The sequence below is a fragment of the uncultured Methanobrevibacter sp. genome (genome assembly GCF_937881195.1).
In the GTDB taxonomy this organism is placed as follows: domain Archaea; phylum Methanobacteriota; class Methanobacteria; order Methanobacteriales; family Methanobacteriaceae; genus Methanobinarius.
On the sequence record NZ_CALGFC010000016.1, the window covers coordinates 1 to 49928 of the forward strand.

The 49928-nt window shown below is 25.9% G+C and carries 42 protein-coding genes; 26 read left to right on the forward strand and 16 right to left on the reverse strand.

The window, feature by feature from the left end; genetic code table 11:
- Positions 1-357 precede the first annotated feature (357 nt).
- Together Q0087_RS01635 and Q0087_RS01640 are read left to right on the forward strand one after the other, a co-directional pair.
- On the forward strand, positions 358-1128 hold the full coding sequence (locus tag Q0087_RS01635) for a 6-hydroxymethylpterin diphosphokinase MptE-like protein (RefSeq protein WP_297897803.1): 771 nt from the start codon (positions 358-360) through the stop codon (positions 1126-1128).
- Positions 1129-1451: 323 nt separating this feature from the next.
- Positions 1452-2579 carry an ORC1-type DNA replication protein gene (locus Q0087_RS01640; protein ID WP_297897883.1) on the forward strand — a complete coding sequence of 376 codons (1128 nt, stop codon included), beginning with the start codon at positions 1452-1454 and terminating at the stop codon, positions 2577-2579.
- Between the two features lie 501 nt (positions 2580-3080).
- On the opposite strand, the gene Q0087_RS01645 is transcribed toward Q0087_RS01640, so the two are convergent.
- Positions 3081-3269: a hypothetical protein gene (locus tag Q0087_RS01645; protein WP_297897804.1), complete on the reverse strand. Its 189-nt coding sequence runs from the start codon at positions 3267-3269 to the stop codon at positions 3081-3083.
- A gap of 205 nt (positions 3270-3474) precedes the next feature.
- Here Q0087_RS01645 and Q0087_RS01650 point away from each other — a divergent pair, with 205 nt between their 5' ends.
- From Q0087_RS01650 to mtnP, 3 genes are all read left to right on the forward strand, one after another.
- Entirely contained in the window at positions 3475-3942 is a 468-nt protein-coding gene (locus Q0087_RS01650) for an archease (protein WP_297897806.1), read from the forward strand.
- A gap of 501 nt (positions 3943-4443) precedes the next feature.
- Positions 4444-5892, forward strand: coding sequence for an RtcB family protein (locus Q0087_RS01655; protein ID WP_297897808.1), 1449 nt, complete (start codon positions 4444-4446; stop codon positions 5890-5892).
- 49 nt (positions 5893-5941) lie between these two features.
- Complete coding sequence (mtnP, locus tag Q0087_RS01660) at positions 5942-6721, forward strand: S-methyl-5'-thioadenosine phosphorylase (protein WP_297897810.1); 780 nt, start codon at positions 5942-5944, stop codon at positions 6719-6721.
- A 291-nt stretch (positions 6722-7012) separates the two neighbouring features.
- Here the strand turns inward: mtnP and Q0087_RS01665 are convergent, their stop codons facing one another.
- Both Q0087_RS01665 and Q0087_RS01670 read right to left on the reverse strand, forming a co-directional pair.
- A complete protein-coding gene (locus Q0087_RS01665; protein ID WP_342765314.1) occupies positions 7013-7207 on the reverse strand; it encodes a helix-turn-helix transcriptional regulator in 195 nt (64 codons plus the stop codon).
- A gap of 63 nt (positions 7208-7270) precedes the next feature.
- Positions 7271-7687 (reverse strand): DUF2178 domain-containing protein, encoded by a 417-nt coding sequence (locus Q0087_RS01670; RefSeq protein ID WP_297897816.1) that lies wholly within the window; start codon positions 7685-7687, stop codon positions 7271-7273.
- Positions 7688-8210: 523 nt separating this feature from the next.
- On the opposite strand from Q0087_RS01670, the gene Q0087_RS01675 reads away from it, so the two are divergent.
- The 13 genes from Q0087_RS01675 (at position 8211) to Q0087_RS01735 (ending at position 21203) form a co-directional block, all read left to right on the forward strand.
- On the forward strand, positions 8211-8780 hold the full coding sequence (locus Q0087_RS01675) for a flavodoxin family protein (protein WP_297897819.1): 570 nt from the start codon (positions 8211-8213) through the stop codon (positions 8778-8780).
- Between the two features lie 85 nt (positions 8781-8865).
- Positions 8866-9201: a NifB/NifX family molybdenum-iron cluster-binding protein gene (locus tag Q0087_RS01680; protein ID WP_297897822.1), complete on the forward strand. Its 336-nt coding sequence runs from the start codon at positions 8866-8868 to the stop codon at positions 9199-9201.
- A gap of 95 nt (positions 9202-9296) precedes the next feature.
- Complete coding sequence (locus Q0087_RS01685) at positions 9297-9503, forward strand: flavodoxin domain-containing protein (protein WP_297897825.1); 207 nt, start codon at positions 9297-9299, stop codon at positions 9501-9503.
- Entirely contained in the window at positions 9466-9729 is a 264-nt protein-coding gene (locus Q0087_RS01690; RefSeq protein ID WP_297897827.1) for a hypothetical protein, read from the forward strand. Before Q0087_RS01685 ends, Q0087_RS01690 begins: the two co-directional genes overlap by 38 nt.
- Before the next feature lie 666 nt (positions 9730-10395).
- Positions 10396-10974 (forward strand): 30S ribosomal protein S3ae, encoded by a 579-nt coding sequence (locus Q0087_RS01695; protein ID WP_297897829.1) that lies wholly within the window; start codon positions 10396-10398, stop codon positions 10972-10974.
- 323 nt (positions 10975-11297) lie between these two features.
- Positions 11298-12005, forward strand: a complete 708-nt coding sequence (locus Q0087_RS01700; protein WP_297897831.1) for a TIGR00297 family protein — start codon at positions 11298-11300, stop codon at positions 12003-12005.
- Between the two features lie 652 nt (positions 12006-12657).
- The gene (locus tag Q0087_RS01705; protein WP_297897833.1) at positions 12658-13905 is read left to right on the forward strand and encodes a 2,3-bisphosphoglycerate-independent phosphoglycerate mutase; all 1248 of its coding nucleotides are present in this window, start codon (positions 12658-12660) and stop codon (positions 13903-13905) included.
- Between the two features lie 141 nt (positions 13906-14046).
- Entirely contained in the window at positions 14047-15432 is a 1386-nt protein-coding gene (gene glmM, locus Q0087_RS01710; protein ID WP_297897835.1) for a phosphoglucosamine mutase, read from the forward strand.
- A 234-nt stretch (positions 15433-15666) separates the two neighbouring features.
- Complete coding sequence (gene glmU / locus Q0087_RS01715; protein WP_297897884.1) at positions 15667-16950, forward strand: bifunctional sugar-1-phosphate nucleotidylyltransferase/acetyltransferase; 1284 nt, start codon at positions 15667-15669, stop codon at positions 16948-16950.
- Between the two features lie 195 nt (positions 16951-17145).
- Positions 17146-17646, forward strand: coding sequence for a gamma carbonic anhydrase family protein (locus Q0087_RS01720; RefSeq protein WP_297897837.1), 501 nt, complete (start codon positions 17146-17148; stop codon positions 17644-17646).
- A gap of 359 nt (positions 17647-18005) precedes the next feature.
- Positions 18006-19118, forward strand: coding sequence for a histidinol-phosphate transaminase (gene hisC, locus Q0087_RS01725; RefSeq protein ID WP_297897839.1), 1113 nt, complete (start codon positions 18006-18008; stop codon positions 19116-19118).
- Between the two features lie 99 nt (positions 19119-19217).
- The gene (locus Q0087_RS01730; RefSeq protein ID WP_297897841.1) at positions 19218-19916 is read left to right on the forward strand and encodes an anaerobic ribonucleoside-triphosphate reductase activating protein; all 699 of its coding nucleotides are present in this window, start codon (positions 19218-19220) and stop codon (positions 19914-19916) included.
- Positions 19917-20054: 138 nt separating this feature from the next.
- Positions 20055-21203, forward strand: a complete 1149-nt coding sequence (locus tag Q0087_RS01735; RefSeq protein ID WP_297897843.1) for a tetratricopeptide repeat protein — start codon at positions 20055-20057, stop codon at positions 21201-21203.
- A 79-nt stretch (positions 21204-21282) separates the two neighbouring features.
- Here the strand turns inward: Q0087_RS01735 and glmM (Q0087_RS01740) are convergent, their stop codons facing one another.
- The 3 genes from glmM (Q0087_RS01740) to Q0087_RS01750 all read right to left on the reverse strand — a co-directional run bounded on the left by glmM (Q0087_RS01740) (position 21283) and on the right by Q0087_RS01750 (position 25397).
- A complete protein-coding gene (glmM, locus tag Q0087_RS01740) occupies positions 21283-22662 on the reverse strand; it encodes a phosphoglucosamine mutase (RefSeq protein ID WP_333658574.1) in 1380 nt (459 codons plus the stop codon).
- A 205-nt stretch (positions 22663-22867) separates the two neighbouring features.
- Positions 22868-23266 carry an OB-fold nucleic acid binding domain-containing protein gene (locus Q0087_RS01745; RefSeq protein ID WP_297897844.1) on the reverse strand — a complete coding sequence of 133 codons (399 nt, stop codon included), beginning with the start codon at positions 23264-23266 and terminating at the stop codon, positions 22868-22870.
- 478 nt (positions 23267-23744) lie between these two features.
- A complete protein-coding gene (locus tag Q0087_RS01750) occupies positions 23745-25397 on the reverse strand; it encodes an ATP-dependent DNA ligase (RefSeq protein WP_297897846.1) in 1653 nt (550 codons plus the stop codon).
- Between the two features lie 991 nt (positions 25398-26388).
- Here Q0087_RS01750 and mgtA point away from each other — a divergent pair.
- Positions 26389-29082, forward strand: coding sequence for a magnesium-translocating P-type ATPase (gene mgtA / locus Q0087_RS01755; protein WP_297897848.1), 2694 nt, complete (start codon positions 26389-26391; stop codon positions 29080-29082).
- A gap of 294 nt (positions 29083-29376) precedes the next feature.
- Here the strand turns inward: mgtA and Q0087_RS01760 are convergent, their stop codons facing one another.
- The 3 genes from Q0087_RS01760 to thiC all read right to left on the reverse strand — a co-directional run bounded on the left by Q0087_RS01760 (position 29377) and on the right by thiC (position 31934).
- Entirely contained in the window at positions 29377-29865 is a 489-nt protein-coding gene (locus tag Q0087_RS01760; RefSeq protein WP_297897850.1) for a ferredoxin-thioredoxin reductase catalytic domain-containing protein, read from the reverse strand.
- 272 nt (positions 29866-30137) lie between these two features.
- The gene (locus Q0087_RS01765; RefSeq protein WP_297897853.1) at positions 30138-30416 is read right to left on the reverse strand and encodes a glutaredoxin family protein; all 279 of its coding nucleotides are present in this window, start codon (positions 30414-30416) and stop codon (positions 30138-30140) included.
- Between the two features lie 243 nt (positions 30417-30659).
- Positions 30660-31934, reverse strand: a complete 1275-nt coding sequence (gene thiC / locus Q0087_RS01770) for a phosphomethylpyrimidine synthase (protein ID WP_297897856.1) — start codon at positions 31932-31934, stop codon at positions 30660-30662.
- A gap of 280 nt (positions 31935-32214) precedes the next feature.
- On the opposite strand from thiC, the gene Q0087_RS01775 reads away from it, so the two are divergent.
- Positions 32215-32601 carry a CBS domain-containing protein gene (locus Q0087_RS01775; protein ID WP_297897859.1) on the forward strand — a complete coding sequence of 129 codons (387 nt, stop codon included), beginning with the start codon at positions 32215-32217 and terminating at the stop codon, positions 32599-32601.
- Between the two features lie 17 nt (positions 32602-32618).
- Here the strand turns inward: Q0087_RS01775 and Q0087_RS01780 are convergent, their stop codons facing one another.
- The 5 genes from Q0087_RS01780 to Q0087_RS01800 form a co-directional block, all read right to left on the reverse strand.
- Complete coding sequence (locus Q0087_RS01780) at positions 32619-33461, reverse strand: methanogenesis marker 8 protein (RefSeq protein WP_297897861.1); 843 nt, start codon at positions 33459-33461, stop codon at positions 32619-32621.
- Positions 33462-33584: 123 nt separating this feature from the next.
- A complete protein-coding gene (locus Q0087_RS01785) occupies positions 33585-34088 on the reverse strand; it encodes a phosphatase PAP2 family protein (protein WP_297897863.1) in 504 nt (167 codons plus the stop codon).
- A gap of 715 nt (positions 34089-34803) precedes the next feature.
- Positions 34804-37008, reverse strand: a complete 2205-nt coding sequence (locus tag Q0087_RS01790) for a CDC48 family AAA ATPase (RefSeq protein WP_297897865.1) — start codon at positions 37006-37008, stop codon at positions 34804-34806.
- A gap of 873 nt (positions 37009-37881) precedes the next feature.
- The gene (locus Q0087_RS01795; RefSeq protein WP_297897866.1) at positions 37882-39201 is read right to left on the reverse strand and encodes a prephenate dehydrogenase; all 1320 of its coding nucleotides are present in this window, start codon (positions 39199-39201) and stop codon (positions 37882-37884) included.
- 102 nt (positions 39202-39303) lie between these two features.
- Positions 39304-39684, reverse strand: coding sequence for a hypothetical protein (locus Q0087_RS01800; protein ID WP_297897867.1), 381 nt, complete (start codon positions 39682-39684; stop codon positions 39304-39306).
- A gap of 461 nt (positions 39685-40145) precedes the next feature.
- On the opposite strand from Q0087_RS01800, the gene Q0087_RS01805 reads away from it, so the two are divergent.
- The 4 genes from Q0087_RS01805 to Q0087_RS01820 all read left to right on the forward strand — a co-directional run bounded on the left by Q0087_RS01805 (position 40146) and on the right by Q0087_RS01820 (position 44810).
- Positions 40146-41207, forward strand: coding sequence for an mRNA surveillance protein pelota (locus Q0087_RS01805; protein ID WP_297897868.1), 1062 nt, complete (start codon positions 40146-40148; stop codon positions 41205-41207).
- A gap of 522 nt (positions 41208-41729) precedes the next feature.
- On the forward strand, positions 41730-42692 hold the full coding sequence (locus Q0087_RS01810; RefSeq protein WP_297897869.1) for a cell wall biosynthesis protein: 963 nt from the start codon (positions 41730-41732) through the stop codon (positions 42690-42692).
- Between the two features lie 377 nt (positions 42693-43069).
- On the forward strand, positions 43070-43618 hold the full coding sequence (locus Q0087_RS01815) for a nitroreductase family protein (RefSeq protein ID WP_297897871.1): 549 nt from the start codon (positions 43070-43072) through the stop codon (positions 43616-43618).
- Between the two features lie 88 nt (positions 43619-43706).
- The gene (locus Q0087_RS01820) at positions 43707-44810 is read left to right on the forward strand and encodes a glycosyltransferase (protein WP_297897873.1); all 1104 of its coding nucleotides are present in this window, start codon (positions 43707-43709) and stop codon (positions 44808-44810) included.
- A gap of 98 nt (positions 44811-44908) precedes the next feature.
- On the opposite strand, the gene Q0087_RS01825 is transcribed toward Q0087_RS01820, so the two are convergent.
- Both Q0087_RS01825 and Q0087_RS01830 read right to left on the reverse strand, forming a co-directional pair.
- On the reverse strand, positions 44909-45511 hold the full coding sequence (locus tag Q0087_RS01825; RefSeq protein WP_297897875.1) for an FmdE family protein: 603 nt from the start codon (positions 45509-45511) through the stop codon (positions 44909-44911).
- Between the two features lie 167 nt (positions 45512-45678).
- Positions 45679-47004, reverse strand: coding sequence for an NAD(P)/FAD-dependent oxidoreductase (locus tag Q0087_RS01830; protein WP_297897877.1), 1326 nt, complete (start codon positions 47002-47004; stop codon positions 45679-45681).
- A 394-nt stretch (positions 47005-47398) separates the two neighbouring features.
- On the opposite strand from Q0087_RS01830, the gene Q0087_RS01835 reads away from it, so the two are divergent.
- Positions 47399-47662 carry a HypC/HybG/HupF family hydrogenase formation chaperone gene (locus tag Q0087_RS01835; protein ID WP_297897879.1) on the forward strand — a complete coding sequence of 88 codons (264 nt, stop codon included), beginning with the start codon at positions 47399-47401 and terminating at the stop codon, positions 47660-47662.
- Positions 47663-47970: 308 nt separating this feature from the next.
- A complete protein-coding gene (locus tag Q0087_RS01840; RefSeq protein ID WP_297897881.1) occupies positions 47971-49770 on the forward strand; it encodes a thiamine pyrophosphate-dependent enzyme in 1800 nt (599 codons plus the stop codon).
- The last annotated feature ends 158 nt before the right edge of the window (positions 49771-49928 follow it).

Here is a 49928-nt window from a genome sequence, read left to right on the forward strand (position 1 = left end):
TATAAATTTAAAGGAAAAATAAAAGAAAAAAAAGAAAAAATTATGAGTCACCCTCTATATATATATTAAAAAATTTTGTTATTAGTATTATATTTAATTAATTATATTTGGTATATATCATAATAATGAAACTTTATAATCCTAAAACTAATTTTTATAATTTTAACATGAAAATTTGTAAAATATCTCTTTTTTAATTAATTAATAATTTTATTTATTTTTTGAAATGTAATAAAATTTTAAATAAAATATTTATCATTATTAAATTTGGACATATGTTATTAAAATGAAATAATTTTCACTAAATTAAAGTTATTTCAAAAAATTTATTTTATAGGAAATATATAATTATTAATAATGAAATTTGAGGAATGGAATATTTGGTATGAAAAAATATTAGTTGATTTTGGATTCTCAAGAGAAGAAGATGAAAAAACTGCTGCTATTTTAAACAAATTATTATCTGTTAAGGATTCAATTAAGATTGAAGATTTATTAGATAATCTAAAACATGAAAAGATTACTATACATAATTTTCATAAGAATAAATCTAATATAAAAAAATTCATTGTTTTTGGTGCAGGTCCTTCATTAAAAAAGGATATTATGAAAATTAAAAATTTTTGCAATTTAGAAGATTCTAATGAGTATATATTAATCTCAGCCGATGGGGCAACAACTGCTCTTTTAGAAGAGAAAATTGTTCCAGATATAATTGTAACAGACTTAGATGGAAAGATTGAGGATTTGATTTTAGCAAATGATTTAGGGTCAGTTTTTGTTGTTCATGCACATGGTAACAATTTTGAAAAAATATTAAAATACACAAATAGTTTTAATAAAATACTAGGAACTACTCAATCTGAACCATTTTCAAATCTTTATAATTTTGGAGGTTTCACTGATGGGGATAGGGCAGTATTTTTAGCTATTGCTTTAAATGCAGAAAAAATTATTCTTGCAGGAATGGATTTTGGAAAAATAGTAACTAAATATTCTAGACCAGAAATTGAGACTGAAACCGCTGATGCTGATGAAATTAAACAGAAAAAATTACAATACGCTGAAAAGTTAGTTAACTGGGCTAAAGAAAATAATGACATTGAAATCATTAATTTAAGTAAATAACTACTAAACTAATAAATATAAAAAATAAATACTAAACTAATAACTTTAAAATAATATTTTACAAAATAATATTTTTCAATAATATATTTTTAGATATTATAATTTACAATTATTGTATTTTTATAATATACTTTACAATTATTATATTTTGGCATATCAAAATTAATATAATTAATTTTATTTTCGGTTTTATGCTATATTTTATGACTTTTTTTAATTAGTGATTTTTTTCATATTATACAAATATTTTAGTTTATCTTTGATACATATTTTTGAGATATTTTAAAATATTAAAATATACTTTTTTATATAAGTTTATACAAATTATTGTTATGGGAATTGAAGATATATTACTTCATGATGAAACAATATTTCAGGATATAAATGCATTTAATCCAGATTATATGCCTGAAAACTATAATTTCAGAGATTCACAAATGGAAGCCATGGCCATGTCTATTCGTCCAGCTTTAAATAATGGACGACCAATCAATACTGTAATCCTTGGGTCTTGTGCTACAGGCAAAACTACTGCAATAAAAAAACTTTTCGAGATGGTTGAAAAAACTTCTAACAAGGTATTTTGCTGTTATATTAACTGTCAATTGCACACTACTCGTTTTAGCATATTTTCACAAATTCATAAAAAAATATTTGGTCATGCTCCTCCTGAAACAGGTATTCCTGTATCAAGAGTTTATGAAAAGATAATGCAACATCTTTCAGACGAAAAAAAAGCCTTATTGGTAGCTTTTGACGATGTTGATTATTTATTCAAAAATAATATGGTTAATAAAATTTTTTATGATATATTGAGGGCTTATGAGGAGTTTCCTGGCGTTAGAACTGGTTTATTTGCAATTCTATCTGAACTTGAGTTTAGGTTCGTATTAGATAAAAATGTTAACACTGTTTTTATACCTCAAGAAGTATCTTTCTCTCCATATACTCGAACTGAGATATTAAATATATTGACTGATAGGGCTAAAGCAGGATTTTATCCTGGAGTGATTAACAATGACATTTTAGAGGAAATCACTGACTATTCTATTGATGGTGGTGATTTGAGAACTGGAATAGATTTGCTAAGAATTTGTGGAAACATAGCTGAATCTAATGCATCAAGAACTATAGAATTATCTCATCTTGAAGAAGCTAAATCTAAAAGTAATTCTTTAAAATTAGTTGAAACGCTTCGTTCATTAAGTAAATCAGAAAAATCTTTATTAAAAGTTATTGCAGCTGCTGATGATTCTATGAATTCAGGTCCACTGTCTAAATTATTTATAGAAGACACTGGGCTTAGCTATGCAACATTTGGTAGAGCATTAGAAAAATTAGAATTTTTACGATTAATTGACACAAAATTCACAGGAAAAGGAATAAGGGGAAATTCAAGACAAATAATTCTCAGAGTTAATAAAGAAGATGTTAAAAAATGTTTGTTGTGATTATTATATAAATAGATATTTTTTAGATAAATATTTTTTTTACCTATTATTCTTCTTACTTTTTATTTTATATTATTCATTATTTTTAATTATTATTTAAATATATATTTCCTATATATAGTTCTATATTATTATTATTATTATTATTATTTAAAATAGTATTTTAAGATAGAATTATTATTATTTAAAATAATATTATTTATAAGATGATATTTTTAATCCATATAATTTAATATTAAACTATATGGATAGCATAATGATAATTTTATTTACTATATGCTTATTATCTATGTGTTCTTATTATAGCTAATTTAATGCAAACTTGTTCAATGCAAATTTTATCTTAAATATAATGTTTGACATTTAAAATAAAAATTCTTGCATGGTTTACTCATTAGCTACATTAGGGTTTGGTAGTATAATTTTTTTTAAGTTATATATTGGATTTATATAATATTAAAATTATAATATCAATATAGGGTTAATACGGATATTAATACTTTAAATTCCAAAAATAACACTAGGATTAGGGGTTGTAGCTATAGATAATATACTGAAAAGCAATACTACAAAAACAAAGAGTATTACCATGCAAGATTGAAAGCTAATGTTTTTAAAGAATAAAAAATCACTTATATTTGTTTTTTTCCTTAAATCATTTCTTAAATATTGGTTTGTATTTTTTGACATATTATCACTCAAATTTGTTTACAATTATAATGAGTTGAAAAATACATATAAAAAGAATCCGAGAGAGCTTATGATAAGTAATATTAGTTTTTTTAAAAAGCTAAAAATATTTATTTATATTATAAACTGTTAAATAATTTTAATAGTAATTTAATAGTAATTTTAATATAATAAAATTAGAAATTTTTATTTTTCCAAGATGTATATGAATAACAAAAACCACCTTAAAAAAAATACTCAAAAAAGATTTGAATTTTTTGATGTGACTGCAGATATTGGATTTTGGGCTTATGGCAAAACTTTAAATGAAGTTTTTGAAAATGCTGCTTTAGCAATGTTTGATGTTATCACTGATGTTAAAAAAGTGGACAAAAATGATTCAAAAGCTATATATGTTGAATCTGAAGATTTAATGTCTTTATTGTATGATTTTTTAGAAGAATTATTGATTATTCATGAAGTGGATTTAATGTTATTCTCCAACTTTGATGTGAATATAATTAAGGAAAAATATAATTGCAGTGAAATTTTTAAGTTAAATGCAGTTATAAATGGTGAAAATATCAATTGGAATAAACATGATCGAAGAAGTGAAGTTAAAGCAATCACTTTTCATATGATGGAAATCCTTTGTGATGATATCTGTAAGGCTAGAGTAATTTTAGATCTCTAAACTAACATAATTACATTTTAACTACTTTAAATTTGCCTCTTTATTTAAATCCACATTCTTTTCTTTATTTTACTTTTATTCGATTTATTATCTCATTTTTATAAAAGTATTTGGGAACTTATTTTTAAATTTTAGAATCTTTAAAATAGAATTATGTAAAATATAAAATTTATTAATTATAAAAGTTATTTATTATAAAATTTAGTAAGTTTTAATATATTGTAATATTAAAATATAATTTATAATAAACTATTGAAATTTAATATTGTGGTAGTATTTTGTATAATAAATGAAAAAGTTATCATACCTATTTATCAATTCTATTTAGGTATAAAAATTTTTAGTATGTTTAAAATTTTTGATATAATGTTAAGTTTAAAAATGTATATTAAATCTGTATGAAATTCATTATTAATTTGAATTTAATTTAAATTTTTTATTAGTTGTTATTTTGATTCATTTTTATTAATTTTTTATCCAATTAATTATTAGATGATTTTTATGAGTATAAAAGAGAATATTACTGAAATTAGGAAAGATGTTTGGGAACTTTCTAGTAGCTACAAAAAAGAGATGAAAGTACCTGGACGTTTTTATTTAGAAGAAGAAGCACTTAAACACCTTGAAGATGGAGCTATTGAGCAAATTGCTAATGTAGCATGTCTTCCTGGTGTTCAAAAGTTTTCAATTGGCCTTCCAGATATTCATTTTGGTTATGGGTTTCCAATTGGTGGAGTAGGAGCTTTCAGTGCTCGTACTGGAGTAGTTAGTCCTGGAGGTGTTGGTTTTGATATTAATTGTGGGGTTCGGATGATTAGAACAAACTTCACTGAAGATGATATTAAACCAAAAATGAAAGAAATTGTTGATAAACTTTTTGTTAATGTTCCTTCTGGAGTTGGGAGTAAAGGTAAAATAAGGTTAAAAGATAATGAAATCGATGATGTTCTCAATTTTGGGGCAGAATGGGCTGTTGAAAATGAATATGGTTGGGAAGAGGATCTTAATTTCCTTGAAGAAAATGGTAGGATGTTAGATGCAGACTCATCTAAAGTTTCTGATAAAGCTAAAAAAAGAGGAATTCCTCAACTAGGGTCTCTTGGTTCTGGAAATCATTTTCTTGAAGTTCAAAAAATTGATGAGATATTTAATGAAGAAGTAGCTAAAGTTTTTAATCTTGAACCTGATACTATAACTATAATGGTCCATAGTGGATCTCGTGGTTGCGGTCATCAAGTTTGTTCAGATTATCTTAGAACAATGGATAAAGCTTATAAAAAACATAACCTTAATATTCCAGATAGACAATTAGCATGTGCTCCTGTTGAATCTAAAGAAGCTCAAGACTATTTCCGGGCAATGGCAGCGGCTGCTAATTATGCATGGGCAAATCGTCAAATGATGGTTCATTGGGTTAGAGAAACATTTGAAGGAATATTTAATCAATCAGCTGAAGATATGGGAATGTCTGTTATTTATGATGTTGCACATAACATTGCTAAAAAAGAAGTTCATAATATAAAAAATAGGAATGAAGAGGTTATTGTACATAGAAAAGGTGCTACTCGTGCATTTGGTCCTGGTAGGGTTGAAATTCCAATTGAATATAGAAATGTGGGTCAACCAGTTTTAATTCCTGGAACTATGGGGACTGCTTCTTATATTCTCCATGGAACTGATATTGCTATGGAAGAAACTTTTGGTTCTACCGCTCATGGTGCTGGAAGAAAATTAAGCCGTACTGGTGCTAAAAAGAAATTTACTAGTGATGAGGTAAAAAATAATCTAGAAAGTAAAGGAATTTATGTAAGAGCTAATTCCCAACCTGTTTTAGCTGAAGAAGCTCCTGAAGCTTATAAAGATGTTGATCAAGTTGTTCGAACATCTGACAGTAGTGGAATAGCTAAACTTGTAGCTAAAGTAGTACCTTTAGCAGTTACAAAAGGATAATTTATATTTTTAATTTTTTATATTTATATTTTTAATTTTTGGTGTATTTATGATAGGTATTATTGGTGGTAGTGGTGTTTATGACATTACAAATAAAGCAGACTCTGTGGAAAAAAAAATAGTTAAAACTCCTTATGGAGAGTCTGCTGAAATTTCTCTTTTTATGATTGGAAAAAATAATGTGGCTTTTATGCCTCGACACTCTGGAGATCATAGCACACCTCCCCATAAAATTAATTATCGTGCCAATATTTGGGGTCTTCATAGTTTAGGAGTTAAACAAATTATAGCTACAAATGCAGTTGGCTCACTTAATGAAAAAATTCATCCCGGTTCATTGGTAATAGTTGATGATTTTATAGATTTTACTTCTAAAAGAGATAAATCGTTTTATGATGATCAAGTTGTTCATGTCGATGTTACAGAGCCTTATTGTAATAGATTAAGATCTCAAATTATAGCTAATAAATCTTTAATTACTAAAGGTGACTTTGTAGAAAAAGGAGTTTATGTTTGTAATGAAGGACCAAGATTTGAAAGTCCTGCTGAGATAAAAATGCTTCAAATTTTAGGGGGAGACGTTGTGGGTATGACTGGCCTTCCTGAAGCAGTATTAGCTAAGGAAAAAGAAATTTGTTATGCTAGTATATGTTTAGTATCTAACTATGGTGCATCAATTTCTCCAAATAAATTAACAATGGATGAAGTTTTTGAAATAATGGAAGTCAAAGGTCAAGAACTTACTAATCTTATATATAAAACTGTTGAATCTTTGAACAATGATTTTGATTGCTATTGTTTATCTGCTTTAGATGGTGCAGGGGTTTGATTTTTAATCATCCATTAAAACAGATTAATAAGTTTTATAAATGATTAATAAGTTTTTATAATAAATTTTATTATATTTATCTTGTTTATTGTATCAATATTTGTTTATTATCTCACTATTTGTCTATTATATCACTTTTGATCTATTATATTCCTATTGGTTTATTATGTCAATAGTGTTTTATTCTATTAATATGGTTTATTTTATTCTATTGATTTAATATTTCATTTTTATCAAGAATTTTTTTATTTACAAATATGTTTTTTTATAATTGGATTAGTGTTTAATAAACTATTCAATAAATATTTCTTCTATTTTAACCTCAAAGAATTTAGCTATCTTAAATGCTAATTTAAGTGAAGGATCATATTTATCTTTTTCAATAGCTAAAATGGTTTGTCTAGATACTTTAAGTTTTTTAGCTAATTCTTCTTGGGTAGTATTATGTATTGCTCGGAATTCTTTTATTCTATTTTTCATTTTTATTCTCTTTATATGTCTATTTTTTCATTTAAAACATTTATTCTATATTTAATAAACTTTTTTTTATTAATTACTATATCTTCTTTTAAAATAAGTTCTACTTATTAAATAGATAATTATTCCTATAAATGCTGTAAAAGAGAATGCATAGGCTATGATAATATATTCAGGATATACATTTCTGAGGGTAAATATGGCTATTGCAACATAAATAACTATTGCCATCACTGATCCAAATGCTGGAAGTGATGCTTTCTCATCTATATATCTTGTTCTTTCATCTTCAATTATTTCCTCATTTCTACTTTTAAAAAATTCATCTAATTCTTTATAATATTTTATTGTAGGTATTAATACAATTATAAATAGTATCATAGAAACTATAAAAAGATTAAAATTTGCAAATATAATTCCTAAAACCCATGTAAATGTCACTAAAGTTGATAATATAATAGTTATAATTACTTTTATCTTTGATTCCATATTTTCACCTTATATTGTGCTTATAAATTTATTAATTATCTTATCTTTATTATTATTCTATCTTATTAGATATAACAGTTTATTAACTATTCAATTTTATTAAATATCTCATTTTTTCAATTGTTTAATTTTAATAAATAATATTAAATTATTATTGAACTTATTTTTCTATATTAACTTATTTTTCTATACCAAAATTATTCCTATGTGCTAAAATTATTCTTATAATCTTTGTTAATAATCTTATACTTTTTGTAAATATTTCTTTACATTTTGTTAAAGATATTGTACATTTTGTTATATATAGTTTTCTATTTTTAATATTTTAGTGGGATTTTAATTTTTTTATTTAAGCTTTGATTATTTTGTAAAATTTTATAAAACATATTATTTGAATTTTCAATTCATGAATAAAATTTAATTAAAATGAGAAATATACATATGGCTATAAATAATAATGATATATTTAATATTTTTCATTAAATGATTTGAAAATATTTAAAATTTATATGGAGTATTAAAGATGGTAGATGTAGTTTTATTAAGTGGAAGTCCTAGAAAAAATAGTAACACCGTTGAAGTCTTAGAAATTTGTGCTGATGAGATAGAAAAAAATGGATTAAGTACTGAAATTTTAAGTCTCAGAGGAATGCAAATTCAATCTTGTATAGCTTGTAATAAGTGTATAGAAAAAGGCAATTGTGTTCTTAAAGATGGCCTTGACGAAATAATTGAAAAAATAAGAGAAGCTGATGGATTTATACCTGCAGCACCAGTTTACTTTGGTACTGCTAGGGGAGATATAATGTCTGCTCTTCAAAGAATTGGTAAAGTTTCTCGTGGAACTGATCAATTTTTATCTTGGATGGTTGGAGGGCCAATTGCTGTAGCTAGAAGAGGAGGTCAAACTCTTACACTTCAAGAGATGTCCATGGTTTTTCCTATAAATAATATGATTATGGTTGGTTCTAACTATTGGAACATTGTATTTGCTCTTGAAGAAGGTACAGCTAAATCTGATGAGGAAGGAATAGGCACTATTAAGTTATTTGGAGAAAATGTAGCTAAATTAATTCAAAAAATTAGAGATTAAATAATTATATTTTTATATTTATTATTTATAATATTTTTTGCAATTATTATATGATCTAAAAATAGGGTGAAGAGGAGAAGCAATAATGAGGCTAGCTGTTGCTTCGTCAGATGGAAAAAATGTAAATTTGCATTTTGGAAAAGCAAAATCTATATTTATCTTTGATTTTGATGAAGAGGGAAATAATAAAGTTTTTGTTGAAAAAAGAACTGTTGAATTTGTTCTTGGGCAAAAACACCAATGGATGAAAACTTTAAACACTATTAGCGATTGTGATGTTGTTATTTGTGTTCAAGCAGGATTTAAATCAAAATTTGGAATTGAAGAGTCTGGTTTAAAGCTTGTTGAAGATGAGGGTCCTATTGATGAAGTTATAAATAGATACATTGAACATTATAAATTTATGAGGAATCCTTTATAGTTGACTCCTCTAAATAAGGTTATTTAATTATAAATATAAAAAAATTATAAAAAGGCTATGAATATGCCTTTAAGAATTTTTAAGAAGGTTATAGATTGAAATCAATTATTATTTATGAATCTATTCATAATAATAATACTGAAAAAATAGCTAAAACCATAGCTAATGAAATTAATGCAGAATTATTAAATGTTAAAAATTTTAATGATTCTCATAGAAACCTTGATGACTATGATTTAGTTGGATTTGGCTCTGGCATATATTATGGTAAAATTCATAGAAAATATCGAACACATGGATAATCAAAAAACTTTTATCTTTACTACCAGTGGAAGGGATAAAAAGGACTTTAACAAAAAATTTAGGGATATTTTAGATTTAAATGGGTTTAATGTTGTTGCTGATTTTAATTGCAAGGGTTTTGATACTTTTGGTCCTATAAAACTTATTGGAGGAATTAACAAAGGCAGACCAAATGAAAAAGATGTAGATAATGCAAAAAAGTTTTCTAAATCCTTATTAAAATAAATTTTTGAACTTTAACTATCTAATATTTTTCTAATAGTAAAGCCATATTTATCTTTGATTGTTATTCTTATATTATTAAATTATATTAATTTATTTAAATATTATAATAACATTTTTATTTTTATATTATTAAATTATATTAATTTATTTAAATATTATAATAAAATTTTTATTTTTATATTATTTCAAAAAACTTTAAATAGGATAAATGTAAATGTTATATTATCCTTTATGGGCGGGTTTTAAAGTATTTTAAAACTTTATTATAAACAATTTTCAATAATGTTCGGATTGAGTCCGATATCAGATTTGTGAATTAGCGGTTTTTATAGCTAATGATTCAATTCTAGTTAATTTTATTGTTTTTAAAGACAATTGTAAATTGTATTATCTAATTTTATATGAAAATATTATAATAGTATTTAAAATTTGAATTGTAAAATAATCTAGATTTTAATTAAATATTTTTAAATATTAATCAAATTTATAATATTTTTACAAAGTTTATAATATTAATATAATTTTCATAAATAATACTAATTATAATTTCAATAATTAATAATTGATTGTTATTTCTTTATGTTTAATTTAATAATTGAAATAATAGTCTAAGATTTAAAATTACAAATTAAGGAATTAAATAAAAATTAAAAGGATGTAATATATATGGCAAAGGCAAAAAGAAGAAGAGCACGTGATACATGGAAAGAAAAATCTTGGTATACTATTAAAACCCCAATTGAATTTGGAGATAAAGAGATTGGAGATACTCCTTCAAGAGATCCTGAATTTTTGAAAGGTAGGGGAGTAGAAGTCACTATGAGAGAATTAACTGGTGATTTTTCTAAACAATATATAAAACTAAAATTTGAAGTCGATAATGTTGCAGGAGATATAGCTAATACCAAATTTACTGGCCATAAAGTAACAACTGACTATGTAAGAAGTATGATTAGAAGAGGAACAAGTAGAATTGATACTCATGTTGCTATTAAAACTAAAGATGATCATAAAATGAAATTGCATGTTTTAGCTATAACTACAAGAAGATCTAAATCTTCCCAACAAAAATTTATGAGGGAAACAATAACTGGTCTTGTTAAAAAATTAGCTAGTGAAAGAAGCTATGAAGATGTAATAGAAACTTCAGTTAACGGAAGAATGGCTTCTGAAATATATCACAGGGCTAAAAAGATTTATCCACTTAAAAGAGTAGAAATCATTAAAAGTAAAGTATTAGATTAATTTAAGGTTATTAATTTAACAAATTATTAATTTAATCACTTAAAATTTTATTTTTTATAATTATTTTTTAATTATTTTTTTATAATAATTCTTTTTAATTACTTTTTATAATTAATTTTTATAATTTTATTTTTTATAATCATTTTTCCATATTTTATTTAAATTATTTTAGTGGTTTTTATTAATATTTTTAATATTTCTTAGATTTATTACAAACTTTATTATATAATATATTTCTCATTAATGGTTTTTTATTAATTTTATAATACTAATTTTTGTCAATTCGGCATATTTATATAAGTCATATAATAAATTTAATAGTGATGATTGTTATGGAAGAGACCTTAATGATAAATTGGGGGTATGTAATTTTACTTCTAGTAGTCGGAGCTTTTACTTATAATCGGAAAGCTTTAGATTTATGGGGAACTCTTGCTATGATTATTATGGGTATTATAATCATATTTTCTGCAGGAATTAACTGGCTACTTTTAATTTTAATTTTCTTAATTTTGAGTCTTATTGCTACAAGACAGAGTAAATATTATAAGCAGAACTTAGGGATATATGAGGGTAAAAGAACTGCAAAAAATGTCATTTCTAATGGTGTTGTAGCTTTTATAATGGCTGCATTTGGAGGTTATTATCTTCCTCTTGTAGGTGGTTTTATAGGAGCTATTGCTACTGCTACTGCAGATACATTAGCAAGTGAAATTGGAATACTTCAAAAGCCAAGATTAATAACCACAATGAGAAAAGTTGCTCCTGGGACAGATGGTGCAGTTTCTGTTTTGGGAACAGTAGTAGGAATAATTGGTGCTGCTATAATCGGGTTTTCAGCCTTTTTATTGGGTATTATATCGGATCCTATTCTTTCATTAAAAATTGCAGTCATATCTGGAACTATCGGCTGTTTTATGGATAGTATACTTGGGGCAGTATTTGAAAGAAGAAATTTTATAAATAATGAGCATGTCAACCTCTTAGCAACTATTACTGGAGCAATAATCGGCATAATTTCAACATTATAGTTTTAAATATTGTAAATCATGAATTTATTTTTATTTTTTAGATAAGCTCCTAATTTTTTATTTTCCTATCATTTGGAATATAAAAATTTTTATTATTATGTTATAATATATTTTTAGCTAATATTATGCTATCCTATATTTTATCAATAGCTTAATCGGAATATACTTTAATTATTAATACTATTTAATTTATTAATAAATAATAAACTATTGAAATATATCAGAATATTATATAATATTATATTAGTGGATTATATTAATTTTAATATATTATTAAATTTATTTTATTAAAGCTTATATGTTTTAAATTTCAATATATAATCAACTATCATATACTCTAATTACAAAATAGTATTCAAAAGATAAAATAAAATATAATCAGATAATAATTATTAAAGTATAACTGAAATACCTGTAATCAAATAATAAATATTAAAATAATTAAAATAGCTATATCAATATTGTAATTAATGCCAAAATTAAATTATAATTAATATGGCTAATATTTTAATCCATAATCGTTTAGACTATAATGGCTTAATTAAATTGCTTTAAATTATTTTAATTTAAGTAGTATACTATCTGTATGAAAGTAGATAATTATAAATATTTATTTAATTTATGTATTACATTATATAATATAGTGATTTTTATGAAAGGAATGATTCTAATAATGGATGGGCTTGGAGATCGCCCATTAAAAGATTTAGATGGCAGGACTCCATTACAAGCAGCTAAAACTCCTAATATGGATAAAATGGCAGAAATGGGTATTAATGGATTAATGGATTCTATTAAACCAGGTATAATTCCTGGAAGTGATACTGCCCATATTTCAATACTTGGATATAATCCTTATGAAATTTATACTGGAAGAGGGCCATTTGAAGCTTCAGGGGTTGGTGTTGATGTATTGCCAGGTGATATAGCATTTAGATGTAATTTCTCTACTGCTAATGATGAAAAAATAATTATTGATAGGCGTGCAGGCAGAATAAGGGATGGAACAGTAGAAATTGTTGAGACTCTTAATGATATGGTTATAGAAGGTTATGAAGATATAAAAATAATATTTAAGGAATCTACTGGCCATAGAGCAGTTCTTGTCTTAAGGTCTGAAGGAGATAATAAACTTTCTGATGCTGTTTCAGATGCAGATCCTAAAAATGAAGGAAAACCTCCTAAAACAGTTTTCGCAACTGATAGTACTAAAGAAGCTATTATGACTGCAGATATTTTAAATAAAATTGTTGATAAGTCTTATGAAATGATTAAAGATCATCCTATTAATAAAAAAAGAGAGGAAAATGGTGAGCCTCCTGCAAATATTATTGTACCTAGGGGTGCAGGAGCAGTACCAAAAGTTGAACCTTTAAATGAGAAATATAATTTAAATTCTGTATGTATTGCTGAAACAGGACTTATAATGGGTATTGGCAGATTTGCAGGTATGGATATAATTGAAGTTGAGGGTGCAACCGGAGGAGTAGACACTAATCTTGATAATATAATTAATGAGATTGTTAAACATGCAACTGGTGATGAATATGATTTTTTACTTGTAAATATTGATGGTGCAGATGAAGCCGGTCATGATGGTAATTTAAATGAAAAAATGGAATTCATAGAAAAGGTTGATGAAGTCGTTATAAAGAAATTACTTGAAATTGAAGACTGTTATATCATTTTAACTGCTGATCATTCAACTCCAATTTCTCGCATGGATCATACAGCAGACCCAGTTCCTTTAATCATTAAAGGCCCAGAAGTTAGAATCGATGGGATAAATAAATTTAGTGAGATGGATGCTTACAAAGGAGGACTTTGTAGAATTCGTGGTTCTGATGTTATGAACATTTTAATGGATTTGATGAATAATTCTACAAAATTTGGTGCTTAAATTTTGAATTTAAGATTTAAAATATATAATATTTCTAAATTGGGATTTAATATATAATAAGATTTTTAAAATTTATCTTTAAAAATTTAATTTATGTTATGATTTTAATTATTTTAATTTTATGTGGCTAGGAGTAAAAATATGCCGTTTAATACTGAGAAAAATAAAAAACTTTTTGGAACTTCTGGAATAAGGGGAAAAATAGGTGAGGATGTAACAGCAAGCCTTGCTCTGAATGTTGGAAAAGCTTTAGCTACTTATTTGGGCAAAAAGGGAAGTGTTGTAATTGGGTATGATACAAGAACCACAAATGAAATGCTTGAAAATGCAATTACTGCAGGTTTACTAGAATCTGGTTTAAATGTTTTTAAAATAGGCATGGTTCCCACACCTATTGTAGGATTTGCTGTTAAAAGTTTAAATGCTGATGCTGGAATAATGATTACTGCTTCTCATAATCCTTCAGAATATAATGGTATTAAATTATGGAATAAAAATGGAATGGCTTATACTCCTTCTCAAGAAAAACAAATAGAAAATATAGTTTATTCAAAAAATTTCATAGAATCTCCTTGGAATGATATTGGAAATATTATTTATGAGGAAGAGATTAAACAGGAATATATTAATAGTATTCTAAATATCATAGATATAAAATCAGGCTTAAAAATAGTTATTGATTGTGCTTCAGGTGCAGGATCTGAAATATCTCCTTTGCTGTTTAGAATGGCTGGGTGTGAAGTAATAACTTTAAACTCTCAAATCGATGGATTTTTCCCTGGCAGGAATCCAGAACCAAACGAATCAAATCTTCAAGATTTGATGAAGGTAGTCAAAGCTACTGGGTCTGATTTGGGAATAGCTCATGATGGCGATGCGGATAGAATGATAGCAATAGACGAAAATGGCAGAATTGGGGATTTTGATAAGTTATTAGCTATTATATCTAAATATATGGCTGAAAAATATTATAAACCAAATTTAAAAGTTATCACTACTGTTGATGCAGGTATATGTCTCGATGAATCTTTAGAAAAAGTTGATGGTAAGATTATCAGGACTAAAGTCGGAGATGTAAATGTGGCTGAGTCTATAATTGAAGAAAAAGCTATATTTGGGGGAGAGCCTTCTGGAACATGGATACATCCTGATTTTTGTATGTGTCCTGATGGAATACTATCTGGACTTAGAATGGCAGAAATAGTTTCAAAAAAAGGCCCGCTTTCTAAACTTCTAGATGATATTCCAAATTATCCGAGTATTAGGGAAAAAATTGATTGTTCTAAAGAGGACAAGATTAAAGTAATGGAAAATATGGAAAATTTATTAATAAATTCTTTTGATAATGTTGTGGATGTTAACAAAATTGATGGGGTTCGATTAACATTTTCGGATGGAAGTTGGATTTTAGTTAGGCCCTCTGGAACAGAAGATTATATTAGGATAACACTAGAAGCTAAAAATGATCAAGATGCGAGATTAATGAGGGATATTTCAGCTAATATAATAAAAAAAAATTTAAATTAAATTTGATATACAAATAATTTCTAATAATTTGATATAAAAATAATTTCTAATAATTTAATATGCAATTAATTTCTAATAATAATATTTATTAAACATCCAATAAAAATATGATAAATAGAATAATAATGAGTATTATACATATCTATTTGTAATAATCATTATATTTATTGTATGTGTAATATTTGCATTGTTTGTTAGCTAATCAGTTATTTATTTCAATGATTTGTAGGGGAGATTTTTTTGAAAGCTATAATATTAAGTGCGGGTGAAGGAACTAGAATGAGGCCGTTAACACTAACTAAGCCTAAAACCATGCTTCCAGTTGCAGGTAAGCCTATTATTCAATATAATATTGAGTCTTTGAGGGATAGTGGGGTTACTGATATTCTTCTGATTGTAAATTATAAAGAAGATATGGTTAGAAATTATTTTAAGGATGGAAAAGACCTTGGAGTTAACATTACTTATAAAAGACAAGAAGAATTATCTGGAACAGCTAATGCTATTGGTTATGGTGAAGATTTTGTGGATAATGAGTTTATAGTTTTAAATGGGGATATAATATTAGATACTTCTCTTTTAATGAATATTATAGATGAATATTCTCAAAAAAAACCAGATACTTTAATGGTTTTGACAGAAGTTGAAGATCCAACTCTTTTTGGAGTTGTTGAGATTGAAAATAATATTGTTAAGAAGATAATTGAAAAGCCAACTATTGATGAAGCACCTAGTAATTATGTTAACACTGGAATTTATATATTCAATAAAGACATTTTTGAAAAGATACTAAAAACAGAAAAATCTTTAAGAGGGGAATATGAAATTACTGATTCTCTATCTATGCAGATATTAGATAACAAAACTATTTTGGGATTTAAATCAAATAAAAAATGGCTCGATGTTGGACGCCCATGGGAATTAATTGAAATTAATGAGTATTTTTTAGAAGAGATTACTACTAATATTAAAGGTAAAGTAGAACCTGGGGCCCATGTTCATGGTAATATCCATCTTGGTGAAGGTAGTGTGATTCGATCAGGAGTTTATATAATGGGTTCTGTTTATATTGGTGAAAATTGTGATATTGGTCCTAATTGTTATATTAGGGGAAGTACTTATTTGGGAAATAATGTTAATGTAGGAAATGCTGTTGAAATAAAAAATTCAATAATAATGGATGATACTAATGTCAACCATTTAAGTTATGTTGGGGATTCTGTTATTGGTTCTAATTGTAATATTGCTGCTGGTACAAATGTTGCTAATTTAAGATTTGATAATGAAACAGTCAAAACAAAAATAAAAGATGAAAAAATTGATAGTGGAAGACGTAAACTCGGGGCAATTTTTGGGGATTCTGTTAAAACTGGAATTAACTCAAGTTTTAGCCCTGGAGTGAAAGTTGGATGTAATTCTTCCGTTGGTTCTGATGTTTTACTTTATGAGGATCTTGAATCTAATAAAGTAGTTTTAGTAAAACAGAAACATATTATCACTGACAAAAAGATTAATTGAGTTCCTGATAAAGAATAGATATATAATTCCTATTTAATATTAAATATTTTAAGGAACTGAATTTAATATTCATCATATTTGTCATATTTATTATATTCATTATATTTATTATATTTATTAAATTTATTAAATTTATTATTTTGTATGATTAAAATATTATTCTAAATTAGTAAAATATTATTTGGCAGGAATAAAATGGTTATTAATGGTTTAAATGATTTGAAACCACAGATACACGAATCAGTAAAACTTTTTGAGGGTTCTCACATTATTGGAGATGTAAAAATTGATGAAAACTCATCTGTATGGTATAATGCAGTTATTAGGGGAGATAAAGGACCTATAGTTATAGGTAAATGTTCTAATATTCAAGATAATTGTGTTATTCATTGTTCGGATACTCTAACTACTACATTAAAAGATTTTGTTTCAATAGGTCATGGTGCAATAATTCATGGCTGTGAAATAGGTGAAAATGTCATTGTTGGGATGAATGCAACAATTTTAAATGATTCAAAAATTGGTAATGATTCTATAGTTGGTGCAGGATCTGTTGTAACGGAAGGAAAAGAATTTCCAAATCAAAGTTTAATAATGGGAGTACCTGGCAGGTTAATAAGACAATTAAATTCTGAAGAAATAAAAAAAATTAAATCAAATGCATTAGACTATGTTGATTTGATAAAAAGTTATTAGTTATTAATTTTATTTCTGATCAACTATTTATTTATTATTTAATTGTTATTTTAGTGTTATTTAATTAATCAAATAGTTATTATAATTCAATTGTACTTTAATTATAATTTATTTATATTATAATTTAGTCATAATATAATTTAGTAATATTACAATTTAATCATATTACAATTTAATCATGTTTTAGTTGTAATTTAATTCTAATTTAATTATATAATTATCTTTCTGATATTTATATTTTATATTTAATCATTATTCGTTTATTTATCTTTTTATCTGTTCATTTATTGATTTAATTTGGTTATTTTTATTTAATTAATAATGAATAAAATAGATAAATATTATTTTAAGGTAATAATATGAGAGTAAGAAAAGTAGTAAAGGAATTAGATCCATACATTCCTGGAAGATCTCAAGATGAGATAGCTGAAGAGTTTAATTTGAAAAAAGAGGATATAATAAAATTGGGGTCTAATGAAAATCCATGGGGTCCCTCAAAAAAAGCTTTATATAATATTAAAAATGAATTAAATTATATAAATCGCTATCCTGAATCTGATTTGGAAGATTTGAAGAAGGAAATTGCAGATTATTCTGGAGTTGATTCTTCAGAAGTTATCATTGGTGGTGATGGTGCTGATGAAATCATTGATATTTTAGCTAAAACATTTATAGAGGAAGATGATGAATTTATCGTTCCACTTCCATCTTATATGTATTATGAATTTTTATTTAAACCATATGGTGCAATTCCAGTTTATGGGAGATGGAATTTAGATGATAATACTTTGGACATTGAGTCTATATTGTCTAAAATAAATGAAAATACTAAAATGATATTTTTATGTTCTCCTAATAATCCTACTGGTGCATTAGTTTCTAGAGAAGATATTATTAAAATTCTAAAAGTTACTGAAGAAAAAGAAATAGTTTTAGTTATAGATGAGGCATATTTTGAGTATTCTGAAGTAAATAATGTTGATATTATTAATAAATACTCAAATGTTTTCATAATGAGAACAATGTCTAAAGTTTTAGGCTTAGCTGGCATGAGGATTGGTTATGGTATTGCAAATTCTAAAATGATTGATTATATGCATAGAATAAAACCAGTATTTTCTCTTACGAAACTTTCTTATTATGCTGCTTTAAATACACTTAAAGATAAAGAATATATTAAAAACTCAATAAAAAATGGGATAGATAGTAGAAACTATTTATTTGAAGAATTATCTAAAATAAATTCTTTAAATGTTCTTAAATCTTATTCTAATTATATTTTAATAGGAATTAAAGATATTGGAATCACTGCAAAGGAATTAACTCAAAAATTAATGGAAAAAGGAGTTATTGTTAGAGATTGTACTTCTTTTAAAGGTTTAGATGAATATTGGATTAGGGTAAGTATTGGAACTATGGATGAAGACAAAAAATTTTTAGAAATATTAAATAATGTTATTGGGGATATATAATTAAATAATATATATTTGCATTTTACAAATATAAAAATAAAATAAGAATAAAACACAAACATAAATATAATTTATAATTTGATTAATTAATGTGATAATATGGAAATAGGAGGGACTTTAATATCTTCGGTTGAATATAATGGGAAGATGTCTTTAGTTATATTCATGGCACTTTGTCCTTTAAGATGTCCATATTGTCATAATTTTGAGTTATTAAAAAAAGGGGATGAAAAATCTCTTGAAGAGATTTTCAGAATTATTGATAATTCTTTAGATTATATAGATGCTGTTGTTATATCTGGAGGAGAACCTTTAGTTCAAATTGAAGATACAATTGAACTATTGAAGTATTCAAAATCTTTAGGTCTTAAAACTAAAGTTGATACGAGTGGTTGTTACCCTAAACGCATAATAAAAATTTTAGAGTTTACTGACTACATTTCGCTTGATGTTAAGGCCCCTTTTGATAAATATGAGGAGGTTATTGGTGCAGATATTGGTGCGAATGTTAAAAAAAGCATGGAAATTATTAATGAATCTCAAAATACTTTTTTAGAATGCAGAACCACTTATGTGCCAAGAATCTTAGAATATGAAGACATTAAAAAGATCTCTACCCAGATTTCTTGTGATGTTTATACATTACAGCAATTTCGAAATAAAGTAGTATTGGATAAAAAGTTGAATGATATAAAAAGCCCAAATCCTTTAGAACTTAAGGATTTAGCCAAAAAATTAAAACCTAATTTGAAAAAAATAAAAGTAAAAACTTCAGAATTTGGAGAAGAGTGTATTTAAGTATTATATTATCTTCTATTCGATATAAGTTTTTTTATAATATTTATAAAAATATTAAAATTATATTCATAATTTGATTATTTATAATAAATAATAATATATAATACTATCATATGAATATTTAATTGGAGGAAGCAAATGCCAATTATATCCTTTGGAAGCCAAGATATAGACCTCATAACTGGTAAAAAAACAGTTACTATTCGAAAATTATGGAAAAATCCTCTTAAAATTGGTGATAGGCTACATTGTTATTGGAATTTAGTTTCTAAGGAAAAAAAGAAAATATTTGAAGCTGAAGTTACAGCTGTTGACTTAATTTCATTTAAAGATTTAAAAAATGATGAGGAAATAGCTAAAGAAGAAGGTTATGAAAATTCTCTTGATATGGTAAAAGAATTTAAAAAAATGTATGTTAATGATATTGATGATGATGACCTATTTCAAATAATTCATTTTAAAAAATTAGATATTGATCAATGGGAAGGAGAAAAGATTAATGAAAAAGCAATGGTGACTCAAAGAGCAGATATACTATTTGATAGTGGTAAATATGATAAATCTGCATTGTGTTATACAGCTGCTTTAAAATTCGATCCAAATGATGTTTATTTGCTCAATAAAAGAGGAGACAATTTATCCCGTTTAGGAAGATTTGAAGATGCAGTTAGATGTTATGATAAAGCTTTAGAAATAGAGCCTAAAAATGAATATATTTGGAATAATAAATCTATAGCTCTTCTTAATTATGGTAATCCTGAAAAAGCCTTGGAAACTAATAATAAAGCAATGGAATTAAATTCTAAAAATTCTGTTGTTTTATATTGGCGAGGTTTCATTCTAGAAGTTCTTGGTAAACTTAATGAGGCTCTAGAAGTTTATGATGAGTTAATAAGAATTGACAATAAAAACCCTGAAGTTTGGAATGCTAGGGGGAATTTGCTTTCTGAGATGGAAGAACCAGAGGAAGCTTTAAAATCATATGATAGGGCATTAGAATTATGTTTTGATGATAATGACATAGATGCTGAAGCACAAAACAGAAAAGGCAATGCTCTTTTAGATCTTGGAAGATTTGATGAAGCATTAGAATCTTATGATAAGGCAATTGACATTGCTAAAAATAATTTGGAAGATCCAAGCTATTTTATACTTAATAAGGGCGTTGTTTTGATGGAATTAAATAGATTTCAAGAGGCAATGGAATCTTTTACAAAAGTTTTAGCAATAAATCCTAAAAATGACGATGCTAGAGTTTTAAGAGATGAATGTTTAGAGAATTTATAGATTTTTGCTTTATATGGTGCTATTTGTTATAAAATATAATAATCATAATTTTCAATAAACATTTATTGTTGTTATATAATTAATTTTTATATTTTTCAATTAATGATATTCCCCAATTCGCCATTTCTGTTGCGTTTTTTTGAGAATTACTTTCAGAAAAACATCTAAATATTGGTTCAGTTCCAGAAGGTCGTATTATAACCCAACCATCTTTTTTGAAAATTTTAACTCCATCTGTCGTATCAAGATCATACCCAAGTTTAGAAACTTCTTCTGCAATATTATTCATAATTTTCTGTTTTTTATCATCATCACATTGACATTTCATTTTTTCTGAATAGTATACTGGAAGCTCTTCTACGAGCTCTGATAATTTTTTATTTTCTGTGGCTATTATTTCTAATATTTTTGCTGCTGACAATGCGGCATCTCTTCCATATACAAAGTCTGGAAATATAAGTCCTCCATTTTCTTCTCCACCAAACAATCCATTTTCTTCCATCAGTTTTCTTGCTACTAACAAGTCTCCTACAGCAGTAGCTATAACTTCTCCATTATTTTCATCAGCTATATCATAAATGGCTGTAGATGTAGCTACAGTGGTTACAATAATATTATTGGCTTTTTTATGAAGTCCTTCTTCATTTTTTTCTTTTAACATTCTTTTTTCAACTAGAGAAAATGATTTATCTCCAAGAACAAAATTCCCTTTTTCATCTATGCATATTGTTCTGTCAGCATCTCCATCATGAGCTATTCCTAAATCAGCTCCTAAATTTTTCACAGCAGATATTAAATCTTTTAAGTTTGCTTCAATTGGTTCAGGGTCACGACCAGGGAAAAATCCATCTGCTTGGGAATTTAATGTTATTAATTCACAACCTAATTTTCTTAAAATAATTGGTGCAGTAAAACAGCCTGCTCCTGAACCACAATCAAGAATAACTTTTAATTTAGCTTTTTTGATTTTTTCTACATCAACTCTTTTAAGAACTTCTTCTATATATTCTTCAATTATTTTGTCATTTTTAAAAAGATTTCCTATTGATTCCCAAGATGCACGAACAGGTTCACCATCAAAATACATTTTTTCAATAGCTAATTCATCAGCATCACCCAAACCAATTCCATATTTATCAACAAATTTTATTCCATTATATTTTGGTGGGTTATGGGAAGCAGTAACTATTATTCCTCCATCATAATAGTTTCTCACTGCATATTGTACTGCTGGTGTCGGTAAAATTCCTAAGTCTATAACATCGCAACCAGAGGACATAAGCCCTGCGATTATGGCATGTTTTATCATAGGAGTTGTTGTTCTAGTATCTCCTCCAATAGCTACTTTTCCTTTAATTAAACTCCCATAGCTAGCAGCCAATCTTGATGCGAATTCTGGTGTTAAAACGTCATTTACTGTTCTTCTTACTCCAAATGTCCCAAATAATCTTTTTATCATAGTAATAACCTTTTAAATTATCTTATATTAGTAAACTTTTAAATTATCTTTTTAAATATTTTAAGTATAAATTCAATACAATACTTTGAAATATAATATAAAAGTATTTTTGAAGAATTTAATATTCCTAATATCTATTATTATGATATATTTAGTCATTATATTATTAATGATTATTGATATATTTGTTAAGATAGTATAATCATTAGTTCTCTATCTTTATAGAGTTAGAATTATGAAGAATCAATTCTATTGTTGATTTGAATTCAGTAATAGTTCCTGTGACTTTTACTTTATTATTCTTAAAGTTTTCAATATTAATTCCATTTTCTACAAATTCTGTTATTGTAGATTCAAATATCAATATAGTTATTTTCCCTGATCCATCATTTAATGTTAAGATATAGCTTTTTCCATTAGATGATTTTTTCACCATTTCTATATTTCCAGTAATTACTACTTCTTCATCAATCATTCCTCTATCAATTTTTTTTATAATTGTCTCTTTAGGATTTATTTCCCCTGCAAAAATAACAATTCCCATTAACCCAATCATTGTTGTTATTAAGGCTATTTTAATTATTTTATCATCAGTGATTTCCATAATAATCTCTTTTGGTATTTTTTTATTAAAATATTAAAAAAATTAGTCACATTGATTTATACACAATGCTCTAATTTATAATCCATAAATAGTTTAATAATAAGTATGAATTTATTTAATCTAAATAACATTTATAATTTGTTCAAGTAACCTAAAAAGATTAATTTTGATTATTATAATTGTTTTATTAAATATAAATTATTTAATATATAAAAAATACTAAAGAATAATAATTAGATAAGTAAAAAAAATAATGAGTTAATTAGAAGATGTAAAAAATAATATGTAAATTTAAGTGATATAAAAAAATAATATAATATTTATAATAGTTATAATAGTTATAATAGTTATAATATTTATAATACTTATAATAGATATAATGATTATAAATTTTATAAAATGAAAAAAATACTGATTAAAAGTAAATATCAATAGGATATTAATGATATTTTTATTTAAATTTTTAAAATATGTCTATTTACCCTTTAAACATAGATTTAATTCTCTCAACAGTATCAATATCAGATAATCCTTTATCTTCTCTAATTCTTTTAACAACGGGGAACCTTAAAGAGTATCCTGCTTCATATTCAGGACTTTTAACTATTTCACTATACGCGATTTCTAAAATTATTTTTGGTTCGACCTGTATTTTTGTTCCTTTTTCTACAATTTTATATTTATTCATTAGTTCGGTTAATTCTGCTAGTGTTTCATCATCTAAACCTGTAGCTACATGGGCTAATGTTTTTAATTGATCATTTTCATCAATTAAAGCTACTTTATATGAACCAATAAAATTAGCTCTTTTTCCAACACCATAAGTTCCACCTACTACTACAACATCTAATGTTTCAGGTTCTGCTTTAAATTTTAACATTTTTTTTCCACGTATTCCAGGAATATAAGGTTCTTTTGGATTTTTGATCATAATTCCTTCATGTCCTTCAGATATGGATTTATTAAACAGGTTTTCTGCATCTGAAACATTTTCCATAGTAACTTTAACCATATCACTTAGATTTATCTGCTCTTTTTCAATATTAACAATCGATTCAAGTGTTTTTCTCCTTAAATCTAATGGTTTGTCTATCATAGATTCTTTATAATAAAGAAGATCGAAAAGATATAGTTTTAAGGGCACATCTTCAATTGCCTTTTCAATATTATATTTTCTTCTTACTCTTTGCAACATGTACTGGAAAGAAATAGGCTTATTATTTTTTGTAGCTATTATTTCTCCTTCAGCTATAAAATCATGATCTGGAAATGTTTCTCTTATGTAATCCACCATTTCTGGGATTGCTTTACTTATATTTTCCAGTCTTCGAGTAAATAAATTTATTTCATTATTTTTCTTATGAATTTGTACTCTTATTCCATCATATTTTGTTTCACAAATTGCTTCTCCCATTTCTTCAACACTTATGGCTATACCTTCTGAAAGTTGGGCCAACATTGGTTTAACTGGTTTTCCAGGACTTAAATTTAATTTTTTAAGGCCATATTCTCCTTCTTTCTTTGCAACTTTCGCTACTAGGCCTAAATCATTAGTCAACATATGGGCTCTATCTGCTATGGATTTTTCTACTTTAAATGCTTCTGAGATTGCATCTCGAACTATTCCTTCTCCAACTCCAAGTCTAAGCTCTTCAATTATTGTCCTAGAGATATATTTTGCTTCAGTTGCTGTAGCAGAAGATAATAATTCAAGAACAATCGCAATTTTTCTATTAGTAGATCTATCTCCTGAAATTTTAGCTAATTTACGGAGATTATTAAATACAAAATCTATTTCAAGAGGCTTAGAAAAAAAAGTTGTTTGAGATTTACTTTTATAAAGCTCTTCAGCAGCTCCACCAATATCACCTTGTTCTCTGACTTGATCTTCTACTTTGTTTACTGGAACTCCAACAACATTAGCTATTGCTTTCATAAGTAATTTATCAGCTAAACCCTGCTCTTCTTCACACCAGGGAGGAAATACTGTACCAAGAGTCATGAGAACGACTTTAGGGAGAGTTTCAATATCTAATTCTTTAAAAAATTCAGATAAGATGCTTGTTTTTTCCAATCTTTTTGTTGTTGCAGCTAATGATTCGTATACATCAACTAATTTTTGATATTTCATTTTATCCTTCTTAAGTAAAAGTTTATTAAATATTTTTTAATATATAAACATTTATTTTCATTTTTTAACAATTATAGTAGTTAATATGGTCTTATTGACTATTTATTTATTTCCAAATTTTGAATTTAATTTAAGAATAATTTTAACTTATATGATATTATAATTATATAATGATAAATTTAATGATTAATAGTTATATAATTAATAATATTAGCTATAATCTTTAAAATATTAATTATATAAGTTATATATTAATTATATATTTTAAATATTAGTCATATAAGTTATATACTAATTTTTTTATTGTTTTAAATATTAATTTTAGATAGGATTTGTTATTAAAAATAAACATGATTATTAAATAAGGGTTTTATTACAAAAATAAAAAATGAGTTTATATTAAATTTAGATTTTATTTATTTTGCAAAACTTTATATATAATTATATGTAAATTAATATTGTTCATATAATATTTAGTCATAATAGAACAATTATATGATCATTTTTTTTAAATTTAGAACATATTTAAGGTGCAAGAAATGGAAGCAAAAAGCGATATTGACATAGAAGATCCCGATCGATTGGGTAATTTGGAGAATGTCAGATTTAAATTTTGTTTTTCAATGTTTTAGTTTTTTTTCTTTAAATTACCTTTTTTTGAGTGGTTAAATAAATTTATTTTTAGCCTATTTAATTTTCTTATTATGTTTCATATAAAAATAATTTATCTATTTTAGATTTTTAGACTTTTAGATAAATGATTATAATTTTTTATCTAAAATTTAACTTAATTATATAATTAATTAAAAATCTAAATTATTTAATATTAATTTATAATTATATTGTATCATGGTTTATTATATTCTATTATATTTTATTTATAATGATTATATTATATGAAACATAATTTACATTAATTAGCTACTTAATATTTATTTTCTGTTAAATTCTATGTCTAATTCTTTAGCTTTGATTTAAAGGAGAATAGACAATGAAAAAACTAACTAAATCAAATAAAAAAATAAAAAATAAGCAAAGCGAGTATTCAGTTAGGAGACTTATTAATGCATCAAAATCTAACACAGAAGATATATTAAAGGAATATGGAAACACTTCTGAAGGTTATGATGAATTAATGGCTGAAAAAATGAGAGAAAAATATGGTGAAAATGTTATATCACACCAAAAAGAAAATTCATTAATAAAAAGAATTTTTAAGTCTTTTATAAATCCTTTTACTTTAATACTAATCTTTTTGGCAATCATGTCTTTTATCATGGATGTTTTGATGGCCAGCCCTGGAGAACAAGATTATACTGCAGTCGTAATTGTGCTTACAATGGTTGCAATTAGTGGAATATTGAGGTTTGTACAAGAAACAAGATCTAATAATTCTGCAAAGGAACTTGCCTCTATGGTTGAGACTACAACTGCTATTGAAAGAAAAGGTAAAGGAAAAATAGAACTTCCTCTTGAAGAAGTTGTGATTGGAGACATTATTCATTTAGCTGCAGGAGATATGATTCCCGCTGATGTAAGAATTATCTCATCAAAAGATTTATTTTTAAGTCAATCATCATTAACTGGTGAAAGTGAACCTATTGAAAAGTTTGTTGAAGATGATCACATAGCAATAGATGAAAAAACATTATTTGACATTAAAAATTTAGCTTTTATGGGTAGTACAGTAGAAAGTGGTACTGCCAAATGTATTGTCATTGCAGTTGGTAATGAAACTAATTTTGGATCAATGGCAGAAAATGTTTCAGTTAAAAAAGAGAAAACAAGTTTTGATAAAGGAATTAACTCTGTTTCATGGGTACTTATTCGTTTCATGGCAGTTATGGTTCCAGTTATATTTTTTATCAATGGATTTACTAAAGGTGATTGGTTAGAAGCACTTTTATTCGGAATTTCAATTGCTGTGGGACTAACTCCTGAAATGCTACCAATGATAGTTACAACTAACCTTGCAAAAGGTGCTGTTAAAATGGCAAAGAATAATGTCATTGTAAAGAGCCTCAATACAATACAAAATTTTGGTGCAATGGATGTATTATGTACTGATAAAACAGGCACATTAACCCAAGATAAAGTTGTTTTAGAACTTTATTTAGATATCCATGGTAATGAAGATGATAGAATTTTAAGACATGCCTTTTTAAATAGCTATTATCAAACGGGTCTTAAAAATCTCATGGATGCAGCTATATTAGATCATGTTGGTGAAGAAGAAATAAGTCCATTAACAACAAAATATGCTAAAGTTGATGAAATACCATTTGACTTTAATCGTCGACGTATGAGTATTGTTATTCAAGATAAAAGTGGAAAAACTCAGATGATAACAAAAGGGGCAGTTGAAGAAATGTTAGATATTTCTTCAGTTGTTGAATATAAAGATAAAATAGAACCATTAACTGATGAAATAAGAAATGAAATTTTGGATACTGTAACAGAACTAAATAATAAGGGAATGAGAGTTATCGCTGTAGCTCAAAAAAATCACCCATCTGAAGTAGGTGTTTTTTCAGTTGCTGATGAATCTGAAATGTGTTTAATGGGATATCTTGCATTTTTAGATCCTCCTAAAGAAAGTGCAAAAGAAGCACTAAAAGCTTTAAAAGACCATGGGGTAGATGTTAAAATTTTAAGTGGTGATAATGAAGCAGTTACTAAATCTGTCTGTATTCAAGTAGGAATAGAACATCCAAATGTTATAAGTGGTATTGATCTTGAAAAGATGAATGATGAAGAAGTCTCTTTTGTTGCTAAAAATAATAATATTTTTGCTAAGCTTTCACCAAATCAGAAAACCATGTTGGTTTCACATTTACGTGAACAAAATCATGTAGTCGGATTTTTAGGAGATGGAATAAATGATGCAGGAGCAATTAATGAATCTGATGTAGGAATTTCTGTTGATACTGCAGTTGATATATCTAAAGAATCAGCAGATATTATATTACTTAAAAAAGATTTAATGATATTAGAAGAAGGTGTTATTGAAGGTAGAAGAACCTTTGGAAATATAATTAAGTATATTAAGATGACTGCAAGCTCAAACTTTGGTAATATGTTCTCAGTGTTAGTAGCTAGTATATTCCTACCATTCTTGCCTATGCTTCCTTTGCAACTATTAATGTTAAATCTAATATATGATATTTCTTGTGTTTCTTTACCTTGGGATAGAGTAGATGAAGAATATCTCGAAAAACCAAGAAAATGGGATGCATCATCAATAGGAAAATTCATGCTATACATTGGACCAACAAGCTCAGTTTTCGATCTTACTACATATGCATTGATGTTTTTCATCATTTGTCCAGCTGTTTTAGGTGGAAATTATGGAGCTGCAGGTGTTAGCTCTGTTGCATTTATGGCATTATTTAATGCAGGATGGTTTGTAGAATCTTTATGGTCCCAGACCCTTGTTATTCATGCATTAAGAACTCCAAAACTACCATTCATAGAAAGTAGAGCATCATTAAAAGTAATATTAGTAACAAGTTTAGGTATTGCTGTAGGAACAATTTTGCCATTTACCGGTGTTGGAGCAGTTTTAGGTATGCTTCCACTTCCATGGTTTTATTTCCCTTGGTTAATAGCTACAATGGTTGGCTATATGGTTTTAGCTACTTTGATGAAAAAAGTATTTATTAAGAAATTTGGAGAACTCCATTAAAAAACTTATTTTTTATTTTTTTTAAATTTATTATATTTTATTATTTTTTTAAATTCATTTAAAAATCTTTTAAATTATAAATTTATAAAAATTATTTATAAAATTCCAATTTTTAAATATAATAATTTTGCAATGATAAATGATTTAATCGAAACAAAAGAATAGATTAATATCAATTAGAAATTAGGGAATAAATAAAAATTTAATAAAAATCTAAAATTATAGATTAAAATAAATTTAAAATAAAAAATATGGTTAATAAAAAATATTAAAAAATGAGTGTTATAAATGTCCTTAAATTATTTGTTCAAACCTTTCTGCATCAACTTTACAGATTGGACATTTATTTGGAGGTTTTGGTCTGCTACATAAGTATCCACAGGCTTTACATCTCCATACAGGAAATTCTAATTTTAATGAAGAGATATCTTTTTTGTTTGAGGATTCATCTATTTCTTTTTTCTTTTCTAATTCTTTTAATCTTCTATCTGGAATTGAACTCAACTTTTTTTTACCGTCTAAAACTTCTTGGGTAACATAAAGTGCACAAAAGCATGCTCCATAATCATTTAAATCAGCATCTCTGTAATCACAAGGACATATTAAATCAAGATCCTTGTCTTTTTCTCCTGATGCTAATCTACAAGGACAAGCACCATAACCATATCTTTCAATGTTAACATCAATGTTTTCAAGTAACATTTCAACAAATTCCACATCCTCATTGATATTATAACCAGAAGATTCTGCTTCTTTTTTAAAATTATCATAAGCTTGACCCATTTAAATCCCTCTTTAAAACTATAAATATAATTCTTATTGTATCTGACTAGTTAGCTAACTAATATCATAATATGACTTAATGATTAAGTATTTAATATCATTATCTAATATTTTTATTAATTAGTATTTGAGACAGTTATTAGTATTTAATATTAACTATTTAATATTTCATATTAATTATTTAATTTAAATATAAATTTATAATTTTTCAGTTATATTAAATAGTTTTATACAAAATACTAATATTTTAATTTTATAATAATTTATATTCTTTAACTTAGCTTTGACTTAATTTTATCTTCTTCAAATCCAATAATAACGTCAGAATTATCTATTACTAATGTTGGAAATGAAATATCGGGATTATATTCTTTTAGAGCATTAACTACTTCTTCTCTTTCATCGCCAGATGTTAAATCAACATATATATAGTCATATTCGACTCCAAGATCTTCAATTAACATTCTAGTTTTTTTACACCAACCACAAGTACTTAAAGCAAATAAAACAATATTTCCTTTTTTTTCTCCTTCAACATGTTCTAAATCCATTTTATAACTTCCTTTTTATTAAATTTTCATTAAATTTTTATTTAATTATTTTTCATATATATTTACTAATTAAATTTTTAATAATTTATTATTTAATAATATATTTATTATTTATATTATATTAATTTATTCTATTATTTCATTAATTATTATTTCATTGATTAATATTTTATTATTAATTGAATAATAGCTATTTAAACTAATAATTAAAAGAATATAATAATTAAAAGAATATGCTACTTTTTAAAAGTCATCTTTAGCTATTCTAATTGCACAGTACTCTCCACACATAGAGCACATATTTTCTTCTTCTACAGGATAATTTTCCCTATATTTTTCGCATTTATCTCTATCAAATGCAAGCTCAAATTGTTTATTCCAATCAAATGTTTTTCTAGCTATTGCCATTTCTTTTTCTTTTTCCCATGCAGAATCCAATCCTTTTGCAACATCTGCTGCTTGAGCTGCTATTTTAGAAGCAATAACTCCTTCTTTCACATCTTCAAGATTTGGAATTGAAAGATGTTCTGCAGGTGTGACATAACATAAGAAATTAGCTCCAGACTGTGCAGCTATTGCTCCTCCTATAGCAGAGGTAATATGATCGTATCCTGGGGCTAAATCAGTTACAATTGGTCCAAGAACATAAAATGGTGCACCATGACATAAAGTTTTTTGTATTTGCATATTAGATGCTATTTGGTTCATTGGGACATGTCCAGGACCTTCTACCATAGTTTGAACTGATGCATCTTGCGCTTTTTTTACCAAAGTCCCAAGATTTACTAATTCTTGGATTTGTGAAATATCTGTTGCATCTTGAAGACAACCTGGACGCAAACCATCACCTAAACTTAATGTAATATCATATTCGTATGCTATTTCTAAAATATATTCATAATTATCATATAATGGATTTTCTTTATCATTGTGTAGTATCCAAGAGGCTAAAAAGGTCCCTCCTCTACTTACAATCCCCATGGTTCTTTTTGCATTTGATAATTTATTCACAAGGTCCCTATTTATACCACAATGGAGAGTCATAAAGTCAATACCCTCTTTTGCTTGATTTTCAATAGCCTTAAACATATCTTCTTCATTCATACTTGTTATAGGCTCGCCTCTTCTTTGCGTAGCTACACCTGCTTCATATATGGGTACTGTACCTATTGGGGCATTTATCTCATCTATAATTTTTTCTCTAAATTCATTAAGATTTGGTCCAGTACTCAAGTCCATTACTGCATCTGCACCATAGTGTACTGCTGTTTTAGCTTTTTCAATTTCAAGAGGTAAATTTTCCATTTTGGATGATGAACCGATGTTTGCATTAATCTTTGTTTTTAAACCATCACCAATCCCACAGGGAGATGTTTCTCTGTTGATATTTTTTGGTATGACAATTTTACCTGCGGCAATCATTTTTCTAATTTTTTCAGGAGAGATTTTCTCTTTTTTAGCTACAATTTTAACTTCTTTGGTTATGTTGCCTTTTCTTGCTTCTGTCACTTGAGTCAATTTAAATACCTCTTTTGATTTTATCAATTTATTCTGCTTTTATTAATATTTTGTTATTATTATTTTATTTTATATCTTAATTACTATTTTTATTCTTAATTACTACTTTTATTCTTAATTACTATTTTTATTATTATTTTTATCAGTATTTTTCATATTTATTTTATTTGGGCTGTTTTTATTATATTTATTATTCTTATTATCTTTATTATTCTTATTTTTTATATTTTTCATTTTTAATATAATAATTTAATATATTAGTAAAAACATAGTAATTATCATGATTGAAGATTTATGTGCAAAAGATATAATGTTGACAGATATTATAGTTTCATCTCCAAATGATTTGGTAGCTGCTGCCAAACTTAAAATGGTTAGGGCAAATATTGGAGCTGTCCCTATTGTTGAAAATGATGAACTTGTGGGCCTAATAACTCATAGGGATGTTTTACTCGCAGGTAGCGAAGCTATGGGAATTAAAGTTAAAGATTTAATGAGTAAAAATCTATCTACAGTATCTGAATCAGTGAATATCAAAGAAATAAGTAGTATAATGGCTGAAACTGGATATCAACGAATTCCTGTTGTTGAAAATAAAAAATTAATTGGTTTGATTACTCAAAGCTGTATAATAAGGGCTGTTGCAGACAATATAGATAAAAAATAAATTTATGTATTAATTATTTAAATTAATGGTTTAGGTGATTTAGGATTCTTTTTAGGTTTCATCCCTCCAATATCATTTAATCTTAATTCTAAAAAGTATTTTCCTTTATCTGTTGCAGCATAAATTGGGATTGATTCTCCTACTTTTTTAATTGATGTTTTATCACCAATATCTCTAATATCTTTGGAAGCACATGCAGTTATAACATCACAATATTCAAATAATTTTTCACAACCCTCTCTTTCTATTCCTGTATTATGAACACTAAATATGTATATATTTATGTCTTCATTATTTTTTTTGTAATAGTTTTCTAATTTTCTTATAGCTTCTCCATCATCAGGGTTAGCTATAGTAACTGCAATATTTTTATTCCCTTGGGATTTAGCTAGTTTAATTCCTTCAATTTGATCTATCAAAGCGGTTTCAGGATCAAGAACGTTTTTTTCTCCTACTTTTTTAACTACTTCTGGTATAGGACTGGTTTTAGATAAACCCGATACACGCCCTCCAATTCCTTGAGCCATTTCTCCAGTTTCGACAATAACAGTTCCACAACCTTCACAAACCATAATTGCGGAATCTATGATATTTTGATTTAAAAGGGTGGATATGGTTTCAGAAATTCCAAAAGATAAAAAATCTTTCATCTTGACTTCACGGTTTTTTGAACACATTCCAAAATCAGCAATTCTAAATTCCATATTTTTTCTTATAGATTCTTTATCTAGTCTTTCAATTCCTCTATGTTTATGGAATAGGGGACAATATTCGACTTTTGGATTTTCTACTTTAATTACTTTACCATCTTTTATAGTAACTTTAGATCTCCCCATTGCTTCTACAATATGTTCATCCATTTGAAACACCTTTTTTATAATATTATTTTTCATTTTCTATAATTTTATATTTTTTTTATTTCTGTATATTAATTTTATTAATTTAATGTTTTTTTGTTGCAATATTCTATTTTTTATATTTTATTATTTATTTTTAAATAACCTATTTTCTATATATTTATTTACTATCATTGTAGCTATTAATCCACCAAATATTCCAATAATTGCCCCAAACAAAATATCAAATGGATAATGAACTCCAATATAAATTCTTGAGAAACAAACTAAAATTCCTATTGGAAATAAAATCCAAGCTAATTTAAATGATTTTTCTTTTATTTTCAGTTTCCAATTAAGTCCAAATGCGGTAGCAAATGCAAATATGTTTCCCGAATGTCCTGATGGAAATGAATATGGGTCATTTTCTATTATTAATAGATTTACATATTTTAATGATATGAAGGGTCTTGGCTCATTAATAGATATTTTTAATATAAATATTATTGTAGTAGTGATTATTAAAGCAATTAAACCAATAATTGCTATTCTTTTTATTTTTACATTATTCTTTAAAATACCATAAATAAGGAGTATTGTCACAATTGTAAAAACAATAGTGCTGCTCCCTAAATTTGTTATAATTGGCATTAAAAAATTAAAAAAATTATTTTTTAAATTATGATTAATAAAATAGAAAATTGCTATGTTTATTTCTATTAAATAATCGTAAATAAACTCTATAATTTAATCAACCCATTACTTTTTATAATTAATCTTTATTTATAATTAATCTTTATTTTTATAAATTTTTTATAAATTTTTATTATAATTTTTAAATAACTCATTAAATAATCTATTAAATAATCTATTAAATATTTTATTAACTAATTTTATTAACTATTTTTTAAAAATATTCTATCCTTTGTGTATATAACAATTTTTTTATTATTATTTATTCTTACTATTTTTCTTTATTAATATTATTATCAAAATATGTTAATATCTATTTTAATATTTTCAAAATATTTTAATTAAGTATTAATTTTACTAATGAAAGTATTACTAAACTATAATAAAAAAATGAGGAACACCAATAAAGGTGCCCTCATTTTAGGGTTTTTAAACCACAGATTGATTTAAAGGGTGTTTTTAAAATTTTGAAAACCAATAATTTTCATAATATGAAATTATGATTTTCCAATCTTGTAGTATTTTTGTGTCTGTTTTCATCAGGAGAGATCAAATCTCTAATTTTAATTCGATTTATGATTAGCTTTTTTATATGAGGTAATATAAGGAGGTTAGTGGCTAATTAATCTATCAATTAATCAGAGCTATTCATTAATCTACTAATAAAGTTTAATTAGAGGTATTGAACCATATCTCCATCATCTGAATTTGGTTTAACTTTTTCCATAGCTTTGTTAAAGTATTTCATACTAACTTCTTTAGCTTCAATATCATCTCTCAATGTTAACATAGCTGCTTCACGACATACTGCTTCAATATCTGCCCCAACATAATCTTCAGTTTCTCTAGCTAGTTTTTTAAGATCAACATCTTTTGCAAGTGGCATTTCTGCACTGTGAACTTTAAATATTGCAAGACGCCCTTCTTCATTAGGGTTATCTACTTTAATATGCCTATCAAATCTTCCAGGTCTCATTAATCCAGGATCTATAATATCTGGCCTATTTGTTGCTGCAATAATTGCCACATCTTGTAATTCTTCCATACCATCTATTTCAGTAAGTAATTGATTAACAACTCTTTGGGTTACTCCAGAATCTCCACTAGAATCTCCTCTTGTACTTGCAATAGAATCAATTTCATCAAAGAATATAACTGTAGGTGCAGTTTGCCTTGCTTTTCTAAATACTTCTCTTACTCCTTTTTCAGATTCTCCTACCCATTTGGATAATAATTCTGGTCCTTTAACTGCTATAAAATTAGCTTCACTTTCATTAGCTACTGCTTTAGCAAGTAATGTTTTACCAGTACCTGGAGAACCAAATAATAATGTTCCTTTAGGAGGTTTAACTCCAAATTTTTCAAAGTTTTCTGGATATTTTAGTGGCCATTCAACAGCTTCTTGTAATTCTTGTTTAGCATTTTCAAGCCCTCCAATATCATCCCATCCAATATCAGGGATTTGAACTAAAACTTCTCTAAGCGCAGACGGTTGAATTTCTTTAAGGGCCTCTTTGAAATCATCTTTTTTAACAATTATCTTTTTCAATGTTTCTTTAGGTATTTCTTCATCGCCTTTTATTTCAGGTAAAATTCTTCTTACTACTCTCATAGCTGCTTCTTTACACAGGGATTCAAGATCTGCTCCTACAAATCCATGAGTAGTATCTGCTATTTCATCTAAGTCAACATCTTCATCTAATGGCATTCCTCTTGTGTGAATTTCCATTACTTCTTTCCTTTCCTCACTATCAGGAACACCAATCTCAATTTCTCTATCAAATCTTCCCGGTCTACGTAATGCTTGATCTAAAGAATCGGGCCTGTTTGTTGCTCCGATAACTACGACTTGGCCTCTTGATTTAAGCCCATCCATTAATGTAAGTAATTGAGCAACGGTTCTTCTTTCAACTTCTCCTTGAGTTTCTTCTCTTTTTGGAGCTATTGCATCTAATTCATCTATAAATATAATTGATGGGGAATTTTCTTCAGCTTCTTCAAAAAATTCTCTAAGATTTTCTTCAGAACCTCCAACATACTTACTCATTATTTCTGGACCATTAATAAGAATAAAATGCGCATCACTTTCGCTAGCTACTGCCTTAGCTAATAAAGTTTTACCAGTACCTGGAGGACCATGCATTAAAACTCCTTTTGGTGGTGCAATTCCTAATCTTTCAAAGAGTTCTGGTCTTTTAAGAGGAATTTCAATCATTTCTCTTACTTTCTTAACTTCTTCTTTGAGTCCACCGATGTCTTCATAACTAACATCAATAACATTTTTTATCCCTTCAACCTTAGAAAGGTCTACTGGTTCTGTTTGAACTTCTACTGAAGTATTAGGGCCAACATTTACAATTCCTGATGGGCTTGTAGAAACAACTGCTAATTTTATTTCCCCTAATGGAGCAACATCCATCATTTCTCTGAACATATCATCAATTAAACTTCCACCCATTCCGGATTGAGGTACACGTTGTTGTCTTACTCCTGTGACAATAATATCTCCTTGTGTCATAACCTGATTAGCAAAAGCAGATCTTACATCTCCTCTAATACTTATTTGATGTTCTACTGGAGCTAAAACGATTTTTTTAGCTTCTTTAACTTCAGCTTTTCTAACAACAATCTCTTCACCAATAGATGCGCCTGAATTTTTTCTCAATATTCCATCAATCCTAATGACACCTAACCCAATGTCACTTTGTGATGAAACAACTTTTGCAGCTGTGATTTTATTTGCTTGAATTTCAATTATATCTCCATCAAGAAGATCTAATTTTTCCATGCATGCAGGATCAATCCTTGCAATCCCTCTTCCTACATCGCTTTGTGCAATTGCCTCTGCGACTTTAAGATTTATTTCTTTTCTTTCCATTTTTAAAAACTCCCTTTTTTTTTAAAAAATTTATGAAAAATAAATTATGATATTTATAATATAATTTTTGATATACATTTTAAAATTTACACATTTTAAAATTTCGACATATTTAAAATTTTAATATTTAAAAAGCTTTTTAATATAATTTTTAGCATTTTTAATATATTTTTAGTATTTTTTTAAGGTATATTATGTTAAAGTATCTTTTTGTAACAATAATATATAAGTTAAATATTTTATTAAACAATTAAAGCTATTTAAGCATTAATTTTTAATTTATATCTATTATAAAATTAAGAATAATTAAAATAATAATTTTTAAATTTATTTAATGTAAAATAACTATTTATTTTATTATTAGTATTCATTTCACACTAAAAATCTTTTAGTAAGTTTTTGTTACTATAATAAAGTTGTCTTTAATACTATATAAATGTTTCGGTATTTTCAAATAAAATTCTTATTAATTATCCTTATTATTTTTATAAAATTTCCCACATTTTCATGATTTTTACATTGTTATTAATCTTTAATTTAAAAATAAAGCTATCTAATCATAAATTAATTTAATATAACGCTTTATAAAATTCTAAAAATAATAATCTTAAAAATAAGCCTATCAATTTTAATTTATTTATAATTTTAATTTATCTATTTTTAATATTATTTTAAAATACTTCTCAAAGTAGAATATATTATTTAAAATTAGTTTGCATCATCTAAAATAAGCTATATAATTTAAAGAATAGGGTATTTTTATTCTTAAAATAGTTTATATTATCTAAAAATAGTATATTTTTTATTATAATATTCTTTATTATAATTTTTTATATTTAATTTTTAATAGTTTAATAAATAATAAATATTAGTTTATCTTATAATTCCACCAAAACCTTCTAAGATATTCTTAACAGATTCAAATGTAGATTTATTGAATGTGACAATTTCTAATGTAATGCTTATATTTCCTTTAGATATTTGATGTCCAGTATAAATATCTGCAACTTTAATATTAATTATATCATCTACACTTTTTTTTATAGTTTCTATAATAATATCTGGGTTGGAATTTTTTGGAAATATGCAACTAACTGAATGTTTTTTAGTGGTTTGATTTTTCATTTTCCAATTTAGCAAATCATCATAGTCTAAAATTTTTATGTTAGCTATTTTAAGTTTTTTTTGCTTTTTCCCAGTATTTAAAGATATAAAATCAGGATTGACTTCTTTCAATATACCAATATGAACTTCTTCCGAATAAATATGTTGTAATGCAATTTCTTTTCCAATAGAGTTTTTAAGAACTGTAATTTCATGATTTTGAGAATCAATCGCTTTATCACTTCTACCAAGTGCAGACTGGATATCATCTAAATTTTTTGTAGCTTCAATAGCTATTTTTACAAAATTTTCTTTATCTTGTTTGGTTAAAACTTCTTTTAATTCTATCACAGAATCTGCAAAGGTTTGCCTTACTTTTTCTCCATTCTGATTTTCTAGTTGAATAGAATAAGTAAGAAATGGATTCTGAGAAACAATCCTGGAGATCATATCAACCATAAGATTATAAATAGGGCTTGCAAATTTTCTTGTTTCTTTTATATTTATTCCGAGTTTCTTTATTGCCGAAGCTGTTGAAATATATGAAAAATGAGTCAAAACTTGAACAACAGCCATCATATCATCATGCTCTTCTGGACTTGCTTCAATTATTCTGACTTTTTTATCATTTAAAAATTTGAGAACTTTCGGATACCATATTCCTTTCTTTTGTTCATTAGAAATAGGGGTCAAAACAACTACTTGCCCATCTAAATTAGTTGTTCTAGGTCCAAAAACAGGATGAGTTGGTATAAATTCAACATCCTTATTTAAAAGTTTTTTCATTAAATTACTAGGTTCAACTTTAACAGAAGTTACATCCAGAACTAAAGATCCTTTTTTCACTGACTTTGCTATCTCTTTGATAACATTTTTTGTGGTAGATATTGGCACAGAAATTATAACAACATCTGATGTAGAAGCTACTTTTTTATTATCATTTGAGTAATTTACCTCTAGCTCTTCACTAACTTTATTTCCATTAGCTACATCTCGTCCAGTGATTGTTACATCAAATCCTTCTTTGCTTAATATAGTAGCTAAAGTCTTTCCAAGACCTCTTGTTCCACCAATAATTCCAATTTTCATTTTATCTAATCTTGATTATTTAATTTTATCATTATCCTTATCATTATCATTATAATTATTATTATTATAATTATTTTTATAATTATTATTTTTAATATTTCCCTATCTATATTTTTCTTGGAATTCTTTTGGGTTTATCCTTTTATATGCTTTTTCTGCAATGAATCCGCCTATAAATCCTAAAATTCCTGCAAGTATACATGTTACTAAAAATCCTATAATAAAATTTGGAAAATCAAAACCAATATTTTCTGCTATATATGAAGGTATATTTGGAACCAAAATTAAACCTATGAAGAAATTTAATATTGCAAATATTAATGCAGCTGTAACTCCTATAATGTAACTTTTACTTTCTTTTTTAACCATGTATGTGGCTATAAATCCTATAAAAGCTATTACAAAAATATTGTCAAATAATAGTGTTAATATAGTTCCAAGAATTAAACTAATAATTATTGAACTAGTTTCTCCAAATTCCATTTACAATGGCTCCTTTATTAAATAATTCTTTAAATTAACATATAATTTAAAATAATAAACATAAATATAATTATTATTATTATTATTTATCATCTGTATTATCATTACAATTATTTTTACTAATAATTAATTTTGCTATATTTATTAATAATATAGAATAAATAATGATTTTATATGTTTATTATTAACTAATAACTTATTGTTTTCATATATTTTAATTTTTACTGTTAATTATCATGAAGTTTTCATATTACTATTAACTATTATATGAAGTTTTGATATTTTGAATAATTAAAATATTTAAAATAATCACATATTTTAATTTTTATTCTAAATAATCTATTATTTCATTAGATATTATTATTAGTATTTAGATATATATAATATTCATAAGAATTATCATAAGATTTAATTTATTAAAGAAAATTTATATAGAATTATCTAAAAAATAAGTGGCTAAAATGAGAATAACATATCAGGATACAAAAAAAGGCATTATTGATTTGGTTCCAGAAACTCTTGACGATCTTTGGCATATCTCACATATAATAGAAGAAGGAGATATTTTATCTTCTAAAACAACTCGTAGAATACAAGATAGTACGGGGGATAAATTAAGAAGTGATCGAGGAATTAAAAAAACTTTTTTCATCGGAATTGAAGTTGATTCAATTAATTTTCACCTATTCACTGGTAAATTACGGGCTACTGGTTCTATAGTAACTGGCCCAGAAGAATTTGTTCCTTTAGGTTCTCATCATACTTTAGAAGTTAAATTAAATTATCCTATTAAAATTGAAAAGAAACATTGGTCAAAATATATTTTAAACAGAATTAAACAAGCTGTTGAGGCATCAAAAAAACTTTCAGCAATAATAATTTCTATTGAAGATGATGTCGCTGATTTTGGCTTAGTACGTCAATTCGGAATAGAATATTATGGTCCTATTATAGGTAATGTATCTGGAAAAAGAATTATTGATAAGAATAGACTTAAAAATTTCGATGAATTTTATAAAAAAATATCTGAATCTTTATTAAAATTTGATAATATTCAAAATATAATCATATCTGGACCAGGGTTTACAAAAAATAGTTTTCATGATTTTTTAGAAAATAAATATCCTGATTTAGCTGAAAAATCTATAATTGAAAATACGGGCTCTGGTGGAAGAGTAGGTATAAATGAAATTTTAAAAAAGGGTTTAGTTGAAAAATTAAATTCTGAAAATAGGATTGCAAAAGAAATAGCTTCTATTAATAATATTTTGGCGGAAATATCAAAATCCGCAGGTAATGTTGCATATGGTAAAGATGAAACTATAGCTGCAGTTAATGCGGGTGCTGTTAAAGAATTATTAATTTTGGATAAATTTGTAAGAATTGAAGAATTAGAAAAAGTCATGGACTTAGCTGAAAATATGGGCGGAAATATCCTAGTAGTTAGTAGTGAACATGATGGTGGAAAACAATTAGAATCTTTGGGGGGCTTAGCTGCTCTTTTAAGATATCCTATAAAATAATTTCTGATTTTTTTACATATGTTAGATAATTTATTTAATTAATTAATTTTTATTTAATTAATTAATTTTACATTTATTTATACTTCTTTTTAGTTATTTGTACTATTTTTTAGTTATTTATGCTATTATTTAGGTTACTTATAATATTCTATTAGACTTATTTATTCTATTTTTTAGATTTATTAAAGTTTTCATGGTTTAAGTGACTTTCAACAATTAATTTTATTTGTTTTTTATAAGATTATTATTACTGATTACTAATAATATATTAATGTTTCAGAATTTATTAAAAAGAGTTATATATTAGTAAAATCTTATTAAATTTTGATTATAAGTTATAACAAATTATATATTTTAATTTTGGAATTATTAATTGGATTTGTCTATATCTAAATTTGTTTTAAATCTATTTCTAGATTTATTAATTGGGATGAAATGAATAAAAACAAAAAAAAGATAAATATACTAGTTAATCCTTCCAAAATTATAATTTAAAAACATAAAAACCAAGGGATTAATCAAATGAATTATCAATATATTTTAATACCATTTATATTGTCATTAATTTTAACGCTTGTTCTGACAATAGTTTTCAGATTTTTAGGTAAAATGGGTTATTTAGGTAATCTTTATGTAAATAATGTTCGTGGGGGAACTCCTAGGGCTTTAGGAATAGTCCCATTCGTATTGCTCAGCTTTTATTTTCCTTCAGGTTTCAATAATTTAATCCTTATAATAGGGATATTTGCTCTTGTTGATGATTTAATCGGAAGGAAGAAAATTGGAAATCTCGGTGTTGAATGGGGACAATTATCTCGAGGTATTGGGATGTTGGCTGTAATGGTAGTTGGATATCCCCTTTTAGGCTTCTCATCTATTTTAGTAGCATTGATGGTTCAACCGATTAACATTTCGGATATGCAACCTGGTTCCACTTCTATAGTTGTAATTATGATGAGTATTTTTACAATTCTTGCCATGATTATTTTGGATGTAGGGTCTATTGTAGCAATACCGGGATATTTTGCATTTTATGCTCCTTTAGTCTTACTTGTCATTTGTATTGGGTATTCTCCTTTGGATTTCGCTGGAAAAATAATGTTGGGAGAAGTCGGAAATCATTCTTTTGCTGTAGCATTAGGGATATGTTTTTATATGTTAGGAGGATTTTTGTGGACTCTTGTATTATTTATTGCAACAACAGTACTAATTGCATTAATTAGAAGAAACAATTTGAAAAAATTCTTTGCAAGAAAATTAAATATTAAAAATCCAACTTTTGGAGATTATTTCATGGATGTTTTAACTGGTGGGGGAATGGGTGATTCTTTAAGAAGATTAATATTGCATAAAAAACAATATGATATTAAAAACCCATTTTTGATAGCATTAGGATTTAGAAGGCTTTTTTACAATCCATTTGCACATAAAACTCTTTATAGTTATGATAAATATCAATCTGTTAATGGTCTAGAAAAAAAATAATTATATAATTTATATTTTAAATAATTTTTTCATTAATTAAATAATTTTAATTTAATTTTCTATTATTTTTTATTTATATATAACATGAAAGCAAGATATTAATCTAATATAATATAAAAATTAATTTAATTTTTAAGAACAATATATAAGATTTTCATATATATTTTATAATTTTATTATATTTTGTAATATAAAATATATTAAATAATTTTTATTATAGTTAAATAATTTTTTTATTTTTATTTATTTAAATTAATTAATTTTAGGTTTATTTATTTAAATTAGTTATTAATAATAAATTATAATAAAAATAATAAAGAAAGGTTAAAATAAAGACAGGTATAAATTATTTATTTTATCTTACGAAGGTAGATTTTATGAAAGATATTTTTGATGTAATAAATAGTCGTAGAAGTATAAGGTCCTATAAAAAAGAACAATTAAAAGATACAGAAATTGAAAAAATAATAAACGCAGGGCTTATGGCACCAACTGCAAGAGGAGAACAGCCATGGTATTTTACAATTGTTCAAAATCAAGATTTACTAAAAGAGATGAATGATGTTGCAATTAGAAATATGGCTTCTTCTGGAGATAAATTTCTAGAATCAGTAGCTAAAAGCGGAAGGAATATACTTCATAATGCACCTACAGTTATAATAATTTCAGGAAAAGAATCTGCTAGTGATATTAAAGCTGATTGTAGTGCTGCTATTGAAAATATTCTTCTTTCAGCTGAAGGCTTAGATATAGGGTCCTGTTGGATTGGTTTAATTAAAGCATATTTCCAAGATTCGGAGAGTTCAGATAAACTTAAAATTCCTAATGGATATGTACCATTATATGGTGTTACTTTAGGATATAAAGATATTCAAAGGCAAGAAATTCCAAATCGAAATGAAAATGTGATTAAATGGATTAAATAACTTTTTAATTAATTTTTTAATATTTAAAATTATTCAATTATTTTAAAATTAGGACTTTTTATTTTAATATTTTAAGTGAAATGATATTATGAAGGCTTTGTTGGTTATTACTGGTAGAGGAATGGGGGGAGATGCAGTTAATGCATTAAATATTACTCGTGCCTTAGAAAAAAAAGGAATTCAATGTGAAATTGCTCTTGATAGTAAAGCACCAGGTTTACTTTTTAAAAATAATGGTTATACTTGGCATAAAGTTAGTGTTCCTCAAGCAGGAGGTCATGCAGCTACAAAAACAGCTACTGCTAAAGCAGGTTTTAAAACAATAAAGGCAGCACTTGAAACAAGGTCTTTGATAAAAAAACTTAAAATAGATGTAGTTGTGGGGATTATTGGTGGTGGTGCTGTTGTAGGTTGCATAGCTGCTAAATTAGCAAATGTTCCTGCTGTTGGTATTATTGATACTCCAACAGATACAAAAATATGCACAAAATTAAACACGTGTATTGTTCTTCCCGAAGCTCAACTATTTAGGGCTGAAAATATCCCTAAAAATGTTTTTAAATCTTTTTTCCCATTAACTCCAGGCCTTACAAAAGGGGATAAAACTAATGCATTAAAAGAAATAAAAAAATCAATTAAAGAAAATAATAGGAATTATATCAATGCATTTGATGAGGATAAACCAAGTATATTATTTTCTTCAGGATCTTCTTTATTTGAAATGATGGCTAAAGCTATATCTAATGCAAGTAATTTAGAAATATCTGACCTCTCTGAAAGATATAATTTATTAATGGTTGGAATTCCTTTAGAAGATGAATTTTTAGATTTGATTGAGAATAATAATGTTATTAATCTTGGTTATATCAACTGGATAAGAGATCTTTATGAACTAATAGATTTAGCTGTTTTAACTGATGATGGTGTTATGATTCAAGAAGCTATGGCTTGTGAATTACCTGCTATAGCTTTAACTAGGGTTAAATATGGTAGATATCATAACATGGCAGGAATTTTCCCAGGGGCTGTAATTGAGTCTGACATTGATAATTTGAATAATAATATTGAAAAAGCATTAGCTGATCTTGAAGAAATTAAAATTAAATCAAAACAATATAGTAAAGAGGTTCTCTCGGCTGGCGATAAAATTGCAGAAATAGTTATTAATGAAGCTAATAAAAATAAAAAATAATATTATTTTTATTTAATCTTTATAATAGTATATTTTTATAATAGTATATTTTCATGATATTATAATTTCATCTAATAAAAAGAACTTTTATTAGTAGTTTATTTATTTTTCAATGATTCATAGCATGGTATACATACTCTTTCTTTTCCATATTTTTTTAATCTATGTTCGCTAGTCAACTCTCCACATTTATCACAAACTATTGATTTATAAATATTAGCTTTTTCAGGAATATCTATTTTAACTTCTTCTATAGAAAATATTTCATCATCTGGCATATTTATTATATAATTGCAAATTTCTGATGTTACTTTGGATAGCAATTTTTTTTCTTCATTATTTATACTACTGTTTCTCTCTTTTTCTTTTAAACTACCAAATTCTGGATTTATTTTCATAGGATTAAAAGATTCTTTCATTGATAATCTAATTGCCTTATTTTCTTTTCTATTTATTATGGTATAAACTCCTTTCCCATAATCATTAAATATTAAATTTCCTTTTCCAAAAGTACAACTTAAAACTACTTGAATAGAATCTACAGCACAACTATCATTTTCCACGATTGCTACTATTTCTTCATCTTCAGAGGGATTAATATTTAATTTTTCAGCAGCTATTTTTGCAGCTTTATATCCAATTGCTGAGCCTGGACATTCATGTCCATGAAACTTTGTAACATCTTCAAATTTTTTTATCATTTAATCTCATTCCTATTTTATTATACATTAATTTATAAAAAATAGTTCATTATAAAAAATTTATTATAATTATTTAATCAAAAAAATTTATTATAATCTAATTTATTATAATCTAATTTATTATAAGCTAATTTATTATAAGCTAATTTATTGTATTTATAGATGTCTTAAATGTATTTCATAATATGGAAAAATACATCTGTTGAAGGATGTACTTCAATAAAATCATCGAAATTAGTTATATTTTCTCCTATTCTCATTAAATAGGATAAATAAGCAATATCACTTATTGAAGAAGGTGAAATCGCCGTAATTGATTTTAATAATTCATTTTTTTCATTGAATGAAGCTTTTGTCATTCCAGTTTCTTTTCCTAATACTTTCCAAAAAGATTCTGGTCCAGCAGATCCTGGAATTAATATATCCTTGGTTTTATCATTAATATCGTTGGTTTTTTTTGAAGTTCTGACAAAACTTATGGGCATATCCAAATTTATTGATTGTGGGATACAATTATACTCAATTTTACTTGAGTATCCTGCCATGTTCCTAGCTGCTATGATTCCTTCCATCCTTGCTATTGGTGTTAAATTAATTCCTCCTATAACATCTCCTGCGGCATAAACATTTTTTCTTTTTGTTTGCATCATTTTATTTACTTTTATTGCTCCTTTTTTATCAAATTCGCCCGATTTTAATATATTTTTAGCAATTTTTGAATTTGGAGATCTTCCAGTAGCTATGAATGCAATACCTTCAATTTCACTAATCTCTCCCCCATGTGTTTTGTTTTTAATGATTGTCTTTTCACGTTTTATTTCTAATGTTTCAGTATTTTCATGAATTTTAACATTTTTAAGCATTTTTTTTATTATGTATTCTTTAACCTCAGCATCCAATTCTTTCAAAAATTCAGATCTAGCTATTATGTTAACTTCACTACCTAATGAGGAGTATATATTTGAAACTTCCGCTGCTATTATGCTACCTCCTATAATATTTAGCTTCTCAGGAATTTTTTTGAGTTTTAAAATGTCTTTGTTATTGATACTATGTTCAATACCTTTAATGTTTGGGTTAAATGGGTTTGCACCAGTTGCAATAAGTAAATTTTTGTAATCTAAACTTTCACCATTAACAACTACTTGATTATTTATAATTTCTGCTTCTCCATAAATAATATGATTATTTTGGGAAGTGTTTTCCTCATGATCAATTTTATGGATTATTTTTTGTGTTTCTTTAATCTTTTTTACAATTTCGCTATAGGAAATCTCAATATTTCCTTTTATTAATCCTAAATTTTCATAAGTATGGGAATTATTTAAAAATCTAGCGATATCTGTTAATGCACATATAACCATACATCCTTCATTTAAACATGTACCTCCAAGACTTTTTTTCTCAATTAATATAGTTTCTTCCCCTAGTCTGCCAAGTTCTAAACCAGCTAATCGCCCTGAAGGTCCGGCCCCTATTACAATATTTTTCATAATATTTTTCCTTGTTTTCTTTTAATAATATTGTATATACTTCCTATTGTTGTTAGTTATATTATTCTATTTATTATTTACAATATTATAATTTACTTTTTAATTTTTAATATCCATTTTTATCATTTTTTATATTTGATTTTGTTATAAAATTACATAATTTTATATAATTTGAAATTCAATATTTTTATTAAAATATTTGTATTTTTATATGATTAATGATAATAAGTATATTTAATTTTTTTCTAAGATTATTTCATTTGATAGATATTTGATTAGGAAAAAGTTCATAATAATAAATAAATTATATAAATATAATTTTTATCAGTATTAATATAATAACTGTTACTTAAAATTTACTGTTTACTTACAGATTATAAAAGAGAGGTATATTATGTGTATTGCAGCACCAGCACAAATTGTTGAGATAAGAGCAGAAGAAAAAATTGGTTTTGTTGATTTTGGTGGAGTTAAACAACAAGTAAAACTAGATCTTGTTGATGAGATTGAAGAAGGGAAATATGTTCTTGTTCATGCAGGTTATGCTATTGAAGTTTTAGATGATCAAGCAGCTAAAGAATCTTTAGAAGCATGGGATGAACTTTTAGAGATTCTTGATGAAGAAGATAATGAACTTAAGGCTTTAGTGGATAAATAGATATTTATCTCTATTATATCATTCCTTTTTCAGATTATTCGTTTTATTTATTTTTGATCTTATTACTTTTTTATTTTAATTTTTTATCAAAATTTTTTCATCTTATGGCTTTTATTTTTTTCTTGTTTTTTAATTTAGAATATTTCTTTTTCGCTTAGTTATTTTTTCTATTTTTTATTTTTTTCTATTCTTTTAATTTTTAATGTTTATTACTTAATATTCTTATAATTTAAAAGAATTTAAATAAAATAAAAAACATAATATAATTTGTTTAATTATGGAATAATGCTATATAAAGAAGGGGTTAGATGTTTAAATATAGATGTAAGATATGTAACTATTTTTATGACGAATCAAGAGAAGAAAAACCTTTTAAAAAAATTCCTAATTCTTGGAAGTGTCCTATTTGTAATGCAAATAAGGGCATGTTTATTGAAATAAAAGATAAAAAAACTAAAAATAAAAAATCTGATAAAGATAATAAAATAAAAGATGAGTTTGGAACAGATGATGTTTCATTTAAAACGGCCTCTGATGTAATGGTTGAACAAATGGTCGCTTGGGGAGTTAAACATGTTTTTGGAATTCCTGGTACCTCTTCTTTAGGTATTGTTGAAGCAATTCGTAAAAATGGGGATATTGAATATTTTCAAGTTCGTCATGAACAGACTGCTGCTATGATGGCTTCTGCTCATGGTAAATTAACAGGTAATATTGCAGCTTGTCTTACAATTGCAGGCCCTGGGGCAACAAATTTAGCTACTGGGCTTTATGATGCAAAACTTGATAAGGCACCTGTTTTAGCAATAACTGGGTATGTTCAAAGAGATCTTATTGGGACAAAAGCATTCCAGGAGATTAATCAACACGAATTTTTTGAGCCAATTTCTGTTTTTAATAAAACTATAACTCATCCTGATGAGGTAATTCGTTTAACTACTTTAGCTATTCGTCATGCACTAATAGAAAAGGGTGTTTCCCATATTTCAATTTCTGCAGATATTCAAAAAGAAAGATGTGATGATGAAATAATCGATATGGAAGGTAGAATAGCTATGTTATCTACTACTGCTCCTCAAAACTTAATCGAAGATGCAGTTGATATGATAAACAGTTCAAAACGTCCCGTTATTGTTGCAGGAGGAGGAGCCCTAGAAAATAAAGAAGAAATTAAAGAACTTTCTCAAAAAATTTCTGCTCCAATTGTAACCTCATTTAGGGGTAAATGTGTAGTTGATGATAATTATGATTTACATGCTGGTGGACATGGTGGAATTGGGACTATAACTTCTACTAAACTTACTAATACTTCTGATTTGCTTATAATAATTGGTTGTTCTTGTTCAAATAATACTAATCTTCCGAATAGGCCTTCAATACAAATTGATATTGATCCTCTAGTAATTGGTAAAAAACATCCTATTAGTCTAAATATTATTGGTAATATCACTGAAGTTATTCCAGAAATACTTAAAAAAGTCGAAAAATCAAATAAAAATGATTATGTTGAAGAAATTTCTTCTTTAAAAAAACAATGGGACAATGTTTTGGAAAAAGAAGAGGATCCGACAAAATTTCCTCTCAAATTCCCTTTCATAATGAAAGAATTATCTAATTATGTTGATGATGATGCTATAATAGCTATTGATGTTGGTGAAAATGGTTGGAGAGTTGGGAGAAATTTTCCAATGAAAAATACTCAAGAACTTGTTATGTCTGGTTATTTGGCTACTATGGGATTTGGCCTTCCTGCAGCCCTATCTGCACAGATAATTAATCCTAAAAAAGAAGTTATATGTATATCTGGTGATGGAGGATTTGCTATGGTAATGGGTGATTTTTTAACAGCTGTTAAATATAGATTGCCTGTTAAGGTATTTATCTTTAATAATCACGAGCTTGGTATGATAATGACTGAACAAGAAAATGAAAATTATGTTAATTGGAATACTGATTTATATAATTGTGATTTTGCAGAATTTGCAGAAAGTTGTGGGGGCATTGGGCTTAAGGCTGGTACCTACCAAGAACTTAAAATGGCTATAGAAACAGCTTTTGCTGTTGATGAACCAGTTATTGTTGATATTGAAACAGATCCTATTAGTTAAGATTAATCTGAATAGAGATTTTAATTATAATGCTTTTAAATATAAAAAGATATTTTTAAAACTTTTTATATTACAAAAAGTTTATTAATTTAGAAAATTAATGAATATTTAATAATATTTAATAATATTTAATAATATTTAATAATATTTAATAATAT

Coding starts and splice junctions, on each gene's coding strand:
- Q0087_RS01760 (WP_297897850.1), bottom strand. CDS start 29,865: ATGGGTCAAGCTTATGATAATTTTAAAAAAGAAGCAGAATCTTCTGGT.
- glmM (WP_333658574.1), bottom strand. CDS start 22,662: ATGATAAAAAGATTATTTGGGACATTTGGAGTAAGAAGAACAGTAAAT.
- Q0087_RS01815 (WP_297897871.1), top strand. CDS start 43,070: ATGAAAGATATTTTTGATGTAATAAATAGTCGTAGAAGTATAAGGTCC.
- mgtA (WP_297897848.1), top strand. CDS start 26,389: ATGAAAAAACTAACTAAATCAAATAAAAAAATAAAAAATAAGCAAAGC.
- Q0087_RS01810 (WP_297897869.1), top strand. CDS start 41,730: ATGAATTATCAATATATTTTAATACCATTTATATTGTCATTAATTTTA.
- Q0087_RS01800 (WP_297897867.1), bottom strand. CDS start 39,684: ATGGAATTTGGAGAAACTAGTTCAATAATTATTAGTTTAATTCTTGGA.
- Q0087_RS01825 (WP_297897875.1), bottom strand. CDS start 45,511: ATGATAAAAAAATTTGAAGATGTTACAAAGTTTCATGGACATGAATGT.
- Q0087_RS01775 (WP_297897859.1), top strand. CDS start 32,215: ATGATTGAAGATTTATGTGCAAAAGATATAATGTTGACAGATATTATA.
- Q0087_RS01730 (WP_297897841.1), top strand. CDS start 19,218: ATGGAAATAGGAGGGACTTTAATATCTTCGGTTGAATATAATGGGAAG.
- glmM (WP_297897835.1), top strand. CDS start 14,047: ATGCCGTTTAATACTGAGAAAAATAAAAAACTTTTTGGAACTTCTGGA.
- Q0087_RS01705 (WP_297897833.1), top strand. CDS start 12,658: ATGAAAGGAATGATTCTAATAATGGATGGGCTTGGAGATCGCCCATTA.
- Q0087_RS01680 (WP_297897822.1), top strand. CDS start 8,866: ATGAGGCTAGCTGTTGCTTCGTCAGATGGAAAAAATGTAAATTTGCAT.
- Q0087_RS01835 (WP_297897879.1), top strand. CDS start 47,399: ATGTGTATTGCAGCACCAGCACAAATTGTTGAGATAAGAGCAGAAGAA.
- Q0087_RS01670 (WP_297897816.1), bottom strand. CDS start 7,687: ATGGAATCAAAGATAAAAGTAATTATAACTATTATATTATCAACTTTA.
- Q0087_RS01785 (WP_297897863.1), bottom strand. CDS start 34,088: ATGCCAATTATAACAAATTTAGGGAGCAGCACTATTGTTTTTACAATT.
- Q0087_RS01745 (WP_297897844.1), bottom strand. CDS start 23,266: ATGGAAATCACTGATGATAAAATAATTAAAATAGCCTTAATAACAACA.
- Q0087_RS01645 (WP_297897804.1), bottom strand. CDS start 3,269: ATGTCAAAAAATACAAACCAATATTTAAGAAATGATTTAAGGAAAAAA.
- mtnP (WP_297897810.1), top strand. CDS start 5,942: ATGATAGGTATTATTGGTGGTAGTGGTGTTTATGACATTACAAATAAA.
- Q0087_RS01820 (WP_297897873.1), top strand. CDS start 43,707: ATGAAGGCTTTGTTGGTTATTACTGGTAGAGGAATGGGGGGAGATGCA.
- Q0087_RS01805 (WP_297897868.1), top strand. CDS start 40,146: ATGAGAATAACATATCAGGATACAAAAAAAGGCATTATTGATTTGGTT.
- Q0087_RS01695 (WP_297897829.1), top strand. CDS start 10,396: ATGGCAAAGGCAAAAAGAAGAAGAGCACGTGATACATGGAAAGAAAAA.
- Q0087_RS01650 (WP_297897806.1), top strand. CDS start 3,475: ATGAATAACAAAAACCACCTTAAAAAAAATACTCAAAAAAGATTTGAA.
- hisC (WP_297897839.1), top strand. CDS start 18,006: ATGAGAGTAAGAAAAGTAGTAAAGGAATTAGATCCATACATTCCTGGA.
- Q0087_RS01795 (WP_297897866.1), bottom strand. CDS start 39,201: ATGAAAATTGGAATTATTGGTGGAACAAGAGGTCTTGGAAAGACTTTA.
- Q0087_RS01635 (WP_297897803.1), top strand. CDS start 358: ATGAAATTTGAGGAATGGAATATTTGGTATGAAAAAATATTAGTTGAT.
- Q0087_RS01790 (WP_297897865.1), bottom strand. CDS start 37,008: ATGGAAAGAAAAGAAATAAATCTTAAAGTCGCAGAGGCAATTGCACAA.
- Q0087_RS01735 (WP_297897843.1), top strand. CDS start 20,055: ATGCCAATTATATCCTTTGGAAGCCAAGATATAGACCTCATAACTGGT.
- Q0087_RS01750 (WP_297897846.1), bottom strand. CDS start 25,397: ATGAAATATCAAAAATTAGTTGATGTATACGAATCATTAGCTGCAACA.
- Q0087_RS01675 (WP_297897819.1), top strand. CDS start 8,211: ATGGTAGATGTAGTTTTATTAAGTGGAAGTCCTAGAAAAAATAGTAAC.
- Q0087_RS01720 (WP_297897837.1), top strand. CDS start 17,146: ATGGTTATTAATGGTTTAAATGATTTGAAACCACAGATACACGAATCA.
- Q0087_RS01655 (WP_297897808.1), top strand. CDS start 4,444: ATGAGTATAAAAGAGAATATTACTGAAATTAGGAAAGATGTTTGGGAA.
- Q0087_RS01765 (WP_297897853.1), bottom strand. CDS start 30,416: ATGGATTTAGAACATGTTGAAGGAGAAAAAAAAGGAAATATTGTTTTA.
- Q0087_RS01780 (WP_297897861.1), bottom strand. CDS start 33,461: ATGGATGAACATATTGTAGAAGCAATGGGGAGATCTAAAGTTACTATA.
- Q0087_RS01830 (WP_297897877.1), bottom strand. CDS start 47,004: ATGAAAAATATTGTAATAGGGGCCGGACCTTCAGGGCGATTAGCTGGT.
- Q0087_RS01840 (WP_297897881.1), top strand. CDS start 47,971: ATGTTTAAATATAGATGTAAGATATGTAACTATTTTTATGACGAATCA.
- Q0087_RS01690 (WP_297897827.1), top strand. CDS start 9,466: ATGGTAAAATTCATAGAAAATATCGAACACATGGATAATCAAAAAACT.
- Q0087_RS01700 (WP_297897831.1), top strand. CDS start 11,298: ATGATTGTTATGGAAGAGACCTTAATGATAAATTGGGGGTATGTAATT.